The sequence below is a fragment of the Streptomyces javensis genome (assembly GCF_039525925.1).
Classification (GTDB): Bacteria; Actinomycetota; Actinomycetes; order Streptomycetales; family Streptomycetaceae; genus Streptomyces; species Streptomyces asiaticus.
Map to the genome: position 1 here is coordinate 43,541 of NZ_BAAAIF010000027.1, position 57,671 is coordinate 101,211.

At 72.3% G+C, this 57,671-nt stretch carries 44 protein-coding genes and 1 pseudogene (1 of these 45 cut by a window edge); 18 read left to right on the forward strand and 27 right to left on the reverse strand.

Annotation, left to right across the window (positions count from 1 at the left end):
• Positions 1-117 precede the first annotated feature (117 nt).
• Positions 118-1,230 (reverse strand): DUF5925 domain-containing protein, encoded by a 1,113-nt coding sequence (locus tag ABD329_RS23775; protein WP_201853976.1) that lies wholly within the window; start codon positions 1,228-1,230, stop codon positions 118-120.
• Positions 1,231-1,978: 748 nt separating this feature from the next.
• Here ABD329_RS23775 and ABD329_RS23780 point away from each other — a divergent pair.
• Positions 1,979-2,785: an SGNH/GDSL hydrolase family protein gene (locus ABD329_RS23780; protein WP_198282416.1), complete on the forward strand. Its 807-nt coding sequence runs from the start codon at positions 1,979-1,981 to the stop codon at positions 2,783-2,785.
• A 465-nt stretch (positions 2,786-3,250) separates the two neighbouring features.
• On the opposite strand, the pseudogene ABD329_RS23785 reads toward ABD329_RS23780, so the two are convergent.
• The 4 genes and pseudogenes from ABD329_RS23785 to ABD329_RS23800 form a co-directional block, all read right to left on the reverse strand.
• Positions 3,251-4,342 (reverse strand): annotated as a pseudogene (locus tag ABD329_RS23785) (serine/threonine-protein kinase); the annotation flags it as partial.
• 46 nt (positions 4,343-4,388) lie between these two features.
• Positions 4,389-5,930 carry a HoxN/HupN/NixA family nickel/cobalt transporter gene (locus ABD329_RS23790; protein WP_344316880.1) on the reverse strand — a complete coding sequence of 514 codons (1,542 nt, stop codon included), beginning with the start codon at positions 5,928-5,930 and terminating at the stop codon, positions 4,389-4,391.
• Between the two features lie 467 nt (positions 5,931-6,397).
• On the reverse strand, positions 6,398-7,759 hold the full coding sequence (locus tag ABD329_RS23795; RefSeq protein ID WP_214665631.1) for a tetratricopeptide repeat protein: 1,362 nt from the start codon (positions 7,757-7,759) through the stop codon (positions 6,398-6,400).
• A gap of 178 nt (positions 7,760-7,937) precedes the next feature.
• On the reverse strand, positions 7,938-9,452 hold the full coding sequence (locus ABD329_RS23800; RefSeq protein ID WP_198281295.1) for a DUF4331 domain-containing protein: 1,515 nt from the start codon (positions 9,450-9,452) through the stop codon (positions 7,938-7,940).
• Between the two features lie 222 nt (positions 9,453-9,674).
• On the opposite strand from ABD329_RS23800, the gene ABD329_RS23805 reads away from it, so the two are divergent.
• Positions 9,675-9,938, forward strand: coding sequence for a hypothetical protein (locus ABD329_RS23805; RefSeq protein WP_198281296.1), 264 nt, complete (start codon positions 9,675-9,677; stop codon positions 9,936-9,938).
• 194 nt (positions 9,939-10,132) lie between these two features.
• On the opposite strand, the gene ABD329_RS23810 is transcribed toward ABD329_RS23805, so the two are convergent.
• The 3 genes from ABD329_RS23810 to hmgA form a co-directional block, all read right to left on the reverse strand.
• Entirely contained in the window at positions 10,133-11,341 is a 1,209-nt protein-coding gene (locus ABD329_RS23810) for a type ISP restriction/modification enzyme (RefSeq protein WP_198281297.1), read from the reverse strand.
• 736 nt (positions 11,342-12,077) lie between these two features.
• A complete protein-coding gene (locus tag ABD329_RS23815) occupies positions 12,078-12,827 on the reverse strand; it encodes a GntR family transcriptional regulator (protein WP_198279392.1) in 750 nt (249 codons plus the stop codon).
• Positions 12,828-12,896: 69 nt separating this feature from the next.
• Positions 12,897-14,282 carry a homogentisate 1,2-dioxygenase gene (gene hmgA, locus ABD329_RS23820; protein ID WP_246618763.1) on the reverse strand — a complete coding sequence of 462 codons (1,386 nt, stop codon included), beginning with the start codon at positions 14,280-14,282 and terminating at the stop codon, positions 12,897-12,899.
• A gap of 86 nt (positions 14,283-14,368) precedes the next feature.
• Between hmgA and ABD329_RS23825 the strand changes: the two genes are divergently transcribed.
• The 4 genes from ABD329_RS23825 (at position 14,369) to ABD329_RS23840 (ending at position 20,359) form a co-directional block, all read left to right on the forward strand.
• Positions 14,369-15,046 (forward strand): TetR/AcrR family transcriptional regulator, encoded by a 678-nt coding sequence (locus tag ABD329_RS23825; protein ID WP_198279391.1) that lies wholly within the window; start codon positions 14,369-14,371, stop codon positions 15,044-15,046.
• A gap of 198 nt (positions 15,047-15,244) precedes the next feature.
• The gene (locus tag ABD329_RS23830) at positions 15,245-17,473 is read left to right on the forward strand and encodes a molybdopterin oxidoreductase family protein (protein WP_198279390.1); all 2,229 of its coding nucleotides are present in this window, start codon (positions 15,245-15,247) and stop codon (positions 17,471-17,473) included.
• A gap of 120 nt (positions 17,474-17,593) precedes the next feature.
• Positions 17,594-19,057 carry a CitMHS family transporter gene (locus tag ABD329_RS23835; RefSeq protein ID WP_198279389.1) on the forward strand — a complete coding sequence of 488 codons (1,464 nt, stop codon included), beginning with the start codon at positions 17,594-17,596 and terminating at the stop codon, positions 19,055-19,057.
• A gap of 3 nt (positions 19,058-19,060) precedes the next feature.
• Positions 19,061-20,359 (forward strand): MFS transporter, encoded by a 1,299-nt coding sequence (locus ABD329_RS23840; protein WP_198279388.1) that lies wholly within the window; start codon positions 19,061-19,063, stop codon positions 20,357-20,359.
• A 20-nt stretch (positions 20,360-20,379) separates the two neighbouring features.
• Here the strand turns inward: ABD329_RS23840 and ABD329_RS23845 are convergent, their stop codons facing one another.
• A complete protein-coding gene (locus ABD329_RS23845) occupies positions 20,380-20,898 on the reverse strand; it encodes a DUF402 domain-containing protein (protein ID WP_198279387.1) in 519 nt (172 codons plus the stop codon).
• Between the two features lie 51 nt (positions 20,899-20,949).
• On the opposite strand from ABD329_RS23845, the gene sigJ reads away from it, so the two are divergent.
• Entirely contained in the window at positions 20,950-21,903 is a 954-nt protein-coding gene (gene sigJ / locus ABD329_RS23850; protein ID WP_198279386.1) for an RNA polymerase sigma factor SigJ, read from the forward strand.
• Positions 21,900-22,682 carry an aminotransferase class IV family protein gene (locus tag ABD329_RS23855; RefSeq protein ID WP_198279385.1) on the forward strand — a complete coding sequence of 261 codons (783 nt, stop codon included), beginning with the start codon at positions 21,900-21,902 and terminating at the stop codon, positions 22,680-22,682. The genes sigJ and ABD329_RS23855 overlap by 4 nt, the downstream gene beginning before the upstream one ends.
• A 381-nt stretch (positions 22,683-23,063) precedes the next feature.
• On the opposite strand, the gene ABD329_RS23860 is transcribed toward ABD329_RS23855, so the two are convergent.
• From ABD329_RS23860 to ispH, 9 genes are all read right to left on the reverse strand, one after another.
• On the reverse strand, positions 23,064-25,304 hold the full coding sequence (locus ABD329_RS23860; protein ID WP_246618728.1) for an MMPL family transporter: 2,241 nt from the start codon (positions 25,302-25,304) through the stop codon (positions 23,064-23,066).
• A gap of 95 nt (positions 25,305-25,399) precedes the next feature.
• The gene (locus ABD329_RS23865) at positions 25,400-26,155 is read right to left on the reverse strand and encodes a transmembrane-type terpene cyclase (protein ID WP_198279149.1); all 756 of its coding nucleotides are present in this window, start codon (positions 26,153-26,155) and stop codon (positions 25,400-25,402) included.
• 74 nt (positions 26,156-26,229) lie between these two features.
• Positions 26,230-27,849 carry a class I adenylate-forming enzyme family protein gene (locus tag ABD329_RS23870; protein ID WP_198279150.1) on the reverse strand — a complete coding sequence of 540 codons (1,620 nt, stop codon included), beginning with the start codon at positions 27,847-27,849 and terminating at the stop codon, positions 26,230-26,232.
• A gap of 27 nt (positions 27,850-27,876) precedes the next feature.
• A complete protein-coding gene (locus ABD329_RS23875; RefSeq protein WP_198279151.1) occupies positions 27,877-28,842 on the reverse strand; it encodes a UbiA family prenyltransferase in 966 nt (321 codons plus the stop codon).
• Positions 28,839-30,047: a 4-hydroxybenzoate 3-monooxygenase gene (locus ABD329_RS23880; protein WP_309142813.1), complete on the reverse strand. Its 1,209-nt coding sequence runs from the start codon at positions 30,045-30,047 to the stop codon at positions 28,839-28,841. Before ABD329_RS23880 ends, ABD329_RS23875 begins: the two co-directional genes overlap by 4 nt.
• Before the next feature lie 10 nt (positions 30,048-30,057).
• Positions 30,058-31,209 carry a flavodoxin-dependent (E)-4-hydroxy-3-methylbut-2-enyl-diphosphate synthase gene (gene ispG, locus ABD329_RS23885; RefSeq protein ID WP_198279152.1) on the reverse strand — a complete coding sequence of 384 codons (1,152 nt, stop codon included), beginning with the start codon at positions 31,207-31,209 and terminating at the stop codon, positions 30,058-30,060.
• Positions 31,206-33,104, reverse strand: coding sequence for a 1-deoxy-D-xylulose-5-phosphate synthase (gene dxs / locus ABD329_RS23890; protein ID WP_198279153.1), 1,899 nt, complete (start codon positions 33,102-33,104; stop codon positions 31,206-31,208). The genes ispG and dxs overlap by 4 nt, the downstream gene beginning before the upstream one ends.
• Positions 33,105-33,168: 64 nt before the next feature.
• Entirely contained in the window at positions 33,169-34,242 is a 1,074-nt protein-coding gene (locus tag ABD329_RS23895; protein WP_344316868.1) for a polyprenyl synthetase family protein, read from the reverse strand.
• Positions 34,239-35,300, reverse strand: coding sequence for a 4-hydroxy-3-methylbut-2-enyl diphosphate reductase (gene ispH, locus ABD329_RS23900; RefSeq protein ID WP_198278485.1), 1,062 nt, complete (start codon positions 35,298-35,300; stop codon positions 34,239-34,241). The genes ABD329_RS23895 and ispH overlap by 4 nt, the downstream gene beginning before the upstream one ends.
• 753 nt (positions 35,301-36,053) lie before the next feature.
• Between ispH and ABD329_RS23905 the strand changes: the two genes are divergently transcribed.
• From ABD329_RS23905 to ABD329_RS23915, 3 genes are all read left to right on the forward strand, one after another.
• Positions 36,054-37,241 (forward strand): 3-deoxy-7-phosphoheptulonate synthase, encoded by a 1,188-nt coding sequence (locus tag ABD329_RS23905; protein ID WP_198278484.1) that lies wholly within the window; start codon positions 36,054-36,056, stop codon positions 37,239-37,241.
• 43 nt (positions 37,242-37,284) lie between these two features.
• On the forward strand, positions 37,285-39,432 hold the full coding sequence (gene pabB / locus ABD329_RS23910; protein WP_198278483.1) for an aminodeoxychorismate synthase component I: 2,148 nt from the start codon (positions 37,285-37,287) through the stop codon (positions 39,430-39,432).
• A gap of 73 nt (positions 39,433-39,505) precedes the next feature.
• A complete protein-coding gene (locus tag ABD329_RS23915) occupies positions 39,506-40,138 on the forward strand; it encodes a TetR/AcrR family transcriptional regulator (protein WP_198278482.1) in 633 nt (210 codons plus the stop codon).
• Here ABD329_RS23915 and ABD329_RS23920 read toward each other — a convergent pair.
• Together ABD329_RS23920 and ABD329_RS23925 are read right to left on the reverse strand one after the other, a co-directional pair.
• Positions 40,129-40,590 (reverse strand): MaoC family dehydratase, encoded by a 462-nt coding sequence (locus ABD329_RS23920; RefSeq protein WP_198278481.1) that lies wholly within the window; start codon positions 40,588-40,590, stop codon positions 40,129-40,131. The genes ABD329_RS23915 and ABD329_RS23920 overlap by 10 nt on opposite strands.
• Positions 40,591-40,821: 231 nt before the next feature.
• Entirely contained in the window at positions 40,822-41,433 is a 612-nt protein-coding gene (locus tag ABD329_RS23925; RefSeq protein WP_198278480.1) for a hypothetical protein, read from the reverse strand.
• A gap of 201 nt (positions 41,434-41,634) precedes the next feature.
• Here ABD329_RS23925 and ABD329_RS23930 point away from each other — a divergent pair, with 201 nt between their 5' ends.
• On the forward strand, positions 41,635-44,466 hold the full coding sequence (locus ABD329_RS23930; protein ID WP_198278479.1) for a penicillin acylase family protein: 2,832 nt from the start codon (positions 41,635-41,637) through the stop codon (positions 44,464-44,466).
• A gap of 51 nt (positions 44,467-44,517) precedes the next feature.
• Here ABD329_RS23930 and ABD329_RS23935 read toward each other — a convergent pair whose 3' ends face one another.
• Positions 44,518-45,831, reverse strand: a complete 1,314-nt coding sequence (locus ABD329_RS23935; protein WP_198278478.1) for a serine-threonine protein kinase — start codon at positions 45,829-45,831, stop codon at positions 44,518-44,520.
• Positions 45,832-46,130: 299 nt separating this feature from the next.
• Here ABD329_RS23935 and ABD329_RS23940 point away from each other — a divergent pair, with 299 nt between their 5' ends.
• The 4 genes from ABD329_RS23940 to ABD329_RS23955 all read left to right on the forward strand — a co-directional run bounded on the left by ABD329_RS23940 (position 46,131) and on the right by ABD329_RS23955 (position 50,461).
• A complete protein-coding gene (locus ABD329_RS23940; RefSeq protein ID WP_198278477.1) occupies positions 46,131-47,171 on the forward strand; it encodes a LysR family transcriptional regulator in 1,041 nt (346 codons plus the stop codon).
• A gap of 163 nt (positions 47,172-47,334) precedes the next feature.
• Positions 47,335-48,114, forward strand: a complete 780-nt coding sequence (locus tag ABD329_RS23945; protein WP_198278476.1) for an SDR family oxidoreductase — start codon at positions 47,335-47,337, stop codon at positions 48,112-48,114.
• A 79-nt stretch (positions 48,115-48,193) separates the two neighbouring features.
• Entirely contained in the window at positions 48,194-49,837 is a 1,644-nt protein-coding gene (locus ABD329_RS23950) for a class I adenylate-forming enzyme family protein (protein ID WP_344316869.1), read from the forward strand.
• A 30-nt stretch (positions 49,838-49,867) separates the two neighbouring features.
• The gene (locus ABD329_RS23955; RefSeq protein WP_037950214.1) at positions 49,868-50,461 is read left to right on the forward strand and encodes a TetR/AcrR family transcriptional regulator; all 594 of its coding nucleotides are present in this window, start codon (positions 49,868-49,870) and stop codon (positions 50,459-50,461) included.
• Between the two features lie 128 nt (positions 50,462-50,589).
• Here ABD329_RS23955 and ABD329_RS23960 read toward each other — a convergent pair whose 3' ends face one another.
• Together ABD329_RS23960 and ABD329_RS23965 are read right to left on the reverse strand one after the other, a co-directional pair.
• Positions 50,590-51,804: an acyl-CoA dehydrogenase family protein gene (locus ABD329_RS23960; RefSeq protein WP_198282154.1), complete on the reverse strand. Its 1,215-nt coding sequence runs from the start codon at positions 51,802-51,804 to the stop codon at positions 50,590-50,592.
• A gap of 7 nt (positions 51,805-51,811) precedes the next feature.
• Entirely contained in the window at positions 51,812-52,834 is a 1,023-nt protein-coding gene (locus tag ABD329_RS23965; RefSeq protein ID WP_198282153.1) for a phosphotransferase family protein, read from the reverse strand.
• A 551-nt stretch (positions 52,835-53,385) separates the two neighbouring features.
• On the opposite strand from ABD329_RS23965, the gene ABD329_RS23970 reads away from it, so the two are divergent.
• The gene (locus ABD329_RS23970; protein WP_344316871.1) at positions 53,386-54,312 is read left to right on the forward strand and encodes an NADP-dependent oxidoreductase; all 927 of its coding nucleotides are present in this window, start codon (positions 53,386-53,388) and stop codon (positions 54,310-54,312) included.
• 254 nt (positions 54,313-54,566) lie between these two features.
• Here ABD329_RS23970 and ABD329_RS23975 read toward each other — a convergent pair whose 3' ends face one another.
• The 4 genes from ABD329_RS23975 to ABD329_RS23990 all read right to left on the reverse strand — a co-directional run bounded on the left by ABD329_RS23975 (position 54,567) and on the right by ABD329_RS23990 (position 56,757).
• On the reverse strand, positions 54,567-54,905 hold the full coding sequence (locus tag ABD329_RS23975; RefSeq protein WP_344316872.1) for a DUF202 domain-containing protein: 339 nt from the start codon (positions 54,903-54,905) through the stop codon (positions 54,567-54,569).
• A gap of 18 nt (positions 54,906-54,923) precedes the next feature.
• On the reverse strand, positions 54,924-55,307 hold the full coding sequence (locus ABD329_RS23980; protein WP_309142992.1) for a YidH family protein: 384 nt from the start codon (positions 55,305-55,307) through the stop codon (positions 54,924-54,926).
• Positions 55,308-55,393: 86 nt separating this feature from the next.
• Positions 55,394-55,930 carry an NUDIX domain-containing protein gene (locus ABD329_RS23985; protein WP_198282390.1) on the reverse strand — a complete coding sequence of 179 codons (537 nt, stop codon included), beginning with the start codon at positions 55,928-55,930 and terminating at the stop codon, positions 55,394-55,396.
• 29 nt (positions 55,931-55,959) lie between these two features.
• Positions 55,960-56,757: a hypothetical protein gene (locus tag ABD329_RS23990; RefSeq protein ID WP_344316873.1), complete on the reverse strand. Its 798-nt coding sequence runs from the start codon at positions 56,755-56,757 to the stop codon at positions 55,960-55,962.
• Between the two features lie 311 nt (positions 56,758-57,068).
• Here ABD329_RS23990 and ABD329_RS23995 point away from each other — a divergent pair, with 311 nt between their 5' ends.
• On the forward strand, positions 57,069-57,671 hold the 5' end (the start) of the coding sequence (locus tag ABD329_RS23995) for an FAD-binding dehydrogenase (RefSeq protein WP_198280650.1). The gene runs 1,053 nt beyond the window's last position; 603 of the gene's 1,656 nt are visible here — the first part of the coding sequence; its start codon is at positions 57,069-57,071; the stop codon falls past the right edge of the window.

The window sequence follows — 57,671 nt, forward strand, 5'->3', positions numbered from 1 at the left end:
GGGATGCTCCCGGTGGGCGGCTCAGGGATGCTCCCGGTGGGCGGCTCAGGGATGCTCCCGGTGGGCGGCTCAGGGATGCTCCCGGTGGGCGGCTCAGGGATGCTCCCGGTGGGCGGCTCAGAGGTACAGCCCCGCGTTCGACTCCGCCGACTGCGACGGCACGGCGGGCGGCCGGGTGCCGCGCCGCAGCGCGTACAGCTCCGCGAGCGTCGCCCCGTCCCGTCCGATCACACCTTCCCGGTCGTCGACCTCGCCACCGAGCCAGCTCACCGCCTCCGGCCGTGTCAGCTTGCCGACCTCGATCCGGGCCAGACACCGGCCGGGCCGGACCACCGCCGGGTGCAGCCGCTCCAGGTCCTCGTTGGTGGTCACCCCGACCAGCACATTGCGCCCCTGGCCGAGCAGACCGTCCGTCAGGTTCAGCAGCCGGGACAGCGCCTGGCCCGCGGTGTGCTTGGCCTCGCCGCGGATCAGCTCGTCGCAGTCCTCCAGGAGCAGCAGCCGCCAGCGTCCCTTGGCCGTGCCGTCGTCCTCGCCGATCGCGATGTCCATCAGATAGCCCACGTCGGTGAAGAGCCGCTCCGGGTCCAGCACGCAGTCCACCTGGCACCAGTCCCGCCAGGAGCGGGCCAGGGTGCGCAGCGCCGAGGTCTTGCCGGTGCCCGGCGGACCGTGCAGCAGCAGGAGCCGGCCGGCGATGTCGTCCGGGGTGACCTTCATCAGCCCGTCCATGGCCTCGGCCACCGGCGCCGTGTAGTTGCCGCGGATCTCCTCCCAGGTCCCGGCCGAGATCTGCCGCGTGGTGCGGTGCGGACCGCGCCGCGGCGAGACGTACCAGAAGCCCATCGCCACGTTCTCCGGCTGCGGTTCCGGCTCGTCCTCCGCGCCGTCCACGGCCTGGTGCAGCACCTTCTCGGCCAGGGCGTCGTCGACGGCGGTCACGGTCACATCCGCCCCCCGGTTCCACCGGGAGATCAGCAGGGTCCAGCCGTCGCCCTCGGCGAGCGTCGCGCTGCGGTCGTCGTCACGGGCCGCGCGCAGCACGGTCGCGGACGGCGGCAGCAGCGTGGCGCCCGACCTCACCCGGTCGACGGAGTGACTGCGGGCGTACGGCTGCTCGCCGGTCGCGAAGCGCCCCAAAAAGAGCGCGTCGACGACATCCGACGGCGAATCGCTGTCATCGACGTTCAGCCGGATGGGGAGGGACTTTTCGGCGGGTGTCGTAGGCAGGGTCTGCCTCCTGAGAAAGGGGGGCCTGGTGCGTCGGTCAGCGCACCCGCCCCCATGATCCAGGACGGAGGGCGAGGGCGCACCAAGGTTTGTGGCCGTTTACCGAGCTGTTCCACGGAAGCCCACCGGAATGGGAGTGTTCACGGATACTCCTACCCGTTGTGGGGCGCTAGCGGCCCTTCCGGATGAGATCCGCCCGAAGGGCCGTAAGGAAGGGAACGGGGCGGGCCGGTCAGGTTAGGGCAAACGAGGCGCCGACGGACCGGCGCGCTGCTCGGCGTCGGCATGGCCACGTTGGCGCTGCTGATGGCCACCTGCGAGCCCCAACGGGTCGCACTCCACTCCTGGGCCTGCGGCCAGCTCGGAGACTTCATCGTCTACAAGGCCAAGCGAGCCGGTGTGGGCGGGCGGGCGGTTGAGCCCTCATCAGGGCTGGTCGCGCCCTGTGCGCCAGTCGTGTGCCAGGGGTCTTCGGGTGGGGTCTTCGGGTGGGGTGTTCGGGTGGGGTGTTCGGGCGTCGTGTGCTGACTCATCCGGATTCCGTCCGACCTATGGATGTATCGGCCGCGTATCGAAAGATTTTTGCCAACTACCCGCATAGATCGGCCGGTTGCGCGGGATGACATATCCATGTCACGCCGCTGTAATCGATCCCCGCGACGTGACTGACGGTTTCGAACGCGATTGCTCATTTTTCGGGCCATCGCGCCTCACATCGGCACAGCAGTGATCCTGCTAGGGAGATCGAATGAAACTGTCCAGACTCACGGCGACGATGGGTGCGTTCGTCGTCGGTGCCGTCCTCGCCCTCACCGGGGCCGGCTCGGCCCAGGCCACCGAGAACAGCGCGGGCCCCGCCTATGTGGCGCTGGGCGACTCCTACTCATCCGGCGTCGGCGCGGGCAGCTACGACGGCGCCAGCGGCAACTGCAAGCGCAGCACCAAGGCGTACCCCGCGCTCTGGGCCGCCTCGCACGCCCCCGCGAGCTTCAACTTCACCGCCTGCTCCGGCGCCAAGACCGGCGATGTGCTGAACAACCAGCTCGGCCCGCTGAACTCCGGCACCGGCCTCGTCTCCATCTCCATCGGCGGCAATGACGCGGGCTTCGCCGACATCATGACGACCTGCGTGTTGCAGTCCGAGTCCACCTGTATCAACGCGGTCAACAGTGCCAAGAACTTCGTCCAGAACACCCTGCCCGGCAAGCTGGACCAGGTTTACAACGCCATCAGCGCCAAGGCCCCCTCCGCGCATGTCGTCGTCCTCGGCTACCCGCGGTTCTACAAGCTGGGCGGCTCCTGCATCCTGGGCCTCAGCGAGGCCGAGCGCACCGCGATCAACAGCGGCGCGGATGTCCTCAACTCCGTCACCGCCAAGCGCGCCGCCGACCACGGCTTCAGCTTCGGCGACGTCACCACGACCTTCACCGGGCATGAGATCTGCTCCGGCAGCGCCTGGCTGAACAGCGTCACCATCCCCATCGACGAGTCCTACCACCCCACCGCCGCCGGCCAGTCCGGTGGCTACCTCCCGGTCTTCAGCTCAGCCGCCTGATACGCGCCCGCCCTCACTGGTAGGGGAGGAGGTCCCGTCCACCGGGGCCTCCTCGCGGGCCCCTCCGGCGTCGGGGGTGCGCGCCTGCGGCGGGCTGTTCCCCTCCCCGCCCCTTCCCGAAACCAGGGCTCCGCCCCAGGCCCCGGATCGGGGCTTCGCCCCAGGCCTTGGGTCGGGGCTTCGCCCCAGGCCTTGGGTCGGGGCTTCGCCCCAGATCCTGGGTCGGGGCTTCGCCCCAGGACCCGGATCGGAGCTTCGCCCCAGACCCTGGATCGGGCTCTGCCTCCGCCGTCGGGCCGGGGTTCTGCCCCAGACCCCGGACCGGGCTCTGCCCCAGACTCCCGGGGTCCAGGGGCGGGGTCCCTGCCACACACCCGGGGGCTGGGGCGAAGCCCCAGTTGTGGGGAGGGGCGGGGAGGGGAGCAGCCCGCCGTAGGCGTCGGGGGCCGTCGGACAGCCCTAGCCGCCGTTGTTCAGCAGCGCCCAGGCCAACCCACCCAGCGACAGGAGGGCCAGCAGCGCCCCGGCCACCAAGGTCGCCACCGCGGCCCGCTGCCGCCGGGGCGGCGGCTCATCGGCGGGTTCCGCCGGCCCGCCCGGGCCCGGGGGATACGCGGGCGCGGCCGTCGCACCGGGCCCCGGTAACCGGCCCAGCGGCTCCGTCTCCACCGTGGCGGCGGGCCCGGAGGCGTTCGGGGACGACACCGAGCCGCCGCCCGGTGTGCCTCCCGCGGCCACCAGCCGCAGCAGTCGCTCCGCCTCCGCCGCCGGAAGCCTCCGCCGCGGATCCTTCTCCAGCAGCCCCTCAACCACGGAGGTGAGCGGCCCGGCCCGGCGCGGCCGCGGCAGCGACTCGTCCACCACGGCACGCAGCGTGCTCAGCGGGGTGTCCTGGCGGAACGGCGAGAATCCCTCCACCGCCGCGTACAGCAGCACACCCAGCGACCACAGATCCGCCGCCGGGCCCGGCGACCGGCCCAGCGCGCGCTCCGGGGCCAGGAACTCCGGGGAGCCCACGAGCTCCCCGGTCAGTGTCAGCGCCGCATCGCCCTCCACCACCGCGATCCCGAAGTCGGTGAGCACCACCCGGCCGTCGTTGGCCATCAGCACATTGCCCGGCTTCACATCCCGGTGCAGCACGCCCACCGCATGCGCGGCACGCAGCGCGGCCAGCACCTCGGCCCCGACGCGCGCGGCCCGCGCTGGCGGCAGCGGCCCCTCGGCGTCGAGCACATCAGCCAGCGACAGCCCGCGCACCAGCTCCATCACGATCCACGGGTGACCCTCCATGGCCACGTCGTGGACGGTGACCACATTGCGGTGCGAAACGCGCGCCGCCGCCCGGCCCTCGCGCTCCATCCGCGCGTACAGCCGCTCGATGTCGCGGTCCCCGAGCCCGGCCGGGGCGCGCACCTCCTTGATGGCTACCTCGCGGCCCAGCGCCTCGTCATACGCGCGCCACACCACGCCCATACCGCCCCGGCCCAGCTCGCCCAGCAGGCGGTAACGGCCGCCGCCCACCCGTTCGCCCTGCCGCCCGAAACCCTCTTCGCTCATGGCCGAGCCCCTCCCCCTCAACCGAGCAATTCGGGCTGAATGTACCTCAACCGAGCGTGGTTGCCGCCCCCCTCAGCACCAATCCGCACCCCAACGCGAGGACGATGGCGGCGGTTCCGACCGGCGAGGCCCGGCGCACCGCCCCCAGCAGCCGGTCGATCCGGCCCCCGGACCCCCTGCGCGCCGCCAGCCGCTCCGTGGCCCGCACGCCGAGGCGCACCGCGGTGAACCCGGCCAGCGTGAGCGTCAGCGCCAGTCCGAGCCCGTACGCCACCACCAGGACGAAGCCGAACCACGCCTGGCCCAGCGCGGCCGCGCCGACGAGCACGATGACGGCGGAGGGGCTGGGCACCATGCCCCCGGCGAAGCCGAGCAGCAGCGTGCCGCGCAGGGTGGGGCGCACCTCGTGGGTGTGGGTGTGACCGTCGCCGTGGTCGTGGGTGTGGGTGTGCGGGTGCGGGTGCGGGTGCGGGTGACCGTGGTCGTGGTCGTGGTCGTGCGCATGCGCATGACCCTGGTCGTGGGTGTGGTCGTGGGTGTGGTCGTGGTCGTGGCTGTGGTGATGGGCCCGCACCTGCCGACGACGGCGCAGCGCCTTGCGGAGCAGCCCCGCCCCGGCCACCGACACCAGCACACCGCTCGCGATGCCCAGCCACGAGATCACCGAGGGGGCGGCCGCCGACCCCGCCGTGACCAGCAGTCCCAGCGCGAACACGCCCAAGGTGTGGGTGACCGTCACCGACGCGCCCAGCGCCAGTACGTCGCGCAGCGCGCTGCGCCCGCCCGCCGCGGCGCCCGCCGCCATCATCGTCTTGCCGTGGCCGGGGGCCAGGGCGTGCATCGCGCCCAGCAGAACGGCCGTGGCGAAGGCCGTAAGGGCGAAGCCGAAGGTGATGTCATGGCGCGCCACCATCGAGGTGAGCGCCTGCGTCCACCGGTCCACCCCGCGCGGCAGCACCGACGAGCCCACCGCGTCCTCCCGGTCGGACCGCGCCGTGGAGGCCAGCGCGGGGCCGCCCGCCTTGACCTTGAGCGCGGCCGACCGCTGGTCGGGCGGTGAGGAGAGCTGCCCCGCCGGGTAGCGGACCAGCCGGTGGGAGGCGGAGGTCTTGGGGACGTCGGCGTCGGTGAGCGTCATACGGTCGCCCTGCGCGGTCACCTCCCGCCAGCCGGGGCCGGTGCCGATGTCGCGCGGGCGATAGGCGACGGTGGCCCGTTCGCCGTCGCCCAGCGCGGCCGTGAGGCGGCACTCCACCCGCAGCGTGGGCAGCCCGGCCTGGCCGGGGCGCTGACGGGCCTGCGCGCGCCCGGCGCGTACGGGCACCTCGCGCCCGTCGACCGTAAGCCGCGCCCCCTCCGCCGCGCCCGCACACCGCCGGGCCGCCCACGCGCCCAACTCCCGCCCGGACAGCGCGTCGTCGCCGTCGCGGTCGATCTGCGGCTTCGCCTGGGCGGCGGGGATCTCGGCGAGGTCCTCGACATGGTCGACCCGCAGCGCCCCCGGGGTGACCACGAGCCCGTCGTAACGGTTGACGGTGAAGTTCCCGAGCGGATGCGCCTCGGCACTCCCAGCAGGCAACACCACCATCGCCACGGCCCCCAACAACACCCCGACGGCCCCCAGCCGCCAACGGGCCCGCCGCCCGGGGTTCTGGGTTACGCCGCCGCGGCTTCGGGGGCTGGGGCCCGTGGGCTGGTCCTCGGTTTGGGGTGGGGCCCCGGGTCGCCAACGCGTGCGTGGCCCGGGGTTCTGGGTTTCGTCGGCGTCGTTCTGGGGTCGGGGCCCCGGGTGGGGGGTCGGTGGTTGGGCTTCGGTTCGGGGTGGGGCCGCCAGCCGCCAACCTGTGCGCCGCCCGAGGGCCCGGGGTTCACCGGCGCGGCTTTGGGGGCGGGGGCTCGTGGGCTGGCCCTCGGTTGGGGGTGGGGCCGCCAGCCGCCAACCTGTGCGCCGCCCGGGGCTTCGGGAGTCGCCGGCGGCGTCGCTCTGGGGGCGGAGTCCCAGGTGGGGGGTCCGGGGCTGGGCCCCGGTGCGCGAGGGGACCGGGTGGGGGAGCGTCATCGGGTGGCCCCCAGGTCCTTCAGGGCCGCCTTCGCCGCCCGCGCGCCCGTGGGGGAGAAGCCCGGGTTGAGGTCGAGTGCGGCCTTCAGGTGGCGGCGGGCCGGTCCGTCGTCGCCCAGGGACTTCTCGATGACGCCCCGGTGGTAGAGGAACGCCGCGTTGCGGTAGCCCGGCTCGGCCGCCTGCTCGGCGTACTTCAGGGCCTCCTCGTCCTTGCCGTTGCGGTGCAGGGCCCAGGCCAGCGCGTCGGCGGTGTGCACGGTGTGCCGTCGGTCCCACTCGGCGCGGGCCGCCTTCAGGGCCTCCTTCACATCGCCGTGGTCGGCCGCGACCAGCGCGCTGTCCAGGTCGGTCGCCACCCCGTTGGCGCGTGCGAGCGCGATCCAGGTGTCGACCACCGCGTACTGCCCGCGCGCCTTGGAGCGGTCGCCCCGCGCCTCGTACGCCTCGCCCAGGGCCGCGAGCTCGGCGGGCAGCGGATAGCGCCGTACGACCGCCTCCAGATCGCGGATACCCGCCTTCTGGCGGCCGTCCGCGACCGATGTGCGGCCCTGGCCCTCCAGCGCCGGGAGATAGCCGGGTACGGCGCGCAACGCGGTGCCGTACGCGCGCCGCGCCGTGTCGTACTCGCCCTGGTTCCAGGCCAGTTGGCCGAGCGCGGTCGACACATAGGCGATATCGCTGGGTGAGGTGGCGGAGTCCTGGGCGCGCAGCAGCACCCGGCGCGCCCCGGCCGGATCGCCGCGCAGCTCGTGGACGTAGGCGAGGCGGGTGAAGACGGGGATGCCGGGGCGCAGGGAGTCGGCCTTCTTCGCGGCCGTGTAGGCGTCCTCGTAGCGGCCCAGTTCGACGAGGGCGTCCACCCGGACGGCCAGCGCCCCCTGGCTGTAGGAGTTCACCTTCAGGGCCTTGTCGGCGTCGCGCAGCGCGCCCTTGAAGTCATGGCGGGCGGCGGCGAGCGAGGCGCGCCCGGCGAGCGCCACGTCGTTGTCGCGCGGCTGGAGGGACAGGGACCGGGCGAACGCCTTGTCCGCCTGGGGATAGCGGGTGGGGTCGCCGCTGGTCCTGGCCTGCTCGACATAGGCCGAGCCGAGACCGGCCCAGCTCTCCGCGTCCTTCGGCTCACCGCGCAGATGGGTCTGCATCGCGTCGATCTGCCGGGCGAGGCCGTCGCCGCTGAGCTGCTCGTACCGCGCGGCGGCCGGGTGCACCGCGCGGGCGGCTTCCTGGCCGCCGCCGGACCCGCCCGGCCCGTCCGAGGCGTCGATCACGATCGAGGCCGCGGTCAGCCCGGCCGCGAGCGCGAACACCACGGCCGCGGTCCGCGCCGTAGGGGTGAGGAATGGCCGAAGAGCCATGGTGACAGCTGCCTTTCGGGATGAGCGCGAACCCAGCGGAACGGGAGGGACGAACGGAAGGGACGAACGGAAGGGATGAACGGAAGGGACGAACGGGTGAGGAGGAGCCTGGGCGCGGCCGCCGCGCGGGTTTCGGCGGGGCCGCGCCCGGTGGTACGGGCCCGATGGCACCCGTGGTTCAGTGCCTGCGCACGCGCGGACCCCGCCGGCGCGACCGCATCCAGAGGAATCCGAGGCCCAGCAGCAACACGGCCCCGCCACCGGCCGCCGCGGACCCGGCCAGCAGCATGTTGTCGTCGGAGGAGGAGCCGACGCCCGAGCCGCCGTTCAGCAGCGACTGCCCGGCGCTCTTCGAGACGGCCTTGGCGTCCGAGCCGGAGCTGGGCAGCGCCAGATACGGGAAGGAGCCGCCGAACTTCTGGTCGTTCTCGTCCACCGCGTCGCCCAGGTCGTTCTTCTTGCCCAGCAGCTCGCCCTCCATGGCCTGGAGCGCGATGTCCAGGACGTCGTCGGAGAGCCTGCGGCCGTTGGGGAAGCCCGCGTTGTCGCCGTCCAGGACGCCCAGCCGCTTGGGGCTGCCGTTGGGTTCTATGGAGGTGTTGAGCCGGAGCTCCTCGGCGGGGCGGACGTTCGGTGGCTGGTTGAGCTTGGGCACACCGGTGAGGAACGCCTGCACCAGGTCGTCGCGCGGGGTGTCCGGCGCCTTGATCTTGTAGATCTGCTCGATCAGCTTGGGGAGTTCGGGTTCCTGGACGAACTTCAGGAACTGCCCGTCGTCCCAGGGCGAGGAGGCGTTGAACTTGTCCTTGTCCTTGCGCGGGATGACCACCTCGTTGACCAGCGGGCTGCCGAGCCGGGAGACCTGGGTCCAGTCGCCGTCGGCGGTCTGGCGGTGGGTGGTGGCCCAGACGCCGATCACCGGCTGGTCCTTGGACTCGGTCAGCGCCGACGTCGGCACCTGGAGGGCCATCGACTGGACGTTGTAGCCCTTGAGGGTGTCGTTGCCGACCTCGGACATGTCGCCGCCGTACAGCAGGTCGAAGACGCGCAGATCGAGGAAGAACGGGTCGTCGGCCTGACCGGCGAAGGCGGTCGAGCCCCCGCTGTAGCCGATCTTCCGCACCGACTGGTCGCGGAGCTTGGAGTAGTCGGGCATCGACGCCTTGCCGACGTTCGACGGCGCGACCGGCAGATCGCTGCCCAGCTTGGCGCGGGCGACGGCCTTCTGGTGCTTCAGCTTGATGACTTCGAGGTCGTATGTCTGGGTGAAGTTGAGGGTGGCGTCCTCGATCGAGTTCACCGGCCCGGTGTTGTAGAGGAACGTGTCGCCGTTCTTGAGGTGGTCCTTGAAGGTCCACCGGAAGAGCAGATCGCCCTGGCCGTCGCCGTCGTTGTCGACGTGCAGGTCGTAGCGGGCGTCATGGGCGAACTTGTAGAAGTTGGGGCCGCCCGCGGGGTCCTGGAACGGCAGTACGTTGACGACCATGGTGGTCGTGTCCGGCTTGTCCGGGCTGACGAACGCGTAGACGTCCGTGGCGTCGTACTGCGGCTGACCGGAGATCAGCGGCGCCTCGCGGTGGCTCGAGGCCTGCGCCGTCCCGGGCTGGAGTACGGCCACTCCGGCGGCCGTGAGCCCGCCCGCGGCCAGTGCGCAGCTGACCAGCGCGGCCAAGCTCTTGGTGATAGCGGTCATCCTGTAGGTCCTTCGCACGCTTGTTGGAGCAGTCCTTCATGCGGCTATTCGGACCCGGCGAACGGATGGATTGGTCGGCCCGGGAATTTGTTTGCGCGTGATAGGTATCGTCAACACCCTTGACGCGGTGGTGAATCCGGAACCTGGGATGCGTGGGTGACGGCTCGGGGAGGTAGGGTTACTCTGCCCGGGGCGGGTGCCCTCGTACGGGTGGGGAGTGTCATGGAGCAGATAACGGTACGGAGCAGGCCACGAGTGCCTGCGATCAACTGCGGAAGCGGTGCGTCGAGTGCGCGCCTCGAGCGCCATCTCGCGGTGATGGGCGGCCCTGCCGTCCCGCAGCGGGAGTCGGAGAGCGCGGCGGTGCTGATGCAGGAGCTGACCGCGCGCGATCACGCGCGTGCGAAGAACAGCCGGGGTGCGCGGGTGTCGCTGTTCGCGCCGCTGCGCCGGTTGCGCCGTTCGCTGTTCGGCAACCACGGCTGACCCGGCCGGCCCGTAGGCGCCATCGTCGTCATCCCGGGCAGGCACGGGGTCAACCGGTTCGCTCCAGCCGGTGAGTCCGTGCTGTGATCCACCCCACGTCGCTGTCGCCGTGGGATGCCGACGAGAGACCACGGTCGGTCGCCCGCGTTCAGTCGGTCGCGTTCAGTTGGTCGCCCGCATGCGGAGGATGGGGCTCAGAGCAGGGCGAACTGCCCCTCCGGGCCCTCCTCGTGGTGGTCCAGTACGGACGCCGGGCGCCGGGCCGTGCCGGGCACCGGCAGCACCCCCGCCTCCCGTAGCTCCGCCGTGTCGATCAGCGAGCCGTCCGCCACCCGGTCGGCCAGGGCCCGCAGCTCAGGGCGCGACTCGGCGAGCAGCGCCAGCACCGTGATCAGCTCCAGCAGCTCCGAGGTCCACGCGGACGGCCAGCCCGCCGGGCCGATGGCCTCCAGCGTGCCCGGTTCCCGCGCGGCGGTGCGCTGCTCGAACCAGGTCTCCAGCACCCGTACCCCGCCCGCCCGGAAGTCCCATGCGGCCTGGGGGACGGGGGAGATACGGCCCTCGCCCAGCAGCAGGGCCTCCTCGTCCGGGTCGTAGTCCAGCGAGCCCGGCAGCCCGCTCGACGGAAGCGCGGCGCGGACGTAGGGGCGCCGGCCACCCGGCATGCGCGGGCGTTCACCACTGTGCGCCCCGCGCGTATGCAGCCACAGCGCACGGCGGCCCAGCTCCACGCCCGATTCCCACAGCTCCGGGTCGGCGGTGAGGGGCACGGCGCATGGCGCGCCGCGCGCCGTGGCGGCGGTCCAGGCAAGGAAGTCCTCGGCGGTCACCGGGCGGCCGAGCCGCGTGGTGAGGTGGTCCAGCAGTCCGGGCGCGAGATTGGGCTCCTGCCCGCCCGGGCGGCGGTAGAGCGGACGGATCCGGCCGGGGCGGCCCGCGGGGGAGTGGCCGTCCGGCAGCAGCGCGGAGAAGGTGAGCACCGGGTCCGGGTCCGGTCCCGCGGCCTCGACGACATGGATCTGCCGGTCGTCCGCCACCCGCCACAGCTCGGGGCGGGCGGCGTCGAGCAGCCGGTGATCCGGTATCAGCCACTGCTGGTCGAAGGGCCCGTGCGCGATCCGCACCGGCTCGGGGCACGGCCCGTCCTCGCGCGCCAGCCGGGCCGTGGAGGTGGCCTGGCCGGGCAGCTGGGGTACGGAGCTGTGCGGCGTACGGGCGCGGGTCGGCCGGAACAGCGCGGCCCGCGCCGCCTCGTCCTCGGCCCGGGTCAGCCGCTCCCAGCGGGCCTTGAGCGAGGCCGCGTCCGGTGCCATGACCCACGCGCGGCCTGGCCGCAGTGGCCCCACGGCCCACGGCATCAGGTCCCCCAGCGGTGGCGCCTCACGTTCTCCCACGCCCGGCATGGTATCGATGCCGCCGTGTCCTTCCAGGGGGCTGCCCGACGTCAGCCGCCGCCGCTCGGTGGCTGACCGGCTGGGATCTTCCCCTCCCCGCCCCTTCCCGAAACCGGGGCTCCGCCCCGGACCCCTTGGGGCTGGATGCCCCGGACCTCTTGGGGCTGGATGCCCCGGACCTCTTGGGGCTGGATGCCCCGGACCTCTTGGGGCTGGATGCCCCGGACCTCTTGGGCGCGGATGCCCCGGACCCCTTGGGCGCGGACGCCCCGGACCCCTTGGGGCTGGATGCCCCGGACCCCTTGGGCGCGGACGCCCCGGACCCCTTGGGGCTGGACGCCCCGGACTCCTTGGGCGCGGACGCCCCGGACCCCTTGGGGCTGGACGCCCCGGACCCCTGGGCCCGGACCCCTGGGCCCGGACCCCTTGGGTGTGGGCCCAGGGGTCCGGGCCCCTTGGGCGTGGGCCTCCTGGGCGCGGGCCCCTTGGGCCCGGACCCCGGACCCCAGGCCCCAGGCCCCAGGCCCCAGGCCCCAGGCCCCTGGGCCCAGACCCCAGGCCCCAGACCCCAGGCCCCTGGGCCCAGACCCCAGCCCCCTGGGCCTCGGGGCGGAGCCCTACAGGCCCCTGGGTCTCGGGGTCACGGGGCGGAGCCCCGAATCGGGGGCTGGGGTGGAGCCCCAGTTGTGGGAAGGGGCGGGGAGGGGAACAGCCCGCCGCAGGCGCCAAGACCCCGCCGGGCCCCCTAGTCCGCCTCGACCGTCACCGAGAACGAGAACCGGTCACCCCGGTAGTGGATACGGGCCACGTCCACCACCCGCCCGCTCTCGTCGTAGGTCACCCCCGTGTAGTGCAGGATCGGGCTGAGCAGCGGAACCTGGAGCAGCCGGGAGGTTTCGGGGTCGGCGAGGCGGGCCTCGACCGTGTCCGTGATCCGGCTGATCCGCACCCCCACCGCGTCCCGCAGCACCTTCGTCATCGGCCAGCGGGCGAGGTCCGCGAGGTCGATGAGGTCGGCCAGCTCGGGGCGGACCAGGTTCTCCGCCCAGTTGGTGGGCTCACCGCTGCGGCCGTCCCGGCGCAGTCTGCGGTACGCGGCCGCCTCGTGGAGGTCGGGGAAGTATTCCGCGAGCGCCGCCGGCACCGGTTCCGGGCCGTGCTCCAGCACCGTCGTCCGCTCACCCGACTGCTGGGCCACGATCGCGTCCACCGACCCCAGCAGCCGCACCGGCGCGGCCCGCCGAGCGCTCGGCTCGATGAACGTACCGCGACGCCGGTGGCGGCTGATGAGCCCCTCGGTCTCCAGCTCCTTGAGCGCCTGCCGCATGGTGAGCACGCTGACCCCGTAGTGCTCGGCCAACTGGTCCTCGGTCGGCAGCCGCAGCGGATCGTGCGGGGCCCGCCCGAGTATCGAGGCCCGCAGCGACTGCGAGACCTGGTACCACAGCGGCAACTTGCGGTTGAGGGCGAGGGAGTCGGGGGCGAAGGTGGTCACACGGTCTCCGGTCGACGGCGGCAACGGCGGCAACGGCGGCAACGGCGGCAATGGCGGCAACGGCGGCGTTCAGGGGCGGAAATGGCGCTCCAGACCCTGCCATACGTCGTCATAGCGCCCCTGGAGGTGGTCCGCCTCCAGCGCCTGCCGGGTGGCCGTGACCGGCCAGCGCGTCTCGAACATGAAGGCCAGCCCGTCGTCCAGCCGGTGCGGCGCCAGCTCGGCCGCGCTCGCCCGCTCGAAGGTCTCGTGGTCCGGGCCGTGCGCGGACATCATGTTGTGCAGCGAGCCACCGCCGGGTACGAAGCCCCCCGCGCCGCCGGTCTTCGCGTCGTACGCGCCCTCGATCAGCCCCATGTACTCGCTCATCACATTGCGGTGGAAGTACGGCGGCCGGAAGGTGTCCTCCCCGACCAGCCAGCGCGGGGCGAAGACCACGAAGTCCACGCCCGCGAGCCCGGGGGTGTCGGAGGGCGAGGTGAGCACCGTGAAGATGGACGGGTCCGGGTGGTCGTAGCTGATGGTGCCGAGCACATTGAAGCGGCGCAGGTCGTACACGTACGGCACATGGGTGCCGTGCCAGGCGACCACGTCCAGCGGCGAGTGGTCGTAGGTGGCGGCCCACAGATTGCCGCAGAACTTGTTGACCACGCGCACCGGGCGCTCCACGTCCTCGTACGCGGCGACCGGGGCGAGGAAGTCCCGGGGGTTCGCCAGCCCGTTGGCGCCGATCGGGCCGAGGTCGGGGAGGGTGAAGGGGCGGCCGTAGTTCTCGCACACATAGCCGCGCACCGACGGCTCCAGCGGCTCCACCCGGAACCGCACCCCGCGCGGGACCAGCGCCACATGCCCCGGCTCGGCGCGCAGCAGGCCGAACTCGGTGTGCAGCAGCAGCCCGCCCCGCTCGGGGACGATCAGCAGCTCGCCGTCCGCGTCGCTGAACACCCGATCGGTCATGGGGGCGTTGGCGGCGTAGAGGTGGATGGCCATCCCCGCGCGCTGGGTGGCGTCGCCGTTGCCGCCCAGCGTCCACAGCCCGGCCAGGAAGTCGGTGCCCTCCGGCGGCTCCGGCAGCGGGTCCCAGCGCAGCCGGTTGGGGTCGGGCGCGGACTCGGTGAAGGGCGCCCCGCGCAGCGCGCCGCCGTCGACGCGGGTGAACGGCGGATGTGCGGCGGAGGGCCGGATGCGGTACAGCCAGGAGCGCCGGTTGGTGGCGCGCGGCTCGGTGAAGGCGCTGCCGCTCAGCTGCTCCGCGTAGAGCCCGAGTGGTGCGCGCTGGGGGGAGTTGCGGCCGATGGGCAGCGCGCCGGGCACGGCCTCGCTGCTGTGCTCATTGCCGAAACCGGAGGCGTAGACCAGCTCTTCGGCCGTCTTGCGCGCCCGCTCGATCCCCTGCTCGTGTCCTCGCTGATCGTCACGCCGCTCGCCGTGTTGGATCCCCGTGCCGTCGCCCATCGCGCGCTCCCACCGCTCCGCCGCACACCACTAGTTTCCAGTTGATTCCTATGTCAGACGATAGGAATCGAAACCCGGGCTCGTCAATGATCGGGCAGGATGGTGGCGTGCCCATACCGCCCCTCCGCCGCCATCCGGTCCAGCGCCGCAGCGCCGAGCGCCTCGGCCGGATCCTCGACGCGTGCGCCGAGCTCCTCGACGAGATCAGCTACGAAGAGCTGAGCACCCGGGCCGTCGCCGAGCGCGCCAACGTGCCCATCGGCTCGGTCTACCGCTTCTTCTCCAACAAGCGGGCGATGGCCGAGGCCCTGGCCCACCGCAATCTGGACGAGTACGCCGCGCGGATCACCCGGCGGCTGGAAGCCTCGGACGCGGCCTCCGGCTCCGATTCCGCCCCGGGGCCGGACGGCGGAGGCGGCTGGCGGGAGGCGATGGACGTCGTCGTGGACGAGTACCTGGCGATGAAGCGCGGGGCGCCGGGCTTCGCGCTCATCGAGTTCGGCCATCCGGTCCCGGCCACCGCGCCGCCGGAGCAGCCCAACCACCTGGTCGCCGACCGGCTGCGGACGCTGCTCGCCGACCGGCTCGGGACGGGCCGGGACGAGGCGACCGAGGAGCGGCTGCGGGTGGCCTTCCTGCTCGCGGTCGAGACGGCGGACGCGCTGCTGCGGCTGGCGTTCCGGGTGGACCCGGAGGGCGATCCGGCGATCGTGGCGGAGACGAAGGAGCTGCTGCGCGCCTATCTGGCCCGGGTGCTGGACTGACCCGGGGTCCGCTGGGAGGCCCGGTCCGCTGGGAGGCCCGGTCGACCGGGAGGTCTGGTCCACTGGGAGGCCCGGTCGACCGGGAGGCCCGGTCGACCGGGAGTTCCCGCCGATCCCTCCCCGACATGCCTACCAGTCGGTATGGTGAGCGGGTCCGGCGCGTCATCGCGGCCTCGCCGCCGTCCCTGGGAGAGACCGATGAGCACTGCCCCGCGTATCTGCCCGCTCTGCGAGGCCACCTGCGGGCTGACCCTCACCATCGACGAGGGGAGGGTGACCGGGGCGCGCGGCGATCGCGAGGACGTCTTCAGCCGCGGCTTCATCTGCCCCAAGGGCGCCGCGTTCGGGCAGCTCGACGCCGACCCCGACCGGCTGCGGCGTCCCCTCGTCCGCCGTGCCGGGCGCCTCGTGGAGACCGGCTGGGACGAGGCGTTCGCCGCCGTCGCGGAGGGGCTGGCCCCGCTGCTGCGCGAGCACGGGCCGCAGTCCGTGGGGGTCGTGCTCGGCAACCCCAATGTGCACACCGTGGCGGGCGGGCTCTATCCGCCGCTGCTGCTCGGCGCGCTGCGCACCCGTAACGTCTTCAGTGCCAGCACCCTCGACCAGATGCCCAAGCATGTCTCCAGCGGGCTGCTGTACGGCGACGCCAACGCGCTTCCGGTGCCCGACCTGGACCGCACGGACCATCTGCTGATGCTCGGCGCCAACCCGCTGGACTCCAACGGCAGTCTGTGCACCGCCCCCGACTTCCCCGGGCGGCTGCGGGCGCTGCGGCGGCGCGGCGGCCGGCTGGTGGTGGTCGACCCCCGGCGCACCCGTACGGCCGCGCTGGCCGACCGCCACGTGGCGATCCGGCCCGGCACCGACGCCCTGCTGCTCTTCGCCATGGTGCAGGTGCTGTTCGCCGAGGACCTGGTGGCCCCGGGCCCGCTCGCGACACACATCAGCGGGGTGGCGGAGGTGCGGCGGCTGGCCGCGGACTTCCCGCCGGAGGCGGTGGCCGAGGCGTGCGACGTGCCCGCCGAGGAGATCCGCGCCCTGACCCGTGAGCTGGCCGCCGCGTCCCAGGGCGTGGTGTACGGGCGGGTCGGCTCCACCACCGTCGAGTTCGGCACCCTCACCAGCTGGCTGGTCGATGTGGTCAACGTGCTCATCGGGCAGCTGGACCGGCCCGGCGGCATGATGTTCCCGCTCGCCGCGACCGGCCGCCGGGAGCGCCCGGCGCGGCCCGGGAAGGGGTTCGCGCTCGGCCGCTGGCACAGCCGGGTCAGCGGATACCCCGAGGCCAAGGGCGAACTGCCCACCGTCGCCCTGGCCGAGGAGATCGAGACCCCGGGCGAGGGCCGGATACGGGCGGTGCTGGCGCTCGCGGCCAACCCCGTGCTCTCCGCGCCGGACGGCGACCGCCTGGACCGGGCGCTGGCCGGGCTCGACTTCATGGTCAGCGTCGATCCGTACCTCAACGAGACCTCGCGCCACGCCCATGTGGTGCTGCCCCCGCCGCCGCCCAGCCGCAGCCCCCACTTCGACTACGCCTTCAACAGCCTGGCCGTGCGCAACCAGGTCCGCTACACCCGCCCCGCCATCCCCCTGGAGGCCGACCGGCTGAGCGAGAGCGCCATCCTGGCGCGGCTGGTGCTGTGCGTGAGCGGGAACGACGGCGCCGGCCCGGAGGCGGTGGACGCGATGGCGATCCAGGGGACGCTGGGCAAGGAGGTCGCCGACCCGTCCTCGCCGGTGCACGGACGCGACCCCGGCGAGCTGGCCGCGCTGCTGACCGGGGTGGACGGCCCCGAGCGACGGCTGGACATGATGCTGCGGCTGGGCCCGTACGGCGACGGCTTCGGCGCCGACCCCGACGGGCTGAGCCTGGAGAAGCTGCTCGACCGTCCGCACGGCATCGACCTGGGTCCGCTGCGGCCGCGCGTTCCGGGGCTGCTGAAGACCCGCAGCGGCACGGTGGAGCTGTGCCCGGAGCCGCTGGCCGCCGATGTGGAGCGGCTGCGCCGGTCGCTGGCCGAGCGGCCCTCGGGGCTGCTGCTGGTCGGCCGCCGCCATCTGCGCTCCAACAACAGCTGGATGCACAACGTCCCGGCCCTGATGGGCGGCAGCAACCGCTGCACGCTCCAGGTGCACCCCGAGGACGCCACCCGTCTCGGCCTGGCCGATGGTGGTCTGGCCCGGGTCAAGGGCGAGGGCGGCGAGCTGGAGGTGCCGGTCGAGGTGACGGACGCGGTACGGACCGGAGTGGTGAGCCTGCCGCACGGCTGGGGCCATGCCCGCCCCGGCGTCCGGCTGTCCGTGGCCGGGGCCCGCCCCGGGGTCAATGTCAACCAGCTCTTCGACGGCTCACGGCTGGATCCGCTCTCGGGGACGGCGGTGCTCAATGGCCACCCGGTGCGCGTATCACCCTCGCTACGGCACTGACCTGGGGTTTTGCGCTTATTGCTCACGCGTCAAGACCTTGTTAACGGAAAGTTGCCGCACCTAACGTCGCCTCGACCGCCAAATCTGGGGGAGTTCAAAGGCGAACGTGAGGTAGCCAATATGCTGACCATCCTCGGCTTCGTCATGATCGCGACATTCCTTGTCCTGATCATGATGAAGAAGATGTCCCCGATGGGCGCCCTGGTGCTCATCCCCGCGCTGTTCTGTGTGCTTGTCGGGAAGGGGGCGCACCTCGGCGACTACGTCCTCAAGGGCGTCGGCGATCTGGCACCCACGGCCGCCATGCTGATGTTCGCGATCATCTACTTCGGGGTGATGATCGACGTCGGCCTCTTCGACCCGATCGTCCGGCTCATCCTGCGGTTCTGCAAGGCGGACCCGATGCGGGTGGTGGTCGGCACCGCGATCCTCGCGGCGATCGTCTCGCTCGACGGCGACGGCTCCACCACCTTCATGATCACCGTGTCGGCCATGGTGCCGCTCTACCGGCGGCTGAAGATGAGCCTGGTGGTGATGACCGGCGTCGCGGCCATGGCCAACGGCGTGATGAACACGCTGCCCTGGGGCGGCCCGACCGCCCGCGCCGCCGCCGCGCTCAAGGTCGACGCCAGCGACATCTTCGTGCCGATGATCCCGGCCCTCGCGGTCGGTCTGCTCTTCGTGATCGCCCTCTCCTACGGCCTGGGTCTGCGGGAGCGCAAGCGGCTCGGTGTGCTGACGCTGGACGAGGTCACTGCGGGCGACCCGGAGCAGGTGCTGGTCGGCGCGGGCTCCGGCGGCAAGGGGGCCAACGGCCGTAAGGGCGTCAAGGCCGCGCTGACCGGCGGCGGGGCGGGCTCCGGCACCGACGCGGAGGCCCCGTCCCCGAAGGGCTCCGGCTCCTCGGACTCCTCCTCCCACGAGGGCGGGGACGACGACGAGTTCAAGGGGCTCGACCCCCACCGCGCCACCCTGCGCCCCAAGCTCTACTGGTTCAACGCGGCCCTGACCGTCGCACTGCTCGCCCTGATGGTGACCGAGACCATGCCGATCCCGGTCCTCTTCCTGCTGGCCGCCGCCGTCGCGCTCACCGTCAACTTCCCGAACATGAACGACCAGAAGGCGCGGGTGGCCGCGCACGCCGAGAACGTCGTCAACGTCTCCGGAATGGTCTTCGCCGCGGCCGTCTTCACCGGCGTCCTCACCGGCACCGGCATGGTCGAGCACATGGCCCGCTGGCTTGTCGACGGCGTCCCCGAGGGCATGGGCCCGCACATGGCCATCGTCACCGGTGTGCTGTCCCTCCCGCTCACCTACTTCATGTCCAACGACGGCTTCTACTTCGGCATCGTGCCGATCCTCGCCGAGGCCGGGGCCGCGCACGGGGTCTCCGCGCTGGAGATCGCCCGCGCCTCGCTCGTCGGACAGGCCCTGCACATGTCGAGCCCGCTGGTCCCCGCCGTCTACGTGCTCGTCGGCATGGCGAAGGTCGAATTCGGCGACCACACCCGGTTCACCGTGAAATGGGCGGCGCTCACCTCACTGGTGGTGCTCGCCGCCGGTCTCGCGTTCGGCATCATCTGAGCCGTGAAGATCTCGAAGCCCGGTAGGGGCTGGCTGCTGCGCCTGGTCATCGCCTTCTCGTTCACCCAGGGGGCGGTGAGCATGGCGCGGCCGGCCGTCTCCTACCGGGCGCTCGCGCTCGGTGCCGACGCCCGTGCCATCGGCGTGATCGCCGGTATCTACGCCCTGCTGCCGCTGTTCGCCGCCGTACCCCTCGGGCGGCGCACCGACCACGGGCGGTGCGCCCCGCTGCTGCCCATCGGGGTCGCCCTCATCGCCACCGGCTGTGCGTTCAGCGGCACGGCCGGATCGCTGCCCGCGATGGCCGCGTGGAGCGGGGTGATGGGCCTCGGCCATCTGTCGTTCGTCATCGGCGCCCAGTCCATCGTGGCCCGCCAGAGCGCGCCCGAGGACCAGGACCGCAACTTCGGCCACTTCACCATCGGCGCCTCGCTCGGCCAGCTCATCGGGCCCATCGCGGCCGGTCTTGTGGTCTCCGAACACGACGGGGCGATGGGCCGCACCAGCGCCGCGGCGCTGTTCGTCGCCGCCGCCCTCGCGGCCTTCTCCGTCACCTCGCTGTGGCGCATCGAGCGCCGCCCCGACGGCACGGCGGCCGGGCCCGCCGAGGAGGCCCCGGCCCGCAAGGTCTCCGTACGGTCCATCCTGACCACCCGCGGGGTCGCCTCCGGCATGTTCATCAGCCTCGCCGTGCTCTCCGCCACCGACATCCTCACCGCCTATCTGCCGGTCGTCGGCGAACAGCGCGGTATCTCGCCCGCGGTCGTCGGTGTGCTGCTCAGCCTGCGCGCCGCCGCGACGGTGGCCTGTCGGCTCGCCATGACCCCGATGATCCGGCTGATGGGCCGCACCGCGCTGATGGCGGTCAGCTGTCTGGGCGCCGCGCTGCTGTGCGCGGGCATCGCCCTGCCGGTGCCCGCCTGGGCGCTCGGGGTGCTGCTGGCCGGGCTCGGCTTCTGCCTCGGCGTCGGCCAGCCGCTGTCGATGACGACCGTCGTCCAGGCGGCCCCCGAGGGGGCGCGCAGCACGGCCCTCGCGCTGCGGCTCACCGGCAACCGGCTCGGCCAGGTGGCCGCGCCCGCCTCCGCCGGTCTGCTCGCCGGACTCGCGGGCACCGCCGCCCCCTTCGTCATGCTGGGCGGACTGCTCCTGATATCGGCGGCGATAGCCGTCCGGCCGCTGCGCGGCCGCCCGGCCGCGGATCCCGTCGGGGACCGGCCGGTGCCGGAGAAGCGGCCCGCGGAAGGGCGTACGGAGGAGTCGTCCTCGGCCTCGCGGGGCACGGGACGGCCACCCCGGTGAGGTGACGGTGAGACGGTCTCTCAGGGCCGCTCGCCGTCGACCATGGCCAGCCACGCCCCGGAGGCGTCCCCGAACGGCTCGGCGCGCCCGCCGACCGCGTCCATCAGCCACCTCCCCGCCGCCTCGGCCTCCGCTATGACGTCCGCCGGATAGCCGTACCGCACCTGGTGCTCGGCGAACTCGTCCTCGTCGTCCAGCAGGGTCGAGCCGTCCGTCCGCTTGCGGATCACATCGAGGTCCAGGTCCACCATCGAGACCTCGTGGGAGGAGTGCCACTCGGGAGGCGTGGCGATGTCGCAGTAGATCTCGGTCTCCCGGGGCGGGGCGTTGAACGCCGCGGTCCACCACGCGTCGCGCGGGAGGAGGATCACATGCGCGCAGGCGATCGGCACCATCGGGCCGTACCCCTTGCGCATGACGCCGCCGCCGGGCAGCCCCAGCCAGACGCCGTGGTCGTCCTCGCCCAGCCTGCGCATCCGCAGGTTCCAGTGCAGAGAGCCGTCGTACTTGCGGTAGTTGACGGATACGAGATCTGGCATGAGCCGATCCTATGCGGTGGCCGGAGCGGCGCGCCGCCTACCATCGGTGGAATGGACACCCCCGTATCGCCGTGGAAGGACCGCGCGGGACCGCAGGACAGGCCGGTGCCGGATGCGGGGAGCGAGGACTTCCTCCACCATCGCGAGCTGCTCTTCTCCATCGTCTACAACATGCTCGGCACGGTGGCCGACACCGAGGACGTGGTGCAGGAGACCTGGCTGTCCTGGGCGTCGGTGCGGGACAAGGAGATCGCCAACCCCCGGGCCTATCTGGTGCGGATCGCCGTCAACCACGCGCTCAGCCAGATGCGCCGCGCCCGCCGCAGCCGGGAGAGCTATATCGGCCCCTGGCTGCCCGAGCCCGTGCTGACCGAACCGGACACCCCCGACACCGCGATCCGCACCGAATCGGTGTCCCTGGCGATGCTGGTGGTCCTGGAAACCCTGACCCCCTTGCAGCGGGCGGTGTTCGTGCTGCGCGAGGCGTTCGCCTACGACCACGCGGAGATCGCCGCGATCCTGGGCCGCAGCCCGGCCGCCGTCCGCCAGCTCGCCCACCGCGCCAAGGAGCGCGTCGAGGCCCGCCGACCGCGCTACGACCTCGACCGCTCCACCCAGCGCATCGTCACCGAGCGGTTCCTCGACGCGGCCATCGGCGGTGACCTCGACGCCCTGATGGACGTCCTGGCCCCGGAGGTGGCCATGTGGAGCGACGGCGGGGGCAAGCGCCGCGCGGCGCTCCGGGTGATCGAGGGCCGGGACAAGGTGGCCCGCCTGGTCGCCGCCGTCAGCGCGCGGTTGCCCACCTTCGACGCGCGCCCGGTGCAGATCAACGGGGGCCCGGGGGTGGTCCTGTTCCTCGGCGGGACGCTGTACGCGGCCGCGGTGTTCGACCCCGCGCCGGACGGCGAGCGGGTGCGCGGCATCTACGGCCTGATCAACCCCGACAAGCTCGCGCGACTCGCCGAGTCCGTCCACCCTCCGGCTGCCAGACTGGCCCCATGACAGAGCTGAACGGGGAACCGGCGGGCATCCGCGAGCTGACGGCGCTGGCCATGACCAACTACGGCCACTTCACCACCATGCGGGTGGAGGACGGCCGGGTGCGCGGGCTGTCCCTCCATCTGGACCGGCTGGTACGGGACTGCGGTGTGCTGTTCGGCACCGACCCGGACCGGGACCGGATCCGCGAACTGGCCCGGCGCGCGGTCGCGGACACCACGGGGCCGCTCACGGTCCGGGTGACCGTGTACGACCCCGACCTCGGTCTTGAGCGGCCCGGGGCCGAGGCCGCGCCGCGGATCCTGGTCACCACCCGGCCCGCCGCCGCGCCCTCGCTGCCGCCGCTGAGCGTGCGCACCGCGGCGCACCACCGCGACCTGCCGGAGGTCAAACACGTCGGGCTGTTCGGCCTGTTGCGGCTGCGCCGCCTGGCCCAGCTCGACGGCTACGACGATGTGCTGCTGACGGACGAGCGGGGCGCGGTGTCCGAGGGCGCGACCTGGAACGTGGGGTTCTTCGACGGCGAGCGCGTGCTGTGGCCGGACGCCGGGTGTCTGCCCGGCGTCACGCAAGAGCTCGTTCGCCGCGGCTACGGCGGCCCGCAGCACACCGAGCCGATCGACCGCGAGCGGCTCGGCGAACTGCGCGCGGCGTTCGCCCTCAACGCGGGGGTGGGCGTACGGCCGATCCGGTCGATCGACGGGGTGGAGCTCGACCCGGAGCATCCCGTCCTGGACACCTTGCGCAAGGAGTACGCCGCGACGGAAGCGGAACCGTTGTAGGACGCGGCCCGTAACGCCTGCGGCGCGCCAACCCCCTCCCCGCCCCTCCCCAAAACCGGGCCTCCGCCCCAGCCCCCGTGCGGGGGCTCCGCCCCAGCCCCCGGGCCGGGGCCTCGTACCTTCCCGGGGCATCGATATGCGGCTCCGCCGCGTGGCAGGGGGTCCGGGGGCGGAGCCCCTGGTATCGGGAAGGGGCGGGGAGGGGAACAGCCCGCCGCAGGCCGCCCGCGTGCGGCGGGTCCGCCGCCCGGATGGGTCGGGCGGCGGACCCGTGAGCCGCCGTACGCGGTGGGCCGGCCGGCAGCCGCCGTATGGGGTGGGCCGGTCGGCAGCCGCCGTATGGGGTGGGCCGGTCGGCAGTCGGCGTACGTGGTGGGCCGGTCAGCCGGTGAGGGCCCGGTCGCCGTCGCGTCGGGGCGTCGGCGCCGCGGGCTCCTCGCGGAGGCCGTACCGGCTGTGCAGGCGCCGCAGCGGCGCCGGGGCCCACCAGGTCGCGCGCCCGCCCAACCGCATCGCGGCGGGCAGCACGGCCCCGCGGATGAGCGTCGCGTCCATCAGCACGGCCAGCGGCAGCCCGACCCCGTACGCCTTCACCAGCGAGATGCCGGAGACGGTGAACGCCAGGAAGACCACCGAGATCGCCACCGCCGCCGCCGTCACGATGCGGCCGGTGCGCTCCAGCCCCTGGGCGACGGCGGCCGTCGGCGAGCCGGTCAGCTCGTACTCCTCGCGCATCCGGGACAGCAGGAAGACCTGGTAGTCCATCGCGAGCCCGAAGGCGAGGCCGAAGAGCATCACCGGGATCGTGGCGGCGATGTTGCCGGTCGGGGTGAAGTCGCCGAACAGCCCCGCGAGATGGCCGTCCTGGAAGACCCACACCAGCGCGCCGAAGGTGGCCGTCAGGCTCAGCGCGCTGAGCACCAGCGCGAGGAACGGCAGCATCACGCTTCCGGTCACCAGGAACAGCAGCACCAGCATGGTCAGCAGCACCGTGCCCAGGGCGTACGGAAGCCACTTCTCCAGCGCCGCCGCGGCGTCGTGGTTGGTGGCCGCGGCCCCGCCCACCAGCGCCTCGAACGGCGCCTTCCGCGAGCGGATCTCGCCGACCAGCCGGTCCGCGTCGTCCGCGCTGGCCGTCTCCGGAACCACGGAGAAGTAGACGGCGTCGCCCGAGGCGAAGCGCGCGTAGCGCTGGTCGGGCGGGGCGGCCTGGCGGCCCTCGGCGTAGGCGCCGGTCACGGTGCGCACCGCGGCCACATGCGGCAGCTCCGACAGCCGCTTGGCGTACGCGCCGACAGCCGCCCGATCGGAGCCGCCCTCGGGCGCCACGACCTGGAGCGCGTTCTGCTCACTGCTGTCGAACTCGGCGCGCACGGTGTCGGCCACCTGACGTGCCGACGAGGACGCGGGCATCACCCGCTCGTCCGGCATGCCGAGGTTGATGCCCAGGAACGGCGCGCCGAGCAGCAGCAGGAATCCGGTCACGATGGTCACGATCGGCACCGGGCGCCGCATCACGGTGGTGGCCAGCCGGTGCCAGAAGCCGTTCTCCACGCTCCGGGCTGCCGCTTCCGGGCCGCCGCCCCTACGCCGCCCGCGGAACACCCGGCCCTTCTCGATCCGGTCACCGAGCAGGGCGAGCAGGGCCGGCAGCACGATGAGCGAGGACGCGCCGGACAACAGCGCCGTGAGCGCCCCCGCATAGCCCATGGACCGCACCGCCTGGAGCGGGAACCAGGCCATGGCCAGGGACGATACGGCCACGGTCAGCGCCGAGAAGGTCACGGTGCGCCCGGCGGAGGTCAGCGTCGCCCGGATGGCCTCCGGCGGGGCGAGCCCGGACCGCAGCTCCTCGCGGTAGCGGCTGACCATCAGCAGGCTGTAGTCGATGGCCAGACCCAGACCCAGCAGGGTCACCACGCTCGCCGCGAGCGAGCCGACCGTCGTGACGCTCGCCAGGATCCACGTCAGCCCCATCGTCAGCATCATCGCCACCAGGGCGACGGCCAGCGGCAGCGCCGCGGCCACCGCGCTGCCGAAGATGAACACCAGCGCGACCAGAGTGATCGGGATGGCGACCGTCTCACCGGTGGTGGCGTCCTTCTGGCCCTGCTCCAGCAGCTCCCGCTGGAACTTCGTATAGCCGCCGAACCTCACCTCAAGACCGCCCCGCGAGCCCTCATAGCGGTCCGCCAGCTCGGCGACGCGCTTCTGCGACGTGGTGTCGTCCCCGGTGACCGTGCCCATGATCAGGGCCTTGTGACCGCTCTTGCCGCGCAGCTGCGGGGCCTTGCCGGTGGTCCAGTAGGAGCTGACGTGTCCCACTCCGGGTTCCTTGCCCAGTTTCCGGGTGAGCTCGGTGCCCGCCGCCGTCACGGACGGGTCGTCCACCCGCCCCTTCGACGTCACCAGCAAGGTGAGATTGGGCAGCCCCTGCCCGAACTTCTTGTCCAGCGCGGTGATCGCCCGCGATGACTCCGACTTCGGATCGTCGAAACCGCCCGCCGTCAGCTTGTCGAACAACGTCGTACTCGCCACCCCGCCGACCACGGCGAGCAGCAGGCCGACGACCAACACGGCCAGGCGCTTCCGTACGACGAAACCGGCCAGTCTGTCCAGCATTCCCTCTTCCTTCCCCGAGCCCACGGCGTCTGGATTCCGTCTCGGCATCCCAGACGCCGAGCCCCACCCGGATGTGACATCCCGGGCCGCGCCGCTCACCGAACGGCCGTCAGAACGCCGGGGTCGTCGGGGACCTCGGCCGGGCCCCGGTTCCAGGCCCACGGCGAGCGGCCCTCCTCGCGCACCTTGCGGTACAGCAGCACGCAGTAGGTCGCGTCGATGGTCCAGACGGACAGGAAGAGGAAGATGAACAGGTGGTGGCCCGGGTACATGACCAGCACCGTCCAGCCCGCGAAGAACGATCCGATGCCCTTGGCGAGCGCCACGTACATCGACTGCCCGAGCGAGGAGCCACGGCGGTTGAGCATGAAGATGAAGGACAGGCTCAGGAACACGTTCAGCCCGGTGCCGGTGTAGATGCCGGTGGCGTCCTTGAGCTCATAGGTGGTCATGATGTGGAAGACCGCGGACCAGGCGATGACGCCGAAGACCATCCACCGGAAGACCCGCCGGCTCATACCGGGGTAGTCCTTCCAGCCGTAGGCCAGCGTCTGCCGGAGGATGAAGCAGTCGACCAGGAACCAGCTGAGGTTGATCGGGCGTTGCACATCGGCCTGGTCCAGGATCAGGGAGAGGGTGAACTCCCAGGCGAGGTTGACCTCGACCACGAAGACGGGAATCCCCACCCGCTTGTCCAGTTTGGCGCGGTAGATGGCGAGTCCGTACGCCACCAGCCAGCCCGATGCGCACGGGCCCATCAGGATCCAGAACAGCCAACTCGGCCGGTCCGCCTCCGGCAGCGTCACCGGGGCGACGTTCGGGAGGTCGATGAGAGCGGGCGGGAACCACACGGCTAATTACCCCTCGTTCATGGTGGATGCGGTCGTCTCGACGCGGTGCGTCGTGGTGCGATGCGCGGCGCGGGTCAGGTCCACTGGCCGGTGCCGTAGGTGTCGCTGGAGCCCAGCAGTTGTTCGCGCAGCTCCCCCCGGCGCACCTTCCAGGTGGCGGTGCGCGGCATCTCGTCCCAGGGGACGAGCCGGGGCTTGTCCATCTCGGGCAGGCCACGGCAGGCGCGGTCCCACTCCTGGGGGTCCAGGGCGTCGTCGCGCATGCACAGCACCGGGATCGGCGGCTGCCCGGGGACCCCGAGCACGATCACCTCGGAGGCCCGGTTCAGCCGGTCGAGCAGGGTGGACTCCAGCTCGATGCTGCTCATCCCGGGGATCATGTCGACCTCGCGGTCGATCAGCCGGATGCGGCCGTAGCCCGCGTACTCGCCCAGGTCGCCGGTGTTCCACCAGCGGCCCCGGTCCTTGGCGCGGTGCCGGTCGTCCTCGCCCAGATAGGTCAGACAGCGCGACTTGGTCCTGACCATCAGCAGCCCCGGCTTGCCCCGGGGCCGTTTGCGGCCGGTCTCCGGGTCCACCACCTTGACCCGGACCAGGGGCGGGAACCCGACGTTGGTGGCGTCGTGCGCCCGGGGCTTGCCCGGGCGGACCATGGAGCGGGTGGCCACCCCGGCGGCGATGCCCGCGATCTCCGACTGCCCCACGCCCCAGGCCCACAGCGGCAGCCGCACCCGGGAGGCGCCGAGGAACTTGCGGACCGTCCTGGGGTGCACGGCGTCGAAGGTGCTGATGAACCGCCGTACGTTCGCGAAGAGTTCGGGCCGGGTGTCGGCCAGCTCCTCCCAGTACTGGAAGACGTTCGGACAGGCCTCCAGCGAGGTGGGCGGGTGCGCGGCCAGCGTGCGCGCCACGTTCCCCAGACCCGGCTCTGAGAGGATCACCATCTTCCGCGGCCCGCGGAACAGCGTCCCGCCTGTCCAGGACAGATTGCGGTTGTGGGCGAAGGAGATCCCGCTAGCCACCACGTCCTGTGGCCGGGAGGTCATCAGCGGCAGCCGGTAGGACTCGATGCGGAACGGCACCGCCGCGAGCGTGGTGGCGGACGAGTGCACCACCAGCTTCGGCACGCCCGTGGTGCCCGAGGTGTGGGTGACCAGCATGGGCTCATGGCGGCCGCGGAACCGCACCGGCGGCCGGGCGCCGCCGCGCACATCGTCGATGCGCAGCGTATTCCCGGGCAGCTCCGGGCGGTCCTCGCCGACGGCCACCAGGGTCATCCCCGGGTCGTCGAGCGCGATCCCGGCGGCGGTCATCCGCGCCAGCACCGTGGTGCCCATCACCAGCACCTTCGGGGAGATCCTGGTGAGCAGGGTGCGGATATGCGCCTCCGACCGGATGGGCGCGACCATCACCGGCAGCGCCCCGAGCCGGGCGGCGGCCGCGGCGAGCAGGATGAAGTCGTAGTGGTTCTCCTTGACGATGGCCAGCCGGTCGCCGTGGCGCAGCCCGGCCCCGTGCAGCCAGCCCGCGGCGTCCTCCACGGTCGCCGCCAGGGCGGGCACGTCGAAGCGGGTGCCGGAGTCCGGGGCGATGTCGAAGGGCCGGTCCAGATGCATGACCGTCGGCCTGCCCTGTTCGGCGGCCCAGTGGAACAACCGGCCTACGTTGACTGGCCGTTGGGAACGCGCCGCCATGGTTCATCTCCTCGTATCGGGGTGCGGCTAGGACAGGACATACAGCGCGGGTGCCAGCAGGCCCAGGAAGCCCAGGTCGTAGGCGTAGAGCCCGAGCTTGCGGGCGCTCAGCCAGCGCCCACGCAGCGGGCCCTCGCGCAGCTGGGCCGCGTGGAGGGCGGTGGCGGGCAGCAGGGTCAGCAGGGTCCACCACGGCCACCGGGTGGTCAGGCCCAGGACGCAGATCAGCGTGGCCGAGGCCAGGAAGAAGACGGCCATGGCGGTCTTGTAGACCCGCGGCCCGGTCGACGCGGCCAGCGTGCGGCGGCCCACCGAGCGGTCCCCGTCGGCGTCGTTGACGTTGGAGTAGCTGCTCACCATCACCAGCCAGAGCCCCAGCAACAGGCCCACCAGCACCGCGGGGGAGGACCAGTGCCGCTCCACCGCCAGATACGGGGCCAGCAGCCCGGCCGTGGTGGCCATGCACAGCAGCGTCTCCGCACCGCCCCGGTGGTAGCTGAGCCGCAGCCCGGCCGAGTACTGCACGCTGAAGAAGAACCCGACCCCGTAGAGCAGGTACGCCACGGCCGGGGCCCGCCAGTCCAGCGCCCAGAACGCGCCGATCCCCGCGAGCACCGCGACCGAGGCCGCGCAGACGATGAACCGCACCGCCTCGCGCTCGGTGACCGCCCCGCTGAGCAGCGGTTTGCCGCGGATGTCGCGCTTGGTGTCGCCCGCCTTGTAGTTGCGGGCGTCGCTGCCGTTGCGGAAGCCCACCAGGTCGTCGGTGGCGCAGGTGCAGGTGACGATGCCCATGGAACCGAGCAGGAACAGCAGCATCGCGGCGGTGGTCCCCGGGCGGTCGCGCGCCTGCGGGCTCAGGGTGAGCCACGCCATGCCCCAGCCGAAGTAGTTCTGGTACACGAAGATCTTCGACAGCCGGAACAGACCGCGCGCCACGTCCCCGCCGCGGGTGCGCGCCGTCGTCCGGCTCTCGCTCGTCAGCGACGTCACGGCCGACCTCCCCGGGCCGGGGTCCGCTCCCGCGCCAGGCCCACATAGTTCTCGGCGAAGTTCCGCGCGGCGGCGGGGGAGTGCACCACGGCCTCGAGCCGGGCGTGCTGGAGGCGTTCGTCGAACACCCGGCCCTCCGCCGGGCGGTGCAGCAGCCGCGACATCCAGTCGGAGAACTCCTGCGCCTGCCAGACCCCGGGCAGACAGGCGGCCGAATAGCCGTCCAGCGGGCCGCGGTCGCCGGTTTCGTAGAACTCCCGGAAGGCCGCGGCGAGCACCTTGATGTCCGCCACGGCGAGGTTGAGCCCCTTGGCCGCGGTCGGCGGCACGATATGCGCGGCGTCTCCGGCCAGGAACAGCCGTCCGTGGCTCATCGGCTCGGTGACGAAGCCACGCAGCGCCACACAGCTCTTCTCCAGGACCGGCCCCTCGGCCAGCTCCGGGGCGCCGTCGATGTCCAGCCGGGTGTGCAGCTCCTTCCAGATCCGCTCATCGGGCCAGTTCTCCACCGACTCACCGGCCGCCACCTGGAGATAGAGCCGGCTCACCGCGGGCGAGCGCATGCTGTGCAGCGCGAAGCCGCGGCCGTGCACCGCGTAGATCAGCTCCTCGGCGGCGGGCGGGGCCTGGGCCAGCACCCCGAGCCAGGCGTACGGATAGGCGCGCTCGTAGGTGGTCAGCGCGCCGGGCGGCACGGACCGGCGGGAGACCCCGTGGAATCCGTCGCAGCCCGCGACGAAGTCACAGGAGATCTCCACCGGTTCGCCCGCCACCGTGCAGCGCACGGCCGGTGTGTCCGTCTCCAGGCCGCGCAGCTCGACGTCGGGGACGTCGAACCACAGCCGTGCCCCGGCCTCGGTCCGGGTCCGGATCAGGTCCTTCACCAGCTCCTGCTGGCCGTACATATGGACGGTCCGGCCGGTCAGCTCGGTGAAGGGCATCCGGTGGGCGCGCGAGCCGAACCGGAAGACGAAGCCCTCGTGGACCAGCCCCTCACGGTCCAGCCGGTCCGCCAGACCGGCCTCGCGCAGGAAGTCCACGGTGCCGCTCTCCAGCAGCCCGGCCCGCACCCGCTTCTCCACATGGGCGCGGCTCCGCCGCTCCAGCACGATCGAGTCCACCCCGCAGAGCTGGAGCAGATGGGAGAGCAGCAGACCGCCGGGGCCCGCCCCGACGATCGCGACCCGCGTTGTCAGGCGCTTCACGGATGCCCCCTCATCCCACGCTGACGGTGGGGGACTCGGGGGCGTCCTGCGGACCGGCCTCCTCGGCCAGGCGCATGGCCTCCTCGATCAGGGTCTCCACGATCTTGCTCTCGGGGACGGTCTTGATGACCTTCCCCTTGACGAAGATCTGGCCCTTGCCATTGCCGGACGCGACACCGAGATCGGCCTCCCGCGCCTCACCCGGGCCGTTGACCACACATCCCATCACCGCGACCCGCAGCGGCACTTCCATGCCCTCGAGACCGGCGGTGACCTGGTCGGCCAGCTTGTACACATCCACCTGGGCCCGGCCGCAGGAGGGGCAGGAGACGATCTCCAGCTTGCGCGGGCGCAGATTGAGCGACTGGAGGATCTGGGTGCCGACCTTCACCTCCTCCGTCGGAGGCGCCGACAGCGACACCCGGATGGTGTCGCCGATGCCCTGCCGCAGCAGCGCGCCGAAGGCCACCGAGGACTTGACGGTGCCCTGGAAGGCGGGCCCCGCCTCGGTCACCCCCAGGTGCAGCGGATAGTCGCAGGACTCGGCGAGCAGCTCATAGGCGCGCACCATGACCACCGGGTCGTTGTGCTTCACCGAGATCTTCAGATCGTGGAAGTCGTGCTCGGCGAAGAGCTCCGCCTCCCACAGCGCCGACTCCACCAGCGCCTCGGGGGTGGCCTTGCCGTGCTTGGCCATCAGCCGCGCGTCCAGCGAGCCGGCGTTCACCCCGATGCGGATCGGGGTGCCGTGGTCCTTCGCGGCCCGGGCGATCTCCTTGACCTTGTCGTCGAACTTCTTGATGTTCCCCGGGTTCACCCGCACCGCCGCGCACCCCGCCTCGATGGCGGCGAACACGTACTTGGGCTGGAAGTGGATGTCGGCGATCACCGGGATCTTGGACTTGCGGGCGATCTGCGGCAGCGCGTCGGCGTCGTCCTGGCTGGGGCAGGCCACCCGGACGATGTCACAGCCGGTCGCGGTCAGCTCGGCGATCTGCTGGAGGGTGGCGTTGACATCGGCGGTGACGGTGGTCGTCATGGACTGCACCGAGACGGGGAAGTCGCTGCCGACCCCCACCGCGCCGACACGGAGCTGACGGGTGACACGGCGCTTGCCGAGCACCGGTGGCGGCGCGGCGGGCAGGCCGAGATCGACGGTCATCGGGAATCCTCCTCAAGGCGCCGGACGCCCGGCGCACGGTCGGCCGCGATCCGCATCCGGATCGAGCGGGCCAGGTCTTCGGGGCTCAGGCCGCATTCGGCGAGGATGTCGGCGCGTTTGCCGTGGTCCAGGAAGCGCTGTGGAATCCCGAAACCGGACACCGGGGCCAGGACACCGGCGTCGCGCAACTCCTGGGCGAGCAGCGAGCCGTAGCCGCCCACGCGCAGGTTGTCCTCGACGGTCACCACGAGCCGGTACTGCTCCGCCAGCTTGATCAGGGACGGGTCGACCGGTTTGAGCCAGGCCGGGTCCACCACGGTGACGCCCAGGCCGTCCTCGGTGAGCCGGCGCGCCGCCTCGCACGCCGTGGCGGCCATGGCGCCCACGGACACCAGCAGGACGTCGTCGCCGGGGGAGCGGTGCAGCACATCGATGCCGTCGTGCTGGTCGACGGCGGGGATGTCCGGCCCCACCGGGCCCTTGGGGAACCGGATGGCGCTGGGTCCTCCGGTGATCGCCACCGCCTCGCGCAGCGCGGCGCGCAGACCGGCCCCGTCGCGGGGCGCCGCGATCCGCAGACCCGGCACGATCCCGAGCACCGACAGATCCCACATGCCGTTGTGCGAGGCCCCGTCGTCACCGGTGACCCCGGCCCGATCCAGGACGAACACCACCGGGCAGGAGTGCATCGCCACATCCATCAGCAGCTGGTCGAAGCCGCGGCCCAGGAAGGTGGAGTACACGGCCACCACCGGGACCATCCCCGCCATGGCGAGCCCCGCGGCCGAGGTGATCGCGTGCTGCTCGGCGATGCCGACGTCGAAGACCCGGTCCGGGAACTCCTCCGCGTACGCCGCGAGCCCGGTGGGCCGGAGCATCGCCGCCGTCACCGCCACCACCTCGGGGCGCTCACGGCCGATCTCGACCAGCTCCGCGCCGAAGACCGAGGTCCAGGACGGGCCCGGGGAGCCCAGCGGTTCGCCGGTGGCCGGATCGCTGACGCCCACCGCGTGGTGGTGGTCGCGCTCGTCGGCCTCCGCGCGCCGGTAGCCGTGGCCCTTACGGGTCAGGCAGTGCACCACGACCGGCCCGCCGAATCCGGCGGCCTGCCGCAGGGCGGCCTCCACCGCCGCGATGTCATGTCCGTCGACCGGCCCGAGGTACTTCAGGCCCAGGTCGGCGAAGAGCCCCTGCGGGGCCAGCATGTCCTTCAGCCCCGTCTTGACCGCGTGCAGCGCCTCGTAGAGCTTCGGGGTCTGCCGCAGCCGCTGCTTGGACCACTCCAGGAACCGCTCGTAGTCGGGGGAGGTGCGCAGGCCCGCCAGATGGGTGGCGAGGCCGCCCGTGGTCGGCGCGTAGGAACGGCCGTTGTCGTTCACCACGATGACGACGGGACGGTCCGGGGCGCCCGAGATGTTGTTCAGCGCCTCCCAGGCCATGCCGCCGGTCAGCGCCCCGTCCCCGATGACGGCCACCACCGCGCGGTCGGTCTCGCCCCGCAGCCGGAACCCCTTGGCGAGGCCGTCGGCGTAGGACAGCACGGTGGAGGCGTGGCTGTTCTCGATGGTGTCGTGCTCGGACTCGGCCCGGCTGGGGTAGCCGGACAGGCCGCCCTTCTGCCGTAGCCGGTCGAAGCCCTCCCGGCGGCCGGTCAGGATCTTGTGCACATACGCCTGGTGTCCGGTGTCCCACAGGATGCGGTCCCGGGGGGAGTCGAAGACGCGGTGCAGGGCGATGGTGAGTTCGACGGTGCCCAGGTTGGGCCCCAGGTGCCCGCCGGTCCGCAGCACCTTGTCGATGAGGAAGTGCCTGATCTCAGCCGCGAGAGCGGTGAGCCGGCCGGCGTCCAGGTGCTTGATGTCGGCGGGACCGTGGATGGTCTCCAGCAGTGTCATCCGGGTTCGCTCCCTCCGGGTCGGTGGAGCCGGGTGCGGTCGCTGTCGGTGCCCATCGGTGGCCTCAGGCGCTCCGGTAGGCGACCTCGTGGGCCATGGCGGCCAGTTCCTCCCGCCACTCCGGCTCCAGCGGGGCCTCGGCGATGGCGCGGCAGGCCCGCTCGACGAGTCCGTCGATGTGCTTCTCGACGTCGTCGCGCACACCCGTCTCGATCAGCAGCCGCCGCAGGTGGTCGGCGCCCCGCAGCTGAGCGGGCACCAGCTCCCGGATGTGCGCGTCGCGCTGGATGGCCAGGGCCATCAGCAGCGTCATCTTGTGCTGCTCGAAGTCCAGACCGCTCGGCTTGCCGGTCACCTCGGAGTCCCCGAAGGCGTCCAGCAGGTCGTCCCGCAGCTGGAACGCCTCGCCGAGCGCGGCCCCGTACTCCTCGAAGGCCGGCGCCGCGTCGGCGCGGCCGGCCACGGCGGCGCCCAGGACCAGCGGGCGGTGGATGGTGTAGCGGCCGGACTTGGCGATGGCGATCCACCGCGAGGTCTCCGGGTCCGGCTCGAACTCCACGGACGCCGCGACGTCCATGTACTGGCCGATGATCAGCTCCGAGCGCAGCAGATGCCACTCGGCGGCCACCGCGGGCTCCACCTCGGCCATGATCTCGTCGGAGTAGACCAGGGCCAGATCGCCCGCGAGGATCGCCACGTTCTCCCCGAAGCGCTCCGCCGTGCCCTGCCACGCGCGCTCGCGGTGCAGCGCGGCCTGGCTGGTGTGCACGGTCGGCAGGCCGCGGCGCACCGCGGACTCGTCCATCACATCGTCGTGGATCAGCGCACAGGCGTGGAGCAGCTCCAGCGCGGCGGCGACGGGTATCACCCGGCCGTCCTCGGGGTCGCCGCCCGCGGCCAGATAGCCGCTCAGGCAGAACGCCGGGCGCATCCGCTTGCCGCCCGCGCCGACCAGGTCGGCGATCGCGTCGATGGGGACGCTGGAGCGGGGGTCGAGACCGTGCCAGCGGTCGTACTCCGCGGACAGGAAGGTGTGCAGCCGCTCCTCGACCCGGGGCAGCAGGCTCATCAGCGTCCGGCGGGCGGTGGTCGCCGGGGCCGGGGCGGGGCGGGGGGTCGCCATCGTGTGGACCGTCACGTCGTCCTCCTGGAGGTTCCGGCCGGTGCGTCCGATGGGACCTTCGACCAGGCGTCGTCGAGCCGTTCCCGGTCGTCGGACCGGATGCCGTCGGTGAGTTGCAGGGGCATGGAGAAGACCACGTCCTCGACGGCCGTGGATTCGATGTCGACCTGGTCATGGCCGAACTCGGCCAGCAGGTCGAGGAGCTGGTGGACGAGGGCGTCCGGGACGCTGGCGCCGGAGCTGACGCCGACGGTGGTCACACCGTCCAGCCAGCGGCTGTCCAGCCGGGAGACGTCCGGGACCAGCTGGGCCGGGGTTCCGGCGTCGCGGGCGACATCGACCATCCGCTGGGAGTTGCTGGAGTTCTCCGAGCCGACCACCAGCACCAGATCGGCCTGCCGGGCGAGGGACTTGACGCCGTTCTGCCGGTTCTGGCTGGCGTAGCAGATGGTGTCGGTCCCGGGGCCGGCGATGTCGTCGAACCGCTCGGTGAGGGCGCGGACGATGTCGGCGGTCTCGTCCACCGACAGGGTGGTCTGGGTCAGATAGGCCACCGGGGTGTCCCGGGGCAGGTCCAGCCGTTCGACGTCCTCGACGGTTTCCACGACCAGGGTTTCCCGCGGGGCCTCCCCGCGAGTCCCTTCCGTTTCCTCGTGTTCCGCATGTCCCACGAGCAGCAGTACCCGGCCGTCCCTGACCACCCGGCGCGCCTGCTGGTGCACCTTGGCCACCAGAGGGCAGGTGGCGTCGATGACCTGCACATCTCTTCTGGACGCCGCGGTGCGGACGGCGGGCGACACACCGTGTGCGGAAAAGAGGCACACGGCCCCTTCGGGAACGTCGTATTCCGATTCCACAAAGCGTGCGCCCTTGCGCTCCAGGAGGCCGACGACGTAGTGGTTGTGGACGATCTGTTTTCGAACATAAATAGGCGGGCCGTATACCTCCAGCGCCCGCTCGACCATCGCGATGGCGCGGCGGACGCCCGCGCAGAAACCGCGGGGTTCGGCGAGGATGACGCGTTTGCGGGGCGCTCTCGTATCGGGCTGGGAGGTCTTTGTGCTTAAGCGCATGACGTATTGCTCCAACGCCGTCTAGCGGCTCGGATGAGAATGGGCGCGTCGCTGTGCGGCCATGGCGCCGGAAGGCGGGCATGGCTTTGTCCTGGCGTTTGCGGATGGCTGTCGAAGGTTTGGCGGCCCAGCGGTCAGCAATTGCTCACATAACCATGAAAGCGTGCCTGACCTGGGAAAATGCCAAGAGAGCCATTGCCGGGAGGCAGGGCGTTAAGGGCGGTCTCCGAAAGCCGGCGCTCGGAGACGATGCGATGGAAGAGACATTCACTTACCCCCGTAAGTCTCATGTGAGTTCTACGCCATCCGTTGCTGTGCCCCCATCGGATAAGCGCAGGTCGAAAACACTATAGAAGGCGGGTCTGAGTGCAAGCCTTACGCATGTGACCTTCGTCACGTTCCGAAATATCGGCGGAACTGTCGCTTACGGTTACACCCTATTGCTAAGCTCCCTGCCGCGTTGAATCGACCGTGTCGTCGGCTGCGCAACGGGGGCGCTGAGCCGGAAATTCCGGTAGTAACCGCTGGTAATCCCTTCCGAGTGATGGAGAAATTCACTCGAAGGAGTGACGGACGTATATCCATCATTTCTATATCCGCTGGTCGCGGTTTTGCGATCGGGAGCGGATGCGTCCGTCTCCTCGGTTCCGTCGAACCGTCCGGCCCGCCGGTTCGGGGGTCCTCAACGGGTGTCCCGCGCCGCCTCGGCACCTCAGCAGGATGTGTCCGGCCCGACCAGTGGAGGCTTCCCCCATGACCGCTCCCGGCCCGACCGCGGACAAGGTGACCGCTCAGCAGCCGCCGTGGCCCGACCCGGACCGGCTCGAGGCGATCCGGCGCGCCCTGAGTCGCCGCCCCGCGCTGATCCCCCCGGAGGAGACCGAGCGGCTCACCCGGCGGATGGCCGCGGTGCAGCGCGGCGAGGCCGCCGTCCTCCAGGGCGGTGACTGCGCCGAGCTGTTCGCCGACGCCGCGCCGCGGGCGGTGCGGCGCAAACTGGCGCAGCTGCGCGAGCTGTCCACCGCGATCCGCACCGGTCTCGGCCTTCCGGTGGTGACGATGGGCCGGATCGCGGGCCAGTACGCCAAGCCCAGATCGGCGCCGTACGACACGCTCCCCGACGGGAGCCGGTTACCCGTCTACCGGGGGGACGCGGTCAACGGCGCCGCCGCCGATCCGCGCGCCCGGATCCCCGACCCGGACCGGCTGCTCACCGCCTACGACCGCGCGGCCGCCGTGCTGTCCACGATGCGGAACGAACAGACGGCGCACGACGACGCCGAGCGGATCCACGCCTCCCATGAACTGCTGCTGCTCCCCTATGAGTTGCCCCTGATCCGGGCGGCCGCCGCCGACGGCGGCGGCTTCGCCTCATCCGCCCACTTCGGCTGGATCGGCGAGCGGACCAGGGACCCCGAGGGACCGCATATCCGGCTGGCCGCCTCCATCCGCAACCCGGTCGGGGTCAAGGTCGGCCCGTCCACGACCCCCGGGAGCCTGGTGGAGCTGGCCCGGCTGCTCAACCCCGAGCGCCGGCCCGGCCGGCTGACGTTCATCGTGCGCATGGGCGCGGACCGGATCGGCTGGCTGCTGCCGCCGCTGGTCGAGGCGGTCGCGGGGACCGGGATCCCGGTGGTCTGGCTGAGCGACCCCATGCACGGCAACACCATCCGCTCCGTAAGCGGTCACAAGACCAGAACCCTGTGGGCGATCCGCGACGAGCTCTCGGCGTTCCACCGGATCCTGCGGGACCGCCGCCAGTGGCCCGGCGGGCTGCATCTGGAGGTGACGCCGGAACCGGTCACCGAGTGCGTCGCGGAGGCCGCGGACGCCGGGGCCGCCGCGTTCCCCCGGTTCCGGTCCCCCTGCGACCCCCGGCTGAACCCCGAGCAGGCCGCCGAAACGGTCCACGCGTTCATCTCGCTGCTCCGCGCGGGGTGAACCGTGCCGGTCATCCGTAAGCTCCGATAGGTTCGAGGTTTCGATGCGCACGCTGCTGGTAGACAACTACGACTCCTTCACCTACAACCTGTTCCACTACCTGGCCGAGGTGGGCGGCCGGGAGCCCGAGGTGATCCGGCACGACGACCCCGGCTGGAAGCCCGAGATGCTGCGGGACTTCGACAACGTCGTCATCTCCCCCGGACCCGGCAGCCCGGAGCGCGCGGCCGACTTCGGCGTCTGCCGCGACATCGTGCTCGAAGGCGCCCTGCCGCTGCTCGGCGTCTGCCTGGGCCACCAGGGGGTGGGCCTGCTGAGCGGGGCCCGGGTGGTCCGGGCCGCCGAGCCCCGGCACGGCCGGCTGTCCCGGGTGACCCACGACGGAACCGGCCTCTTCACCGGCCTGCCCAGCCCCTTCGAGGTCGTCCGCTACCACTCGCTCACCGTCACCGACCTGCCCGGGGAGCTGCGGGCCACCGCCTGGACCGAGGACGGTGTGCTGATGGGGATCGCCCACCGCGAACGGCCCCTGTGGGGCGTGCAGTTCCACCCCGAGTCCATCTGCACCGAGCACGGCCGGCGGCTGCTGACCAACTTCGCCGACCTCACCCGCTCCTGGCAGACTCGCCGGGGAGTGGAACCGGCGGCGCGGCGGCGCGGCACCCGCTCCTCCCTCCGCGGCGGCGCGGAACCCACCGCCGCGGAGCGGGCCACCCCGCGGTCGCTGCGGGTGCTGGTGGAGACCCTGCCCACCCGCTGGTCCGACGAGGTGGTCTTCGACCGGCTCTTCCGCGCCGACGGACACGCCTTCTGGCTGGACAGCAGCGCCACCGGGGGCGAGCGCGGACGGTTCTCGATGATGGGGGACGCCTCCGGGCCGCTGGCCCGGGTGGCCACCGCCGACACCTGGGCGGGCACCGTCACGGTCGCCGCGGGCGGCTCCCGCGAGGTGCTGCACGAGGAGTTCCTGCCCTGGATCGAGCGCGACCTGCGCGCCGCCCGGGTCCACCTTCCCGCGCTGCCCTTCGACTTCGCCCTCGGCTGGACCGGATACCTCGGCTACGAGCTCAAGGCCGAGTGCGGCGGTGAGCGCACCCACCGCTCCTCGGAGCCCGACGCCGCGATGGTCTTCGCGGACCGCGCCGTGGTGTTCGACCACGAGACCTCGACCACCTATCTCCTCGCCCTGGCGGAGGAGGGCGAGGGGTGGGGCGGCGAGGCGCGGGGCGGCGAGGAGCAGGCCCGGGCCTGGCTGCGCGGAACCGCCGACCGGCTGGCGGAGCTGGCCGGGCGGGAGCCCCGCCCCACCCCGCTCACCACCGGCCCGGACGGGATACGGCTGCGCCATGACCGCGAGCGCTACCTGGAGATGATCGGCACCTGTCAGGAGCTGATCGCCGCGGGGGAGACCTATGAGGTGTGCCTGACCAACATGGCCGAGGCCGAAGGACCGGTGGACCCGTGGGCCGCGTACCAGTATCTGCGCCGGGCCAGCCCCGCCCCGTTCGCCGCGCTGCTCCGCTTCGGTCCGCTGTCCGTGCTGAGCACCTCGCCCGAGCGCTTTCTGCGGGTCTTCCGGGACGGCACCGTGGAGTCCCAGCCGATCAAGGGCACCCGGCCGCGCGGCGGCTCCCCGGCCGAGGACGAACTGCTCCGGGTCGACCTCGCCACCAGCGAGAAGGACCGCTCCGAGAACCTGATGATCGTCGATCTGGTGCGCAACGACCTCGGCCGCACGGCGGAGATCGGCTCGGTGCGGGTGCCCAAGATCTTCGACGTCGAGACCTATGCGACGGTCCATCAGCTGGTCAGCACCGTACGCGCCACCCTGCGGCCGTCGAGCTCCGCGGTCGAGAGCGTGCGTGCCGCGTTCCCCGGCGGGTCGATGACCGGTGCGCCCAAGATCCGCACCATGCAGATCATCGACGATCTGGAGGCGGGGCCGCGCGGGGTCTACTCGGGCGCCATCGGCTACTTCTCGCTGTCCGGGGCGTGCGATCTGAGCATTGTGATCCGCACCCTGGTGGTGACCCCGGACCGGGTCCGGTACGGGGTGGGCGGGGCGATCGTGGCGCTGTCCGACCCGGACGAGGAGTTCGAGGAGACGGCCGTGAAGGCGACCCCGCTGCTGCGGCTGCTGGGCGCGGAGTTCCCCGGCCGGGTGGGCACCGAGACGGCGGCGGCCCGCTGAGCGTCCCCGCGGCCCGGACACCGGGCCCGGACACCCCTAAGCGCTTGCTCACTCTCCGTGTAGGGTGTGCGCCATGGACGCGGAGCCGAAGAACACCGGAGGCAAGGTCGAGCCCTGGGGCGACATCACCCCCGACGCCGCCCGGCGGCTGGTGAGCGCCGCCGTGCACGCCTTCGCGGAGCGTGGCTACCACGCCACCACCACCCGGGACATCGCCAGCCGGGCCGGCATGAGCCCGGCCGCGCTCTACATCCACTACAAGACCAAGGAAGAGCTGCTCTACCAGATCAGCAAGGTCGGCCATGAGCGGGCCCTGACGATCCTGGAGCGGGCGCGGGACAGCGAAGGCACCCCCGCCGAGCGGCTGGCCGACGCCGTACGCTCCTTCGTCCGCTGGCACGCCGAGCACCACACGACCGCGCGCGTGGTGCAGTACGAGCTCGGCGCCCTGGCGGAGGAGCACCACGCCGAGGTCATCGCGGTCCGCAAGGCCACCGACGGGGCGGTGCGCTCGATCATCGAGGACGGGGTGAAGGCGGGCGTCTTCGACGTGCCGGACGTCCGCGGCACCTCGGTCGCGGTGCTGTCCCTGTGCATCGACGTCGCCCGCTGGTTCAACGCCGGCGGGCGCAGCACCCCCGACGAGGTCGGCGACCTCTACGCGGGTCTGGTGCTGCGCATGGTGGGCGCCGGCGGTCAGCGGTAGAAGCGGACCACGGACTCCGCCACGCACACCGGCTTGTCGCCGCCCTCCCGCTCCAGGGTCACCGTCAGCGTCATCTGGAGACCGTCCTTGACCTCGGCCACCTCCACGACGCGGCCGGTGGCGCGCAGCCGGGAGCCGACCGGGACGGGGGAGGGGAAGCGGACCTTGTTGACCCCGTAGTTGATGCCCATGCGCACGCCCTCGACCCGCAGCAGCTGCGGGGTGAACGACGGCAGCAGGGACAGCGTCAGATAGCCGTGCGCGATCGTGGTGCCGAACGGACCGGCGGCCGCCTTCTCCGGGTCCACATGGATCCACTGGTGGTCGCCGGTCGCCTCGGCGAACAGGTCGATGCGCTTCTGGTCGACCTCCAGCCAGTCGCTGGGGCCGAGTTCCTCGCCGACCGCGGACCGCAGTTCATCGGGCGAGGTGAAGATCCTGGGCTCTGCCATGCGTGCCTCCCGGGCAACCACTTACTAAGCGACTGCTCAGCATGGTGGGCTGACCAGGGCCCTGTCAACGCGGACCGCGACGGCGCGGCCATCGGTGTGCGTCAGCGGCCGACGGCGAGCGTCAGTGGCCATCGGTGATCGACGGCGGTCTCAGGGATTCCGGCGCGCTCGCCGGTCGTCCGGTGGGTCAAAGGTTCCGACGAGCGCGCTCCCGGCCGGGGCGGCCGGGTGTCATACGGCGGCGTACCGGCTCATCCGGACCACCCGCCGGGCCTCCGTCAGGGCCTCGGTGGTCAGCAGCGGCAGCGGCACCACGATGCCGCAGTCCGCGCAGACCGGCCCGGCCGAGGGATAGCGGTCCAGGTCCTCGCGCCAGACCAGGCCCGGTCGGGTGCAGACCGGGCAGGCCGCCCCCGGTCCCGATTCCATCGCCGCGATCAGCCGTCGCAGCACATCCGCGAGGCGGTCGCCGGGATGGGTCGAGGGGCTCTCGCAGGGAATGATGTCGCATCCGCCCCAGGTGCGCAGATGCCAGTCGTCGACAGCGCTCGGCTGCCGGATGCCGAGAAGTTTCTCCTGCCTGCGCCGGGCGGCGAAGTCCGCCTCGTACGCGAGCCACAGTGTGCGGGCCTCCTCGAGCTCCTCAAGGGCGGTGAGCAGTCGGAGGGGGTCCGGCCTGCGGTCCTCCGGGGTGATCCCGGAGCGGGTGCACAGATGGTGCCAGGTCGCCCGGTGCCCGTACGGCGCGAACCGTTCCAGGCATTTGCGCAGCGATGTGCGCCGAGCGGTGATGTGTCTGCGTGGATTGCGAACCTCTCGTGCCAGTGCTCTGAAACCGGCCACTTCCTACCACCTCCGCGTGTTGCGGACCCGACTCGTTGTCGAATGGACGTAACGCAGCGCGATCCGGATCCATCGAATTCCCTGGATCTTCGCGGGCAGTCCTCATCCGTCCACAAGCGGAAAGAAGTTGACGCCCGCTCATCTTCCGGGCCGCTCATACCGCCGGTAACCTCCGTCCGACGGCAATCGGGAGGAGCGCACATGCGACGACGAACCCCCAGGCCCACCAGAACCCGCAAGCTCACCAGTACCGTGCTCGCCGCGGCCGCCGCGCTCGGCCTCGGCATCGCCCTCGCGGCCCCGGTGCCCCAGCCCGCCCGGGCGGAACCCGCCGCGGCGGCCACCGACTACTGCCGGGGCCAGTGCTCCGACATCCTCCCGCCGGGCGCCACCGGCAACGCCACCCTCGCCGACATCCTCGCCAACCGGGTGCTGGGCACCCATCCGGAGCACAGCACCGACCAGCTCGGCCCGTACGGCAATCTGGCGAGCGGCTACCCCACGCTCACCGACGACAAGCTGAACGGCTTCTTCAACGACTCCTCCTTCGGAGTCCCCGCCGACCAGGTCGCCTCCGTGACCAAGCCGCGCGACGACGTCACGATCACCCGCGACAAGAAGACCGGCGTCCCGCACATCCAGGGCACCACCCGCGAGGGCACCGAGTTCGGCGCCGGATACGCCGCAGCCCAGGACCGGCTGTGGCTCATGGACCTCTTCCGCCACGTGGGCCGCGGCGAGCTGACCCCCTTCGCCGGCGGCGCCCCCGCCAACCAGGGCCTGGAGCAGGACTTCTTCCGCCAGGCGCCGTACACCGAAGCGGACTACCAGGCGCAGATCGACTACATCCTCACCCACGGCGGCGAGCGCGGCCGCCAGGCGCTGGCCGACGCCCAAGCGTATGTCGACGGCATCAACGCCTACGCCAAGAAGTCCAAGGACGGCCGGTACTTCCCCGGTGAGTACGTGCTCACCGGCCATATCGACGCGATCACCAACGCCGGTGAGATCCAGCCGTTCAAGCTCACCGACCTGATCGCCCTCGCCTCCGTCGTCGGCGCGCTCTTCGGCAACGGCGGGGGCGGCGAGGTGGAGGGCGCGCTCTCGCTGCTCGCCGCCCAGCAGAAGTACGGCCTCGCCGAGGGCACCGAGGTGTGGGAGTCCTTCCGGGAGCGCAACGACCCGGAGGCGGTGCTGACCGTGCGCGACGGCAGCTTCCCGTACGCGGACAAGCCCGCTACGCCTAAGGGCACCGCCCTGCCCGACCCCGGCTCGGTCACCCCCGAACAGCTCGTCTACGACCGCGAGGGCGGCGCCGCCACCAAGGCCCGCACCCGGGTCAAGGCCCCCAAGTCGTCCCTGGAGCCGCTGCGCGGCATCTACGACGACGGGGTGCTGCCCCGCGATCTGTTCAGCCGCAAGAAGGGCATGTCCAACGCGCTCGTGGTCTCCGGCAAGTACACCTCGAGCGGCCACCCGGTGGCCGTCTTCGGCCCCCAGACCGGCTACTTCGCCCCGCAGCTGCTGATGCTCCAGGAGATCCAGGGGCCGGGGATCAGCGCCCGCGGCGCCTCGTTCGCGGGGGTCGGGATGTACGTCCAGCTCGGCCGGGGCCAGGACTACGCCTGGAGCGCCACCACCTCGGCCCAGGACATCACCGACACCTACGCGGTCGAGCTGTGCTCCCCGGACGGCTCCGCGCCGCACCTGGACGCCACGTACTACCGCTATCGCGGCGACTGCGTGGCGATGGACAAGCTGGAGCGGCGCAACGCCTGGAAGCCCACCCTCGCCGACTCCACCGCCGCCGGCTCGTACCGGATGCAGGTCTACCGCACCAAGTACGGGCTGGTCACCCATCGCGCGACCGTCGGCGGCAAACCGGTGGCCTACACCATGCTGCGCTCCACCTACCGCCACGAGGCCGACTCCATCATCGGCTTCCAGATGCTCAACGACCCCGGCTATGTGACCGACGCCAAGTCCTTCCAGAGCGCGGCCCAGCACATCAACTACACCTTCAACTGGTTCTACGCCGACTCCCGGCAGACCGGGTACTACAACAGCGGGCTCAACCCCGTGCGCGCCGCGGACGTCGACTCCTCGCTGCCGGTGAAGGCCGAAACCGCCTATGAGTGGCGGGACTTCGACCCGAAGGACAACACCGCGGCCGCCACCCCGCCCGCCGAACACCCCCAGTCCATCGACCAGGACTACTACATCAGCTGGAACAACAAACTGGCCAAGGACTACAGCGCGGCCGGCTTCGGCAACGGCTCGGTGCACCGCGGCAACCTCCTCGACGACCGGGTGCGCGCCCTGGTCCGCAAGGGCGGTGTCACCCGCTCCGCGCTCACCCGGGCCATGGCCGAGGCCGCCGTCACCGATCTGCGCGGCGAGGACGTACTGCCGGAGCTGCTGAAGGTGGTGCGCTCGCGGCCCATCGACGATCCCCAGCTGGCCACGGCCGTCCAGCAGCTGGACTCCTGGCAGTCGGCGGGCTCACAGCGCCATGAGACCAGCGCCGGTTCGCACACCTACGGGCATGCCGACGCGGTACGGATCATGGACGCCTGGTGGCCGCTGCTGGTCGAGGCCGAGTTCAAGTCCGGCCTCGGCGACGGGCTCTACGACGCGCTGCGCGCCAATCTGGCCGTCGACGAATCACCCTCGGCCGGGCACGGCCCCACCGGCTCGCACGCCGGGTCGTCCTTCCAGTACGGCTGGTGGTCCTATGTCGACAAGGATCTGCGCACGGTCCTCGGCGAGGACGTCAAGGGCCCGCTGGCCCGCCCGTACTGCGGCGGCGGGCAGCTCAGCGCCTGCCGTGACGCCCTGCTGACCAGCCTGAAGACGGCCGTGGGCAAGACCGCCGCCCAGGTCTACCCGGGGGACGACAACTGCTCCGCGGGCGACCAGTGGTGTGCCGACGCCATCATCCACCGGCCCGTCGGCGGGCTCACCCACGACAAGATCAGCTGGCAGAACCGGCCCACCTTCCAGCAGGTCGTGGAGTTCCCGGCGCACCGCTGAGGCCATGAGGAGCGGGGCCTCGCATCCGGCGGGGCCCCGCTCCCGGGTCCGCTACCCCTCTCCGATCCGGCCCGCGCGCAGCACCACCCGGGCCAGCTCCGCATGGCAGATGTCGCTGTGCGCCCCGGCCGGCGGCGCGCCGTGCCGGACCACCTCCGAGACATCGACGCTCACACAGCCCCCGGCCGGGAACGGGCCGTCCAGCGCCTCGGCCAGCTCCAGCCGCGGGCAGCCGTCCACCGCCTGGACGCCGTCGTACCCGATCGCCCCCCAGCGGATGTCGCCCGGCAGCAGCGAGGCATCGTCCCAGGACACCCGCGACGCCACCGGATACAGCAGCCCCAGCGCGGTGTCATGGCGCGAATGGCAGGACACCAGCGGTCCGCTGACCCGGCGCCGGGCGTCGTGCAGCACCCCGCCGCGGTCGGCCGCGTGCGGCAGCCGCCCGGCGAAGGCGTAGTGCGAGAACGCCCCCTGGAGCAGGGTCACCGACGCCACCGTGGCACTCTCGGGCAGCCCGGTCAGCGCGAACGACACCAGCTGGCCGCCGAAGCTGTGGCCGACCAGATGGATCCGCGGCGCGGTCCGCAGGGCCGCGAGGGCGCCGAGCACCGGCCCGAGGCCCTCGCGCCCGACGGTGCCGGCCCGCCGCTTCATCACGTAGTACGTCCCCTGGCGCAGCAGCTCGTGCGCCCCGTCCCAGAGGCCGCCGAGGCCGCTGTCGAAGACGGCGCGGTCCTCCGCGTCGGTCTTCCCGCGCGCCTCGGTGAGCGCGGCGGCGAACCGCTCACAGACCTCCGTCACGTCCTGCCCGAACATCGCCGGTACGCCGTCCTCGTCCGGTTCCGCGTCCGTGTCCGCCGCGTCCCCCGCGCCGCCGGACATCCCGCGCACCCGCACCAGACCGCGCACCAGCACCGCGAACTCGTCCAGCGCCGCCAACCGTTCCGGCCGCTCGGCCAGCAGTTCCGCGAGGCGCGCCACGATCTGCTGCCGCCTCGGGAAGACCACGTCCAGCGCCCGGTGGGTGTCCGCGTCGAGCCCCGGCGGCTCCCCGGGTGCCTTTTCCCGGGGTAACCCCCCGAGCGACTCGTCGGCGAACCGCATCGACGGCCACACCACTCCCACATAGCCCGGCCGCGCCGGGCCCGCCTCGCCGAGCAGCCCCGGGAAGGGCGCGAAGAAGCGGTCGTACAGTCGTGTGGCCATGGTCCGGGTGTTATTCCAGCCGTGCGAGAACACCACCAGATCGGTGAGCTCCGCTTGAGCGGCCTGTTCCAGCAGCCGGTCCCGCTGCCGGGTGTCGACGTCCCCGTCCGCGTCGAATCTCAGCTCCCAGTACGGCCTTACGCTCATCCCCGTCATCGTTCTTTCCCCTCGGATGGTCCGATGTGCGTGCATCGTCCCAACTGCCCCGACCGCTGGCCATACGACACGCGTACGGTCGCCGTCGGACAATCGGCCAGCCGTTCGACTTACCCGGAATGGGACGGGGGGAACCTGGAATGCCGGGCTCCGTCACCATCCTGCGATAGGGAATTCCCGAATATCCATCGGAAGAATATCGCCGCTGTTCTCGGGATCAGTTCATGACAAGACGCTGCACTATGCTGCGAACGGAAACGTCATTGGGGTGCCGAATACTCTTCGAGCGGAAGGCCGGAATGCCCTTAAAGGATCGATGGCAGTACCCGACGGCGCTGCTGGACATGACGATGGACCAGCTCAGGACGTTGCTCGCGGTCCATGAGGCGGGCACCGCGCTGGGCGCCGCCCGGCTGCTGGGGCGGGAGCAGTCCAGTGTGCAGAAACAACTGGACACCCTGAACCGGAACTTCGGCGCACTGTGCGGAGAGCCGTTGGTGGTCAAACGGGGGCGCAGTCAGAATGTGCTCTTCACCGCGACCGGGGAGTCCCTCGCCGGACTCGCCCGCGGCACCCTGGAGGACTGGCGGGAGGGGCTGCACGACTGCCGCCGCCGGCTCGGCAGCCGGCTCGTGGTCGGCTCCACCCGTTACACCCTCGGCTTTCTGCTGAATGCCGTGGAGCTGGTCACCGAGGAATTCGACGGCCGGGGCGTCGAGCTCAAGGTCGAGCATGTGCGCACCCGGGATCTGCTCCAGCGGCTCGACGCCAAGGAACTCGACCTGGTCTGCGGCAGCGTGCTCACCACGGCGGGTCACGACGACCGGCTGGGAGGCTTCGAGGTGATGGAGTGGCGGCGCAGCGGTCTCTCCCTGGTCACCAACCTCGGTGCCGAGGAGCTGCCCGGACCCTCGGTCCCGGTGAGCGAGCTGCCCCGGCTGCCGCTCGCGGTCTCCGCCGACGGCCTCATACCCGGCTTCCTGCGCGGCTGGTTCGGCGCCCGCTACCGCCAGGAGCTGTACATCGCGGCCGAGATCGACACCGTGCAGTACGGCCTCGAGCTGCTCTCCTCCGGAGTGCTGCGCGGCTGTGTGCTGGTCACCGAGGGCATCGGCGACGCGGTGGCCGACGGGCGGATCCGGGCCGGGGCCGGGCTGCGCACCCTGGAGCTGACCGACGGCATGGGGCCGGAGCTGGAAGTGCTGGTCGGGGTGTTCGTACGGGCCGGTGAGCGCACCGCGCAGGACGCCGACCATCCGCTCAATGTGCTGTGGAGCGCGCTCGCCGGGGAGAACGCGCGGTGGCGCAGCGTCATGCGCAAGGAGCGCCCCGGCCGGTAACCCGCCCGCCGTCGGCGGGTAACCCCTCGGCCGTCCGCGGGGTGGCAGATGTGCCTCTTCCGTTGACACATACCGACTGGTTAGTCTGCTGGGCGGAAGCCGGGCCGGACAGGAGCCGAGCCGGGCGGAAGCCGATCCGAGCCGAGCCGAGGAGCTGCGAATCGTGGGTACCGTGCGTGGGGCGCGTGTAGTGGTCACCGGAGCGGGCGGCGGCATCGGCGCCGCCCTCGCCCGGCGCTTCGCCGCCGAGGGCGCCCGGGTCGTGGTCAACGACCTCGACGCCGCCAAGGCCGCCTCCGTCGCCGGGGAGATCGGCGGGATCCCCGTCCCCGGTGACGCCTCCGGTGTCGTACCCGCGGCGCGCGAGGCGCTGGGCGGTGGCATCGACATCTTCTGCGCCAACGCGGGTGTCGGCCACGACGGCGGCCCCGAGGCCGACGAGGCGGTGTGGCAGCAGTCCTGGGACGTCAATGTGATGGCCCATGTGCGGGCCGCTCGGGAGCTGCTGCCCGAGTGGCTGGAGCGCGGCAGCGGCCGCTTCGTGGCCACCGTCTCCGCCGCCGGGATCCTCACCATGATCGGCTCGGCGCCGTACGCGGTCTCCAAGCACGCCGCGCTCGCCTTCGCCGAATATCTCTCGGCCACCTACCGCCACCGCGGCATCGGCGTCCACGCCGTCTGCCCGCAGGGAGTGCGCACCGACATGCTCACCGCCTCCGGGACCGCCGGGGAGCTGGTGCTGGCGCCCACCGCGATCGAGCCCGAACAGGTGGCCGACGCCGTTCTCGCGGGCATCGACGAGGAGCGCTTCCTGATCCTTCCGCACCCCGAGGTGGCCCGCCACTACGCCGCCCGCGCCGGTGACACCGACCGCTGGCTGGGCGGCATCAACAAGCTTCAGCGCAAGCTCGAAGAGCTCGAGGCGGCGTCCGGCTCGGGCTGACCCCGCGGCCCGGCGCTCCCGTGTCTTCCGTACCTTCCCGCCCCACCACCCTCACCCCCGTCGAGACAGGGCCGCACCCATGACCACGTACCAGGACCAGCCATGGCTCGCTCAGCTCAATGAGAAACAGCGCCGGCCGATCGTCCCGCGGCCGAGTCCGCTGCACGCGTTCCGGGACGCCGTGCGCACCGCCCCCGACCACCCGGCGCTCGCCTACTTCGACGGACGGCTGACCTACCGGGAGGCCGACGAGCTCTCCGACGGCATAGCCGGCCACCTCGCCGAGCGCGGCTTCCGGCCCGGCGACCGCGTCGCGATCATGCTCCAGAACACCCCGCACTTCGTGCTCGCGCTGCTGGGCGCGTGGAAGGCGGGCGGCACGGTCGTCCCGGTCAACCCCATGTACAAGGGCGCCGAGCTCGCGCACATCCTCGGCGACGCCGAGGTGAGCGCCCTGGTCTGCTCCCGCCACGGCTGGGAGGACTACATACGCGACACGGCCGCCGCGTCCCCGGTGCGCATCGCGCTCACCGCCGATGCCCGCGACCTCCAGACCCGCGACGACGAGCGGGTGCTGCGCGACCGGCCCATCCCGGTCCCCGAGGACACCGAGGACCTCCTCGCCGTCGCCCGCGCCGGGGCCCGCCCGCCGTCCGTCCCCGCCCCGAGCCCCGACGACATCGCGCTGATCAGCTACACCTCCGGGACCAGCGGCACCCCCAAGGGCGCCACCAACACCCACGGCAACATCTCCTACAACGCCGACCGGCAGCACCTCCTCCACGAGCTGCCCACCGGGTCGACCATCTTCGCGCTGGCCCCGCTGTTCCACATCACCGGCATGGTCTGCGAGCTGTGCGCGTGCGTGTCCGGAGCCGGCACCCTGGCCCTGGCCTACCGCTTCGAGACCGGCGTCGTCCTCGACGCCTTCGCCGAGCACCGCCCCGTCTACACCGTGGGCCCCTCCACCGCCTTCATGGCGCTGATGGCCCACCCCCGGGCCACCCGCGACCACTTCTCGTCCTTCCGGATCATCTCCTCCGGCGGCGCCCCGCTGCCGCCCGCGCTGGTCGAGCGGTTCCAGTCCGGCTTCGGCCCGTATCTGCACAACGGCTACGGGCTCACCGAGTGCACCGCGCCCTGCGCCAGCGTCCCGCCCGGGGTCCGCGCCCCCGTCGACCCCGTCTCCGGCACCCTCGCCGTCGGCGTCCCCGGCGCCGACACCGTCGTGCGCATCGCGGACGACGAGGGGCGGGACGTGCCGTTCGGCGAGCAGGGCGAGATCGTCGTCCGCGGCCCGATGGTGGTGCCCGGCTACTGGCGGCGCCCGGAGGCGACCGCGGCCGCCCTCCCCGACGGGGAACTGCGCACCGGCGACATCGGTTTCATGGACGAGGGCGGCTGGCTGTACGTGGTCGACCGCAAGAAGGACATGATCAACGCCTCGGGGTTCAAGGTGTGGCCGCGCGAGGTCGAGGACGTGCTCTACACTCACCCCGCCGTGCGGGAGGCGGCCGTCGTCGGCAAACCCGACACGTACCGCGGCGAGACGGTCAAGGCGTATGTGAGCCTGCGATCAGGGGCCGAGGTCACACCGGACGAGCTGTCCGCGTACTGTGCGGAGCGACTGGCCGCGTACAAGTACCCCCGCGAGGTGGAGATCCTGCCGGAACTCCCGAAGACGACCAGTGGCAAGATCCTCCGGCGGGAACTGCGAGGATGAGAGAGAAGAGGAAGAGAACGGGTGGCGACCATGGCCAGAGCGACGGACGGTGACGGACAGCCGGTGCCACAGCGGCTGCTGGCCGCTGCCACCCGCCTCTTCGCGGAGCGGGGCTACGACCGGACGTCCGTACAGGAGATCGTCGAGGCGGCGGGCGTCACGAAGGGCGCGCTCTACCACTACTTCGGCTCCAAGGACGATCTGCTCCACGAGATCTACGGCCGGGTGCTCCGGCTCCAGCAGGAGCGGCTGGACGCCTTCGCGGACGCGGACGCGCCGGTGGAGACGCGGCTGCGGGAGGCGGCGGCCGATGTCGTGGTCACCACCATCGAGAACCTCGACGACGCGACCATCTTCTTCCGGTCGATGCATCAACTCAGCCCGGAGAAGCACAAGCAGGTGCGTGCCGAGCGGCGCCGCTACCACGAGCGGTTCCGCGCGCTGATCGAGGAGGGGCAGCGGGCCGGGGTGTTCAGCACCCGGACCCCGGCGGACCTGGTGGTGGACTACCACTTCGGCTCCGTCCACCACCTGGGCACCTGGTACCGCCCCGGCGGCCGCTGGGCCCCCCAGGAGGTCGCCGACCACCTGGCCGATCTGCTGATGCGCGCGCTGCGGCCGTAAGTGTCCTCGAGCGCCGGACGGGCTGGAAGATCCAGCCCGTCCAGGGGGGCACCTCACAGCGGTAGCCGGGGGAGCTTGAGGGCCGGGGGAACGGGGGCGGAGCCCCCGCGAACCCCGCCCCGCCCCAGCTACACGTACCGCTTCAACTCCCGCCGCGCCAGCGACCGCTGGTGCACCTCATCCGGCCCGTCCGCGAGCCGCAACGTCCGCGCCGCAGCCCACAACTCGGCCAGCGGAAAGTCCTGGCTCACCCCACCCGCGCCATGCAACTGCACCGCCCGGTCCAGGATCTCCACCACCGTCCGCGGCGTCGCGATCTTGATGGCCTGGATCTCGGTGTGCGCCTCGCGGTTGCCCACCGTGTCCATCAGCCAGGCGGTCTTCAGCACCAGCAGCCGCAGCTGCTCGACCGCCACCCGCGCGTCCGCGATCCACTCGTGCACCTGCCCCTGCTGGGCGAGCGCCTTGCCGAACGCCTGCCGGGCCACCGCCCGACGGCACATCAGCTCGATGGCGCGCTCGGCCATGCCGATCAGCCGCATGCAGTGGTGGATCCGGCCGGGGCCGAGCCGGGCCTGGGCGATGGCGAAACCGCCGCCCTCCTCGCCGATGAGGTTGCTCACCGGCACCCGCGCCCCGTCGAAGACCACCTCGGCGTGGCCGCCGTGGTAGTGGTCCTCGTAGCCGTACACCCGCATCGCCCGCCGGACCTCGACGCCCGGGGTGTCGCGCGGCACCAGCACCATGGACTGCTGGCGGCGCACATCGGCGCCCTCCGGGTCGGTCTTGCCCATCACGATGAAGATCTTGCAGTCGGGGTTCATCGCCCCGGAGATGTACCACTTGCGCCCGGTGATGACGTACTCGTCGCCGTCGCGCTCGATCCGGGTCTCGATGTTGGTCGCGTCGGACGAGGCGACCTCGGGCTCGGTCATCGCGAAGGCCGACCGGATCTCGCCCGCGAGCAGCGGCTCCAGCCACTGCTTGCGCTGCTGGTCGTCGCCGAACTGGGCGAGCACCTCCATGTTGCCGGTGTCGGGGGCGGCGCAGTTCAGGGCGGTCGGGGCCAGCTGGGGGCTGCGGCCGGTGATCTCGGCGAGCGGGGCGTACTGGAGGTTGGTCAGCCCCGCGCCGTACTCGGCGTCGGGCAGGAAGAGGTTCCACAGCCCCTGGCGGCGGGCCTCGGCCTTGAGCTCCTCGACGATCGGCGGGGTCAGCCAGGGGGAGTCGAGGGCGGCCCGCTGCCGCTCGGCGACCGCCTCCGCGGGATGGACGTGCTCGTCCATGAAGGCGAGCAGCTTGGCGCGGAGCTCTTCGGTCCGGGCGTCGAATGCGAAGTCCATGACGGGATCAGCTCTCCTGGAGGGTGGTGAGGCCGTGGTCGATGAAGGCGGGGACGATGTCGCCGATGCGGTCGAAGCCCGCGCCGAGGGTCTGGCCGAGGGTGTAGCGGTAGTGGATGCCCTCGAGGATCACCGCCAGCTTGAAGTAGGCGAAGGCGGTGTACCAGGAGACGCCGCTGACATCGCGCCCCGAACCCTCGGCGTAGCGCTGGATCAGCTCGTCCGTGGACGGGTGGCCGGGGGCGCCCTGGGTGGAGGAGATGGGGGAGTCGGCGAGATTCGGATGACCGCTGTACATCACGATCAGTCCGAGGTCGGTCAGCGGATCGCCGAGCGTGGACATCTCCCAGTCCAGGATCGCGGTGATCCGGTCGTCGGCGTTCACCAGGACGTTGTCGAGCCGGTAGTCGCCGTGCACGACCGTGGGCGCGGGGGAGGTCGGGAGCGCCTTGGCGAGCCGGGTGTGCAGCTCGTCGATCCCGGCCAGCTCACGGCTGCGGGAGGCGGTCAGCTGCTTGCCCCAGCGGCGCAGCTGCCGCTCCAGGAACCCCTCCGGGCGCCCGAAGTCACCGAGCCCGACCTCGGCCGGGTCGACGGCGTGCAGCGTCACGAGCGTGTCGACGAGGGAGAGCACGACCTCCCGGGTGCGCTCCGGGCCGATGCCGGCGAGCTGCTCGGCGGTGCGGTACGGGGTGCCCTCGACGAACTCCATGACGTAGAAGGGCGATCCGATGACCGAGTCGTCCTCGCACAGCAGCACCGGCTCCGGCACCGGCACGGCCGTCGGGTGCAGGGCGCTGATCACCCGGTGCTCCCGCGCCATGTCATGGGCGGTGGCGAGCACATGGCCCAGCGGCGGTCGGCGGACCACCCAGCGGGACGTGCCGTCGGTGACCGTGTAGGTGAGATTCGAGCGGCCGCCTTCGATCAGCCCGGCCCTCAGCGGCCCGCGCACCAGCCCCGCGCGTTCGCGGTCGAGATGGGCGCGGAGCCGTTCGAGGTCGAGTCCTGGGGGATTGCCTGCGTTCATCGAACCTCTCTCGTACTCGTACTCGTACTCGTATCCGGGGAACGGGCGGACCGTTCGTCCCGCCTCATGATGCCGACCAGTCGGTATGTAGTCCAGTGGGCCTCGGGTGCGGGGTGTGTGATGTGGCGTGTGACGTGGCGGTTCGAGGGGATACGCGGCGGGGCCCGGGCGGGGTGACGCGGGCGGGGTGACGCAGGCGGGGCCACCGGGCGGGGTGACCCGGGCGGGGTGACCCGGGCGGGGGGCGTTTCTGCTGGGCTTCTGGTTCGGCGGGGTGGAGCCGCGCGCCGCGCTGCCGCCGCTGGCGGTGCAGGGCCCGGCGTAGCGGGCGGCGCGGGGTGCGGCTGGGTGCGGGTGGGTGCGATTTGCGGTGGCGGGGGGCGAGCAGGAGCGTCGAAGGGGAGGAGCGGGCAAGAACAGGCCGGGACGGGGAACCCGCGAAGAAAGCCGCGAGCCCAGGAAGGAAGCCGCGAACCCAGGAAGGAAGCCGCGAACCCGCGAAACCGACCGCGAACCCGCCACGAACCGCGAAGACCGCGAGGAGTGCCACCATGAAGGCCATCAGCTACCGCCGCTACGGCGGTCCCGAGGTCCTGGAGTACGGGGAGCGGCCGGAGCCCAAGGTCGGCCCCGACTCCGTGCTGATCAGGGTCAAGGCCGCCGCCGTGAACCCCGTGGACTGGAAGGCGCAGGCCGGATACCTCGAACCGGTCCTGGACGCGGTCTTCCCGGTCATCCCCGGCTGGGACGTCGCGGGGGTGGTGGAGCGGCCGGGCCCGGCGGTGACGGAGTTCCAGCCCGGTGACGAGGTGATCGGGTACGTACGGGAGGACTTCCTCTCCCGGGGCACCTGCGCCGAGTACGTGGCCGCGCCCGTCCGCACCCTCGCCCGCAAACCGCGGAACCTCTCCTTCACCCAGGCCGCGGGCATCCCGCTGGCGGGCCTGACGGCGTACCAGTGCCTGGTGCGGGCGCTGAGGGTCGGCGAGGGCGACACGGTGCTGGTGCACGCGGGGGCGGGCGGGGTCGGCTCGATGGCGGTGCAGCTGGCGCGGCACATGGGGGCGCGGGTGATCGGCACGGCGGGGGAGCGCAACCACGAGTATCTGCGCGCGCTCGGGGCCGAGCCGACGGTGTACGGGGACGGGCTCGCGGACCGGGTCCGCGCCCTCGCCCCGAACGGGGTGGACGCCGTGCTCGACCTCGTCGGCGGCGACGCGCTCGCCGTCTCCTCCGAACTCCTCGCCCCCGAGGGCCGCCTGGCCTCCATCGCCGACCCGGCCGTGCTCGGCCTGGGCGGCCGCTACGTCTTCGTCCGCCCCGACCCCGACGACCTCCAGGACCTCACCGACCTCGCCGAACGCGGCGCCCTCGGCGTCGAGGTCTCCGCGGTCTTCCCCCTCCAGAAGACGGCGGACGCGCAGCGGCTGAGCATGGAGGGCCACGTCAGGGGCAAGATCGCCCTCACGGTGGACTGACCCGAGCCGCCTGCGGCGGGCCATTCCCCCACCCCGAAACAAGGGGCTCCGCCCCTTGCCCCCACCGGAGCTCCGCCCCGGATCGCGGGTGCGGGTGGGTCGCCTGCGGGTCCCCGCTTGGGCTTCGCCTCAGGCCCCCCGGAGCCCCGGAGCCCCGGAACCTGCACCCCCGGGGCCCCGGAGCCCCGGAACCCCGGAGCCCCGGGCCCCGGCACCGGCCAGCCGATGAGCTCCGTACCCCGCCCCGCCCACCCCTATCGCAGCGTCGCCACCCCCAGCACCGCCAGTGCGACCGTGCAGGCGACCGCGGCCGCGGCCGCCCGCGGGGACAGGGCGGGCGGCCGGGGCGCGTGCATGGCCCGGATGCGGTGGTGGGCCAGGGTCAGGAAGGCCAGCCACGCCAGCACCACCAGGGCCAGGACCACGAGCGAGACCGGGTCGATACCGCCGTGCAGCGTCTGCCGGCCCGCGAGCGAGGCGGCCACCGCGCACGCCAGCGTCGTACGGCGCCACGCCAGCCGCGTCCGCTCCGGCTGGAGGCCGGGGTCCCGGTCCCGCGTGCGGGATCCGTCGGTCCCATTCCCTTCCGGCATCGCCTCACACCTCCCGGCTCACCCACCCCACCCGAAGGCGGCCACGATCACCATCAGCAGTGCGACCACCCCGACCGCGAGCCCCAGCGCGATCGGGAAGCGGGACGTCGGCAGGTCCTCGCCGCGCCGCATGGCCCGCTCGCAGCGGACCCAGTGGCTGATGGCCCGCAGGGCGCACAGCGCGCCGGCCGCCAGCAGCATGAGCGCCAGCGCGAGCCGCAGCGGGCGGCCGGTCTCCGGAAGGAACTGGTCGACCGCGAACCCGCCGCCCACCAGCGCCATCGCGGTGCGCAACCACGCCAGGAAGGTCCGTTCGTTGGCGAGCGAGAAGCGGTAGTCGGGGGTGTCGCCCTCCTCCCGCAGCCGCTCCGGCGCGAACCACAGCCGGATGTCCGAGACCACCGACGTGCGCCCGCCGCCACGCGGCCCGGTGTGGCGGGAAGGCTCCGAGGGCCCGGGGCCCGAGGGCCCGGGCCCGGAAGAATCCGTCACCTTTCGACCTTCTCACGGCGCCACTCCACCAGCCGCCGGTACGCCTCCCACCCGTCCGGCACCCACTCCCACTCCGGCAGCCGCCGCGTCAGCTCCTCCTCGGTGAGAAAGGCGTGCCAGGCGACCTCCTCGGTCTGCGGCTCGACCGGCAGCTCGCAGCGCACCTCGTAGACCCGGCTCCACCAGGTGTGCTCGGGCGTCTCGTAGAGGAACGAGAACAGCGGTACGGGCGCGGGCAGCCCGCGCACCCCCAGCTCCTCCTCCGCCTCGCGCAGCGCCGCCTCGTCGTAGCCCTCGCCCGCGCCGACGACCCCGCCGACGAACATGTCGTACAGCGAGGGGAAGACCAGCTTCTCGGCGGTGCGGCGGTGGACGAAGATCCGGCCCTCGGCGTCCCGCGCCTGGATGAAGACGCAGCGGTGGCGGAGCCGGTGGGCCATGGCGTCACCGCGCCGGGCCTGGCCCACCACGCGATCCCGCTCGTCCACGATGTCCAGCAGTTCGTCGGCGGAAAGCGGTTCCTGATCAGGCATACCGCCATACAAGCAGATCTGGGGCGCGGTCAGCGCCGGTGGCCACCGCCGTAGCCGCCCCCGTACTCGCCCCCATAGCCCCCGCCATAGCCTTTCCCGCCGCTGTGGCCGTTGCCCCCGCCATGGCCGTTCCCGTCGCCATAGCCCCCGCCGTAGCCGTTTCCGCCGCCGCTCCCGTTCCCGCCGCCGTAGCCGCCCCCGTAACCGCCGCCCTGCCCCTGGCCCTGCCCCGGCCCGTACGGCCCCGAGCCGCCGTCCTGGCCGCCCTGGCCGTGCTGCCTCGCCTGCTGCTCGGCCCAGCTGTCGAACGCGTCCACCGCGTCCTGCCAGTCGTCGTACTGCCCCGGTCCCCGGGACGACCAGCCCGGCCAGGACGGGGTGGAGCGGCCCTTGCCGGACGACGGCGCCGCGGGCTTGTCCGGCGTGGAGTCGCCCGCCGGGGCCTGGGCGGTCGGCTGGGCCGCGGCCGGCGGCCGCGGCTTGGGCTTCTCGGCGCGGGCGCCGCGCAGCGGGGTCTTGCCCTTCGCCGCCTCGGCGTACGGGACGGCATGGCTCTCGGGCTCGTCGGGCGCGGCCGACGAGCTATCGTGGCCGGAGGCGGCCGTCGCCTGCCCGGCGTCCTTGCCCATCAGCATGAAGAGCGCGGTGGCCGCGCCGGTGGCCGACAGCAGAATCGCCCCGGCGGCCGCCTTGCGCCGGTTGTCCGCCGGGCGGCGGCGGGCGTGCCGGGGGCCGACCACCTCGCCGCGGAGCACCTGTGGTGCCTCGTCCGCGTCCGGCGCGGCTAAGAGGGGCTGTGGGCCGGGCGTGATGAGCGTCGGGTTCACCACACGACGTTCGACATCGGGCCTCGGCCCTGAGTGCTCAACGGAGCGGTCAGCCATGGTCGATGATGATGCCCGTTTGGCCGAACCCTGTCCAATGTCAGTGAACGAATGTGACCTTTTGTTCCACGCCCAGGTTGCGCGGAGGGAGTTGACCGTTCGGCACCGGGCCGACGGCGGCCGGAAACCGCTCCCACACCCGGGTTGACGCCGTACTGGCCGGTAGGCAGGATCGGCGGTCATGGCTCCGGCGGTACACCGTCGCCACACCGCCGGCGGCCGTCGGCGGGCTCACGAGAACGGGACACCACACCATGGCGTACGACGCGGATGTGATCGTGGTCGGCGCGGGGCTCGCGGGCCTCGCGGCCACCGCCGAACTGGCCGACGCCGGCCGTAAGGTGATCCTGCTCGACCAGGAGCCCGAGCAGTCACTCGGCGGCCAGGCCCACTGGTCCTTCGGCGGTCTCTTCCTCGTCGACTCGCCCGAGCAGCGCCGCCTGCGCATCCGCGACAGCCATGAACTCGCCTGGCAGGACTGGCTGGGCACGGCCGGGTTCGACCGCGAGGAGGACCACTGGCCGCGCCGCTGGGCCGAGGCGTACGTGGACTTCGCGGCCGGCGAGAAGCGGTCCTGGCTGCACGCCCAGGGGCTGCGGCTGTTCCCGCTGGTCGGCTGGGCCGAGCGCGGCGGCTACGACGCGACCGGCCACGGCAACTCCGTGCCCCGCTTCCACATCACCTGGGGCACCGGGCCCGGCATCGTGGCCCCCTTCGAGCGGCGGGTGCGGGCGGCCGTCGCCCGCGGCCTGGTCGAGCTGCGCTTCCGGCACCGGGTGACGGGGCTGGCCCGCAGCGCGGGCACGGTCGACACCGTCACCGGCGACATCCTGGAGCCCAGCCGGGCCGAGCGCGGC

Excerpts from the sequence above, each read along its gene's own strand:
- sigJ (WP_198279386.1), top strand. The coding sequence starts at position 20,950 with ATGGACACCCCCGTATCGCCGTGGAAGGACCGCGCGGGACCGCAGGAC.
- ABD329_RS23780 (WP_198282416.1), top strand. The coding sequence starts at position 1,979 with ATGAAACTGTCCAGACTCACGGCGACGATGGGTGCGTTCGTCGTCGGT.
- ABD329_RS23800 (WP_198281295.1), bottom strand. The coding sequence starts at position 9,452 with ATGACCGCTATCACCAAGAGCTTGGCCGCGCTGGTCAGCTGCGCACTG.
- ispH (WP_198278485.1), bottom strand. The coding sequence starts at position 35,300 with ATGCGCTTAAGCACAAAGACCTCCCAGCCCGATACGAGAGCGCCCCGC.
- ABD329_RS23955 (WP_037950214.1), top strand. The coding sequence starts at position 49,868 with ATGGCCAGAGCGACGGACGGTGACGGACAGCCGGTGCCACAGCGGCTG.
- ABD329_RS23825 (WP_198279391.1), top strand. The coding sequence starts at position 14,369 with ATGATCGGGCAGGATGGTGGCGTGCCCATACCGCCCCTCCGCCGCCAT.
- ABD329_RS23935 (WP_198278478.1), bottom strand. The coding sequence starts at position 45,831 with ATGACGGGGATGAGCGTAAGGCCGTACTGGGAGCTGAGATTCGACGCG.
- hmgA (WP_246618763.1), bottom strand. The coding sequence starts at position 14,282 with ATGGGCGACGGCACGGGGATCCAACACGGCGAGCGGCGTGACGATCAG.
- ABD329_RS23860 (WP_246618728.1), bottom strand. The coding sequence starts at position 25,304 with ATGCTGGACAGACTGGCCGGTTTCGTCGTACGGAAGCGCCTGGCCGTG.
- ABD329_RS23810 (WP_198281297.1), bottom strand. The coding sequence starts at position 11,341 with ATGCCGGGCGTGGGAGAACGTGAGGCGCCACCGCTGGGGGACCTGATG.
- ABD329_RS23855 (WP_198279385.1), top strand. The coding sequence starts at position 21,900 with ATGACAGAGCTGAACGGGGAACCGGCGGGCATCCGCGAGCTGACGGCG.
- ABD329_RS23830 (WP_198279390.1), top strand. The coding sequence starts at position 15,245 with ATGAGCACTGCCCCGCGTATCTGCCCGCTCTGCGAGGCCACCTGCGGG.
- ABD329_RS23950 (WP_344316869.1), top strand. The coding sequence starts at position 48,194 with ATGACCACGTACCAGGACCAGCCATGGCTCGCTCAGCTCAATGAGAAA.
- ABD329_RS23805 (WP_198281296.1), top strand. The coding sequence starts at position 9,675 with ATGGAGCAGATAACGGTACGGAGCAGGCCACGAGTGCCTGCGATCAAC.
- ABD329_RS23835 (WP_198279389.1), top strand. The coding sequence starts at position 17,594 with ATGCTGACCATCCTCGGCTTCGTCATGATCGCGACATTCCTTGTCCTG.
- ABD329_RS23915 (WP_198278482.1), top strand. The coding sequence starts at position 39,506 with ATGGACGCGGAGCCGAAGAACACCGGAGGCAAGGTCGAGCCCTGGGGC.
- ABD329_RS23845 (WP_198279387.1), bottom strand. The coding sequence starts at position 20,898 with ATGCCAGATCTCGTATCCGTCAACTACCGCAAGTACGACGGCTCTCTG.
- ABD329_RS23965 (WP_198282153.1), bottom strand. The coding sequence starts at position 52,834 with ATGAACGCAGGCAATCCCCCAGGACTCGACCTCGAACGGCTCCGCGCC.
- ABD329_RS23975 (WP_344316872.1), bottom strand. The coding sequence starts at position 54,905 with ATGCCGGAAGGGAATGGGACCGACGGATCCCGCACGCGGGACCGGGAC.
- ABD329_RS23870 (WP_198279150.1), bottom strand. The coding sequence starts at position 27,849 with ATGGCGGCGCGTTCCCAACGGCCAGTCAACGTAGGCCGGTTGTTCCAC.
- ABD329_RS23920 (WP_198278481.1), bottom strand. The coding sequence starts at position 40,590 with ATGGCAGAGCCCAGGATCTTCACCTCGCCCGATGAACTGCGGTCCGCG.
- ABD329_RS23905 (WP_198278484.1), top strand. The coding sequence starts at position 36,054 with ATGACCGCTCCCGGCCCGACCGCGGACAAGGTGACCGCTCAGCAGCCG.
- dxs (WP_198279153.1), bottom strand. The coding sequence starts at position 33,104 with ATGACACTGCTGGAGACCATCCACGGTCCCGCCGACATCAAGCACCTG.
- ABD329_RS23795 (WP_214665631.1), bottom strand. The coding sequence starts at position 7,759 with ATGGCTCTTCGGCCATTCCTCACCCCTACGGCGCGGACCGCGGCCGTG.
- ABD329_RS23940 (WP_198278477.1), top strand. The coding sequence starts at position 46,131 with ATGCCCTTAAAGGATCGATGGCAGTACCCGACGGCGCTGCTGGACATG.
- ispG (WP_198279152.1), bottom strand. The coding sequence starts at position 31,209 with ATGACCGTCGATCTCGGCCTGCCCGCCGCGCCGCCACCGGTGCTCGGC.
- ABD329_RS23985 (WP_198282390.1), bottom strand. The coding sequence starts at position 55,930 with ATGCCTGATCAGGAACCGCTTTCCGCCGACGAACTGCTGGACATCGTG.
- ABD329_RS23970 (WP_344316871.1), top strand. The coding sequence starts at position 53,386 with ATGAAGGCCATCAGCTACCGCCGCTACGGCGGTCCCGAGGTCCTGGAG.
- pabB (WP_198278483.1), top strand. The coding sequence starts at position 37,285 with ATGCGCACGCTGCTGGTAGACAACTACGACTCCTTCACCTACAACCTG.
- ABD329_RS23790 (WP_344316880.1), bottom strand. The coding sequence starts at position 5,930 with ATGGTGGTGTTGCCTGCTGGGAGTGCCGAGGCGCATCCGCTCGGGAAC.
- ABD329_RS23930 (WP_198278479.1), top strand. The coding sequence starts at position 41,635 with ATGCGACGACGAACCCCCAGGCCCACCAGAACCCGCAAGCTCACCAGT.
- ABD329_RS23960 (WP_198282154.1), bottom strand. The coding sequence starts at position 51,804 with ATGGACTTCGCATTCGACGCCCGGACCGAAGAGCTCCGCGCCAAGCTG.